At 69.2% G+C, this 47,200-nt stretch carries 49 protein-coding genes (1 of these 49 running past the window's edge); 28 read left to right on the top strand and 21 right to left on the bottom strand.

What is annotated here, in order from left to right:
- Both ABE957_RS15210 and ABE957_RS18190 read right to left on the bottom strand, forming a co-directional pair.
- Positions 1–254: helix-turn-helix domain-containing protein (locus tag ABE957_RS15210; protein WP_349759513.1), on the bottom strand; the 254-nt coding region annotated here is incomplete at its 3' end.
- Between the two features lie 97 nt (positions 255–351).
- Positions 352–669 (bottom strand): hypothetical protein, encoded by a 318-nt coding sequence (locus tag ABE957_RS18190; RefSeq protein WP_490424191.1) that lies wholly within the window; start codon positions 667–669, stop codon positions 352–354.
- Positions 670–708: 39 nt separating this feature from the next.
- Between ABE957_RS18190 and ABE957_RS18185 the strand changes: the two genes are divergently transcribed.
- The gene (locus tag ABE957_RS18185) at positions 709–948 is read left to right on the top strand and encodes a hypothetical protein (RefSeq protein WP_490424190.1); all 240 of its coding nucleotides are present in this window, start codon (positions 709–711) and stop codon (positions 946–948) included.
- Between the two features lie 3 nt (positions 949–951).
- On the top strand, positions 952–1,296 hold the full coding sequence (locus tag ABE957_RS18180) for a DUF2798 domain-containing protein (protein WP_490424189.1): 345 nt from the start codon (positions 952–954) through the stop codon (positions 1,294–1,296).
- A 62-nt stretch (positions 1,297–1,358) separates the two neighbouring features.
- Here ABE957_RS18180 and ABE957_RS15200 read toward each other — a convergent pair whose 3' ends face one another.
- The 4 genes from ABE957_RS15200 to ABE957_RS15185 all read right to left on the bottom strand — a co-directional run bounded on the left by ABE957_RS15200 (position 1,359) and on the right by ABE957_RS15185 (position 5,345).
- Positions 1,359–2,069 carry a response regulator gene (locus ABE957_RS15200; RefSeq protein ID WP_349759511.1) on the bottom strand — a complete coding sequence of 237 codons (711 nt, stop codon included), beginning with the start codon at positions 2,067–2,069 and terminating at the stop codon, positions 1,359–1,361.
- Positions 2,066–3,505 (bottom strand): ATP-binding protein, encoded by a 1,440-nt coding sequence (locus tag ABE957_RS15195; protein WP_349759510.1) that lies wholly within the window; start codon positions 3,503–3,505, stop codon positions 2,066–2,068. Before ABE957_RS15195 ends, ABE957_RS15200 begins: the two co-directional genes overlap by 4 nt.
- A gap of 158 nt (positions 3,506–3,663) precedes the next feature.
- Positions 3,664–4,590, bottom strand: a complete 927-nt coding sequence (locus ABE957_RS15190) for a LysO family transporter (protein WP_349759509.1) — start codon at positions 4,588–4,590, stop codon at positions 3,664–3,666.
- Between the two features lie 83 nt (positions 4,591–4,673).
- Complete coding sequence (locus tag ABE957_RS15185) at positions 4,674–5,345, bottom strand: hypothetical protein (protein WP_349759508.1); 672 nt, start codon at positions 5,343–5,345, stop codon at positions 4,674–4,676.
- 199 nt (positions 5,346–5,544) lie between these two features.
- On the opposite strand from ABE957_RS15185, the gene ABE957_RS15180 reads away from it, so the two are divergent.
- From ABE957_RS15180 to ABE957_RS15170, 3 genes are all read left to right on the top strand, one after another.
- A complete protein-coding gene (locus ABE957_RS15180; RefSeq protein WP_349759507.1) occupies positions 5,545–6,105 on the top strand; it encodes a DJ-1/PfpI family protein in 561 nt (186 codons plus the stop codon).
- A gap of 52 nt (positions 6,106–6,157) precedes the next feature.
- Positions 6,158–6,781, top strand: a complete 624-nt coding sequence (locus ABE957_RS15175) for a TetR/AcrR family transcriptional regulator (protein ID WP_349759506.1) — start codon at positions 6,158–6,160, stop codon at positions 6,779–6,781.
- 113 nt (positions 6,782–6,894) lie between these two features.
- Complete coding sequence (locus ABE957_RS15170; protein ID WP_349759505.1) at positions 6,895–7,632, top strand: SDR family oxidoreductase; 738 nt, start codon at positions 6,895–6,897, stop codon at positions 7,630–7,632.
- 180 nt (positions 7,633–7,812) lie between these two features.
- Here ABE957_RS15170 and ABE957_RS15165 read toward each other — a convergent pair whose 3' ends face one another.
- The 3 genes from ABE957_RS15165 to ABE957_RS15155 form a co-directional block, all read right to left on the bottom strand.
- Positions 7,813–9,159, bottom strand: a complete 1,347-nt coding sequence (locus tag ABE957_RS15165; protein ID WP_349759504.1) for a nicotinate phosphoribosyltransferase — start codon at positions 9,157–9,159, stop codon at positions 7,813–7,815.
- Complete coding sequence (locus tag ABE957_RS15160) at positions 9,156–9,722, bottom strand: nicotinamidase (protein ID WP_349759503.1); 567 nt, start codon at positions 9,720–9,722, stop codon at positions 9,156–9,158. Before ABE957_RS15160 ends, ABE957_RS15165 begins: the two co-directional genes overlap by 4 nt.
- A gap of 110 nt (positions 9,723–9,832) precedes the next feature.
- Entirely contained in the window at positions 9,833–10,798 is a 966-nt protein-coding gene (locus ABE957_RS15155; protein WP_349759502.1) for a 2-hydroxyacid dehydrogenase, read from the bottom strand.
- A gap of 353 nt (positions 10,799–11,151) precedes the next feature.
- Here ABE957_RS15155 and doeA point away from each other — a divergent pair, with 353 nt between their 5' ends.
- The 12 genes from doeA (at position 11,152) to ABE957_RS15095 (ending at position 26,841) form a co-directional block, all read left to right on the top strand.
- Positions 11,152–12,351 (top strand): ectoine hydrolase DoeA, encoded by a 1,200-nt coding sequence (gene doeA, locus ABE957_RS15150; protein ID WP_349759501.1) that lies wholly within the window; start codon positions 11,152–11,154, stop codon positions 12,349–12,351.
- A 190-nt stretch (positions 12,352–12,541) separates the two neighbouring features.
- Positions 12,542–13,555, top strand: a complete 1,014-nt coding sequence (gene doeB / locus ABE957_RS15145; RefSeq protein ID WP_349759500.1) for a N(2)-acetyl-L-2,4-diaminobutanoate deacetylase DoeB — start codon at positions 12,542–12,544, stop codon at positions 13,553–13,555.
- Complete coding sequence (locus tag ABE957_RS15140; RefSeq protein WP_349759499.1) at positions 13,552–14,025, top strand: Lrp/AsnC family transcriptional regulator; 474 nt, start codon at positions 13,552–13,554, stop codon at positions 14,023–14,025. Before doeB ends, ABE957_RS15140 begins: the two co-directional genes overlap by 4 nt.
- Before the next feature lie 204 nt (positions 14,026–14,229).
- On the top strand, positions 14,230–15,099 hold the full coding sequence (locus ABE957_RS15135; protein ID WP_349759498.1) for a carbon-nitrogen hydrolase family protein: 870 nt from the start codon (positions 14,230–14,232) through the stop codon (positions 15,097–15,099).
- Positions 15,100–15,252: 153 nt separating this feature from the next.
- Positions 15,253–16,725, top strand: coding sequence for a biotin carboxylase (locus ABE957_RS15130; RefSeq protein WP_349759497.1), 1,473 nt, complete (start codon positions 15,253–15,255; stop codon positions 16,723–16,725).
- 47 nt (positions 16,726–16,772) lie between these two features.
- Positions 16,773–17,771, top strand: coding sequence for a C45 family autoproteolytic acyltransferase/hydrolase (locus ABE957_RS15125; RefSeq protein WP_349759496.1), 999 nt, complete (start codon positions 16,773–16,775; stop codon positions 17,769–17,771).
- Positions 17,772–17,823: 52 nt separating this feature from the next.
- Positions 17,824–20,607 carry an aminotransferase class I/II-fold pyridoxal phosphate-dependent enzyme gene (locus ABE957_RS15120; RefSeq protein WP_349759495.1) on the top strand — a complete coding sequence of 928 codons (2,784 nt, stop codon included), beginning with the start codon at positions 17,824–17,826 and terminating at the stop codon, positions 20,605–20,607.
- A gap of 273 nt (positions 20,608–20,880) precedes the next feature.
- Positions 20,881–22,362 (top strand): NAD-dependent succinate-semialdehyde dehydrogenase, encoded by a 1,482-nt coding sequence (locus tag ABE957_RS15115; protein ID WP_349759494.1) that lies wholly within the window; start codon positions 20,881–20,883, stop codon positions 22,360–22,362.
- A 103-nt stretch (positions 22,363–22,465) separates the two neighbouring features.
- Positions 22,466–23,893, top strand: a complete 1,428-nt coding sequence (locus tag ABE957_RS15110) for an aspartate aminotransferase family protein (RefSeq protein ID WP_349759493.1) — start codon at positions 22,466–22,468, stop codon at positions 23,891–23,893.
- A 92-nt stretch (positions 23,894–23,985) separates the two neighbouring features.
- The gene (eutB, locus tag ABE957_RS15105) at positions 23,986–24,990 is read left to right on the top strand and encodes a hydroxyectoine utilization dehydratase EutB (RefSeq protein ID WP_349759492.1); all 1,005 of its coding nucleotides are present in this window, start codon (positions 23,986–23,988) and stop codon (positions 24,988–24,990) included.
- A gap of 143 nt (positions 24,991–25,133) precedes the next feature.
- Positions 25,134–26,081, top strand: a complete 948-nt coding sequence (locus ABE957_RS15100; protein WP_349759491.1) for a cyclodeaminase — start codon at positions 25,134–25,136, stop codon at positions 26,079–26,081.
- A gap of 76 nt (positions 26,082–26,157) precedes the next feature.
- Complete coding sequence (locus ABE957_RS15095) at positions 26,158–26,841, top strand: haloacid dehalogenase type II (RefSeq protein ID WP_349759489.1); 684 nt, start codon at positions 26,158–26,160, stop codon at positions 26,839–26,841.
- Positions 26,842–26,959: 118 nt separating this feature from the next.
- Here ABE957_RS15095 and ABE957_RS15090 read toward each other — a convergent pair whose 3' ends face one another.
- On the bottom strand, positions 26,960–27,529 hold the full coding sequence (locus ABE957_RS15090; RefSeq protein WP_349759488.1) for a carboxymuconolactone decarboxylase family protein: 570 nt from the start codon (positions 27,527–27,529) through the stop codon (positions 26,960–26,962).
- 87 nt (positions 27,530–27,616) lie between these two features.
- On the bottom strand, positions 27,617–28,207 hold the full coding sequence (locus ABE957_RS15085) for a TetR/AcrR family transcriptional regulator (RefSeq protein WP_349759487.1): 591 nt from the start codon (positions 28,205–28,207) through the stop codon (positions 27,617–27,619).
- 142 nt (positions 28,208–28,349) lie between these two features.
- Here ABE957_RS15085 and ABE957_RS15080 point away from each other — a divergent pair, with 142 nt between their 5' ends.
- The 3 genes from ABE957_RS15080 (at position 28,350) to ABE957_RS15070 (ending at position 32,051) form a co-directional block, all read left to right on the top strand.
- The gene (locus tag ABE957_RS15080) at positions 28,350–30,839 is read left to right on the top strand and encodes a hypothetical protein (protein WP_349759486.1); all 2,490 of its coding nucleotides are present in this window, start codon (positions 28,350–28,352) and stop codon (positions 30,837–30,839) included.
- A 212-nt stretch (positions 30,840–31,051) separates the two neighbouring features.
- Positions 31,052–31,315 (top strand): hypothetical protein, encoded by a 264-nt coding sequence (locus tag ABE957_RS15075; RefSeq protein ID WP_349759485.1) that lies wholly within the window; start codon positions 31,052–31,054, stop codon positions 31,313–31,315.
- A 109-nt stretch (positions 31,316–31,424) separates the two neighbouring features.
- On the top strand, positions 31,425–32,051 hold the full coding sequence (locus tag ABE957_RS15070; RefSeq protein ID WP_349759484.1) for a DinB family protein: 627 nt from the start codon (positions 31,425–31,427) through the stop codon (positions 32,049–32,051).
- A 25-nt stretch (positions 32,052–32,076) separates the two neighbouring features.
- Here the strand turns inward: ABE957_RS15070 and ABE957_RS15065 are convergent, their stop codons facing one another.
- Positions 32,077–32,784 (bottom strand): DUF3047 domain-containing protein, encoded by a 708-nt coding sequence (locus ABE957_RS15065; RefSeq protein ID WP_349759483.1) that lies wholly within the window; start codon positions 32,782–32,784, stop codon positions 32,077–32,079.
- 266 nt (positions 32,785–33,050) lie between these two features.
- Between ABE957_RS15065 and ABE957_RS15060 the strand changes: the two genes are divergently transcribed.
- Positions 33,051–33,509: a DUF302 domain-containing protein gene (locus tag ABE957_RS15060; protein WP_349759482.1), complete on the top strand. Its 459-nt coding sequence runs from the start codon at positions 33,051–33,053 to the stop codon at positions 33,507–33,509.
- 1 nt (position 33,510) lies between these two features.
- Here ABE957_RS15060 and ABE957_RS15055 read toward each other — a convergent pair whose 3' ends face one another.
- The 4 genes from ABE957_RS15055 to ABE957_RS15040 all read right to left on the bottom strand — a co-directional run bounded on the left by ABE957_RS15055 (position 33,511) and on the right by ABE957_RS15040 (position 35,803).
- Complete coding sequence (locus ABE957_RS15055; RefSeq protein WP_349759481.1) at positions 33,511–33,705, bottom strand: zf-HC2 domain-containing protein; 195 nt, start codon at positions 33,703–33,705, stop codon at positions 33,511–33,513.
- Positions 33,702–34,280: a sigma-70 family RNA polymerase sigma factor gene (locus ABE957_RS15050; protein ID WP_349759480.1), complete on the bottom strand. Its 579-nt coding sequence runs from the start codon at positions 34,278–34,280 to the stop codon at positions 33,702–33,704. The genes ABE957_RS15055 and ABE957_RS15050 overlap by 4 nt, the downstream gene beginning before the upstream one ends.
- 142 nt (positions 34,281–34,422) lie before the next feature.
- A complete protein-coding gene (locus ABE957_RS15045; RefSeq protein ID WP_349759479.1) occupies positions 34,423–35,121 on the bottom strand; it encodes a TIGR04282 family arsenosugar biosynthesis glycosyltransferase in 699 nt (232 codons plus the stop codon).
- Positions 35,111–35,803: a TIGR04283 family arsenosugar biosynthesis glycosyltransferase gene (locus tag ABE957_RS15040; RefSeq protein WP_349759478.1), complete on the bottom strand. Its 693-nt coding sequence runs from the start codon at positions 35,801–35,803 to the stop codon at positions 35,111–35,113. The genes ABE957_RS15045 and ABE957_RS15040 overlap by 11 nt, the downstream gene beginning before the upstream one ends.
- Before the next feature lie 186 nt (positions 35,804–35,989).
- On the opposite strand from ABE957_RS15040, the gene ABE957_RS15035 reads away from it, so the two are divergent.
- From ABE957_RS15035 to ABE957_RS15025, 3 genes are read left to right on the top strand one after another with little or no spacing between them, the layout of a single operon-like run.
- Positions 35,990–37,063 carry a DUF3179 domain-containing protein gene (locus tag ABE957_RS15035; RefSeq protein ID WP_349759477.1) on the top strand — a complete coding sequence of 358 codons (1,074 nt, stop codon included), beginning with the start codon at positions 35,990–35,992 and terminating at the stop codon, positions 37,061–37,063.
- Positions 37,060–37,611, top strand: a complete 552-nt coding sequence (locus tag ABE957_RS15030; protein WP_349759476.1) for a hypothetical protein — start codon at positions 37,060–37,062, stop codon at positions 37,609–37,611. The genes ABE957_RS15035 and ABE957_RS15030 overlap by 4 nt, the downstream gene beginning before the upstream one ends.
- Positions 37,612–37,640: 29 nt before the next feature.
- The gene (locus ABE957_RS15025; protein ID WP_349759475.1) at positions 37,641–38,495 is read left to right on the top strand and encodes a C40 family peptidase; all 855 of its coding nucleotides are present in this window, start codon (positions 37,641–37,643) and stop codon (positions 38,493–38,495) included.
- On the opposite strand, the gene ABE957_RS15020 is transcribed toward ABE957_RS15025, so the two are convergent.
- The 4 genes from ABE957_RS15020 to ABE957_RS15005 all read right to left on the bottom strand — a co-directional run bounded on the left by ABE957_RS15020 (position 38,438) and on the right by ABE957_RS15005 (position 43,195).
- Positions 38,438–39,073, bottom strand: coding sequence for an ATP-binding cassette domain-containing protein (locus ABE957_RS15020; RefSeq protein ID WP_349759474.1), 636 nt, complete (start codon positions 39,071–39,073; stop codon positions 38,438–38,440). The genes ABE957_RS15025 and ABE957_RS15020 overlap by 58 nt on opposite strands.
- Positions 39,070–40,749: an ABC transporter permease gene (locus tag ABE957_RS15015; RefSeq protein WP_349759516.1), complete on the bottom strand. Its 1,680-nt coding sequence runs from the start codon at positions 40,747–40,749 to the stop codon at positions 39,070–39,072. Before ABE957_RS15015 ends, ABE957_RS15020 begins: the two co-directional genes overlap by 4 nt.
- 49 nt (positions 40,750–40,798) lie before the next feature.
- Positions 40,799–42,028, bottom strand: a complete 1,230-nt coding sequence (locus tag ABE957_RS15010) for an ABC transporter substrate-binding protein (protein ID WP_349759473.1) — start codon at positions 42,026–42,028, stop codon at positions 40,799–40,801.
- Positions 42,029–42,106: 78 nt separating this feature from the next.
- The gene (locus tag ABE957_RS15005) at positions 42,107–43,195 is read right to left on the bottom strand and encodes an aminoglycoside phosphotransferase family protein (RefSeq protein ID WP_349759472.1); all 1,089 of its coding nucleotides are present in this window, start codon (positions 43,193–43,195) and stop codon (positions 42,107–42,109) included.
- Positions 43,196–43,406: 211 nt separating this feature from the next.
- Between ABE957_RS15005 and ABE957_RS15000 the strand changes: the two genes are divergently transcribed.
- Positions 43,407–44,135: a hypothetical protein gene (locus ABE957_RS15000; protein ID WP_349759471.1), complete on the top strand. Its 729-nt coding sequence runs from the start codon at positions 43,407–43,409 to the stop codon at positions 44,133–44,135.
- 197 nt (positions 44,136–44,332) lie between these two features.
- Here ABE957_RS15000 and ABE957_RS14995 read toward each other — a convergent pair whose 3' ends face one another.
- The gene (locus tag ABE957_RS14995) at positions 44,333–44,737 is read right to left on the bottom strand and encodes a VOC family protein (protein ID WP_349759470.1); all 405 of its coding nucleotides are present in this window, start codon (positions 44,735–44,737) and stop codon (positions 44,333–44,335) included.
- A gap of 101 nt (positions 44,738–44,838) precedes the next feature.
- On the opposite strand from ABE957_RS14995, the gene ABE957_RS14990 reads away from it, so the two are divergent.
- The 3 genes in view from ABE957_RS14990 to ABE957_RS14980 are tightly spaced (at most 58 nt apart) and all read left to right on the top strand, a layout consistent with a single transcriptional unit that may run on beyond the window.
- Entirely contained in the window at positions 44,839–45,153 is a 315-nt protein-coding gene (locus ABE957_RS14990) for a putative quinol monooxygenase (protein WP_349759469.1), read from the top strand.
- A gap of 56 nt (positions 45,154–45,209) precedes the next feature.
- Positions 45,210–46,745: an NfeD family protein gene (locus ABE957_RS14985; RefSeq protein WP_349759468.1), complete on the top strand. Its 1,536-nt coding sequence runs from the start codon at positions 45,210–45,212 to the stop codon at positions 46,743–46,745.
- Positions 46,746–46,803: 58 nt separating this feature from the next.
- Positions 46,804–47,200, top strand: the 5' end (the start) of a protein-coding gene (locus ABE957_RS14980; RefSeq protein ID WP_349759467.1) for a slipin family protein. 401 nt of this gene lie beyond the right edge of the window; only the first 397 of its 798 coding nucleotides appear in the window; the start codon lies at positions 46,804–46,806; its stop codon lies off the right edge, out of view.

The raw sequence follows: 47,200 nt of genomic DNA, 5'->3' as shown, positions 1-47,200 counted from the left end.
AGGGCCTCGGCCTGACGGATTGACAAGCCGTCGCGCCACATCCTTTCCAGCACCTCGCGCTTGAACGCTGGGCTGTAGTGACGGCGTGTCTGGCGCAATCCTGCAGGACCATGCTGCCGGTACTGCTCCACCCATCGCCTAACCATGGAATAGTCCAGGCCAAAGTGGTGGGCGACCACTTCTAGGCCGGCATCCCCATCCAGGTATTGCTGCACCACTTGCAACTTAAACTGGTCGCTGTACTGGTTCCTCATAGAAACACCCCGAAGGTTAGATTGGGTGTCCAACTTTCGGGGTGCAGTTCAACGTGGCCGGGCGCAGTGTCGGGTTGAGGCGGCAGATGTGCAGGGCTCAGTCGTCGAGAGACGCCTTCTTATCATCATCCTGGCCGCCGTGGTGGCCGTGCCTGTCCATGCCGTGGCGAGGGCGCGGTTCGATCGCCTCGCGCATCTCGTCGAGCTGCTCGTCGCTGAGGATCCGGCTGAGCGCTTCCTGATGCCCCTCGCGCAGCTCGCGCATCGCCTCGCGACGTTCCTGCGGCGAATCGAACTGGCGGGCGCGCAGCGCCTGCATGTCGGTATAGATCGCCTCGCGGGCCTCGCGAAGCGCCTCGCGCTCGGCGTCCGAGAGCTGCCAGGTATCGACCAGCGCGGTCAGGCGCTGCTGCATGGCCTCGCGGTACGCCTTGCGCTGCTCGTCACGCCACTCTTGACGAAGTTCCTGGCGCGCCGTGGCCAGCGCCTCGCGCTGCTCGTCGTCGAGGATCTCGTCCAGGCGCTGGCGGTGCGTCTCGCGCAGTTCGCGAACCGCCTCGCGGTGCTCGGTGCGGGCCGCCTCGAGCGCCTCTTGTGTTGCCTCGTCGATGCCGGCGCGCTCGAAGAGTTCCTGGCGATGGTCGTCGGCGCGTCCGTCAGGATGACCGCCGTGGTGTCGGCTGTGATCGCCTGAGTGATGACCTTCGTGATGACCTTCGTGATGACCTTCGTGATGACCTTCGTGATGACCTTCGTGATGACCTTCGTGATAGGCGGCGTGAGGTGGCTCATGGTGCCCGCCCTGCTCGTCGGGCGAGGCGAAAGCCGAGAGCGAGACGGAGGACGCCAGTGCCGTGGTCAGCAGGGACAGGGTCAGCAGCGAGGGGGCCAGCAGGGGCCGGGTGAGCGAGCGTTTCATCATGGCAGGACTCCTTGGAGACCCGGACGGGTCGGGATGACGGTGCCAGTCTCGTCGCTCGGGATGCAGCCGGTGTGCAGCGACGGTGCAAGAGTCGTAAATCCGCCGGCCTCTCCATTCTAGCGTTCCTCCGGCGCGCGCTCCTCCAGCACTCCTCCGGCGCTCCTCCACTGCGCCTCCGGCGCTTACTCCTCGGGCTGATACTTGTAGCCCACGCCGTAGACCGAGCGGATCACCTCGCGTTCCGGCCAGGTCTCGGCGATCTTGCGGCGCAGCTTCTTGATGTGGCTGTCCACGGTGCGTTCGGAGACGATGCGGTGATCGCGGTACATGTGATCCATCAGCTGCTCGCGGGCGAAGATGCGCCCCGGCGACTGCATCATCACCTTGAGCAGTTGGAACTCCACCGCGGTCAGCCCCAGGTCCCGGCCGTCGGCCAGCGCCCGCCAGCCCTCCTCGTCGAGGACCAGGTCGCTGCCGGTGCCGTGAGCGGGATCCTGGGCCGCCCGGCTGCGGCGCAGCACGGCCTTGATCCGCGCCACCACCTCGCGGGGACTGAAGGGCTTGCAGATGTAGTCGTCGGCGCCGAGCTCCAGGCCGAGCAGGCGGTCGACCTCCTCGACCCGCGCGGTGAGCATGACGATGGCGATGTCGGGCCAGCGCTGGCGCACCTCCCGACACAGCGTCAGGCCGTCGGTGCCCGGCAGCATCAGGTCGAGCAGGATCAGCTCGGGGCGCGTCGCGCGGCCGTCGAGCCAGGGCAGCACGGCATCGCCGTGGGCCAGGTGGTGGCTGGTGAAGCCGCTGCCCTGCAGGTAGTCGGCGACCAGGCGAGCGATCTTGGGTTCGTCCTCGACGATCAGGATCTGGGCCGGATCGGCGTCGTGGGTACTCATGCGGCGTCCTCCCTGGACGAATGGTCCTGGATGGCGGTGAAGGTCAGGGTCCAGCATAGCCCGCCGAGCGCGGAGGGCGAGGCCACCATGTGGGCGCCGTGGGCGCGGGCCAGGGCGATGGCGATCGAGAGCCCCAGGCCGCTGCCGCCGCTGGCGCGGTTGCGCGATCCCTCGACCCGGTAGAGTCGCTCGGTGAGCCGCGGCAGGTCGGCCTCGGGCACCCCGGGGGCGCTGTCCTCCCAGGTCACCCGCACCTCGCCGTCGCGGCAGGCCAGGCGCACGCGCAGTCGGCCCGGCGCGCGGGTATAGGCGCAGGTGTTGTCGATCAGGTTGTTCCACAGCTGGCGCAGGCGCTGGACGTCGCCGCGGATCCAGGCCGATCCGCCGACCTCGCGCTCCAGGCGGATGCCGCTGTCGTCAAGCCAGCCGGCGGCCTCGTCGAGGCGTGAGGCGAGGCTTTCGGCGAGATCCAGCGGCGCCAGCTGAACCTCCAGGGCGCCGGCATCGCTCTGCGAGAGCAGGCGCAGGTCGGCGACCAGGCGCTCGAGCTGGCCGACCTCCTGGGCCAGCGAGTGCAGGTTGTCGGCGTCCAGCGCCCGAATGCCGTCCTGCATCGCCTCGATCTCGCCGCGCAGCACGGCGAGCGGCGTGCGCAGCTCGTGGGCGATGTCCGAGACCCAGCGGTTGCGCGCCTCGCGGCTGGCCTCCAGGGTCGCGGCCAGCACATTGAAGTCGTGGGCGAGGCTCGCGAGCTCGTCGCGGCCGTGTTCGGCCAGGCGGGCGCTGTAGTCGCCCTCGGTGAGGCGCCGGGTGGCCCGGGCCATGCCGCGGGTGCGCCTCCCCAGCCACCAGGAGAGACCGCCGGCCAGCAGCAGCGAGGCCAGCCCCAGGGCGGCGACGATGATCCCGAGGTTGCGCTGCTGGCGGGAGAGGAAGATGCGATCCATGCGCGCCATCAGCTGCTGGGGCGGCCGGTAGCCGAGCATGCCGACCTCCTCGCCGTCGCTCTCGATGGGCAGCCAGCGCAGCTCCGCCGCCTCCTGGTCGCCGTCCGGGGGCAGGCCGATCACCGGCAGGCCGCCGGCATCGTGGAGCACGAAGTCCTTGGGATCACCCAGGCGCCGCTCGATGCCCTCCGGTGGCGGCGTGTCACCGGGCCACAGCTGACGGCGCACCAGCAGATGCCAGGCGCGCGGCGACTGGCGCAGCCACTGCCAGTCGCCGCGGCGCGCCCACTCCTCGGCGAGCCCCTCGGCCAGGGTCTCGGCGCGGCGGGTCTGGGTCTTGTCGAGGTAGTCGATGAAGCCCTGGTCGAGGCTGCGTGAGACGGCCAGGAACACCAGCCCCGAGATGGCCACGTTGACCACCAGGATGATCGCGAACAGCTTGATGCCGAGCCGTGAGACGGCCGGGCGGGGGAGGCGAGGCGCGCGCATGGGCAGGCTCCGGAGGCGAGGGGCGGCGAGAAGGGCGGCGAGAGGCGCGATCATTATCGCCGCCGGACGTGCAGCCTTCGTTCAGGCTCTGTGCAGGCATTGTGCAGGTTGTCGAGAGCCTCGCGCACGCGGCTTGGGTCGGCAAGGCCGTTCGCGACTCACAGGGTGAGCAAGAACAGGATCAGCGGCGGCGAGAGCAGCGAGAGGATGAAGCCCGAGACCACGGCCACCGGCACGCAGGCGACGCCGCCGTGCTGCTGGATCACCGGCAAGGTGAAGTCCATGGAGGTGGCGCCGCCGTAGCCGATGGCCAGCGCCGCGTGGCGGCGGATCACCAGCGGGATCAGCACGAAGGCAAGCAGCTCCCGGGCCAGGTCGTTGAAGAAGGCCACGCCGCCCAGCAGCGGGCCGAGCTGGTCGCCGATCAGGATGCCGGAGAGCGAGTACCAGCCGAAGCCGGCCGCCATGGCCAGGCCCTCGTTCCAGGCGAGATCCAGCAGCGGTGCGGCGAGCAGGCCGCCGATCAGCGAGCTGGCGCCCAGGGTCAGGGCGATGGCCAGCCCGAAGCGGTTGAGCACGATCTGGCGCAGCGGCATGCCGGAGTTGCGCAGCTGACAGCCGATCAGCGCCAGCAGCGCGTAGAGCACCCACTCCGCCAGGCGCTCGGCGAGCGCGAACAGGCCGCTGCCGGTCAGCCACTCCAGCAGCAGGCCGATCACCACGCCGGCCACCACCACCGCGACCAGAGCCAGCGAGCCGAGCATGGCGGCGAGCTTGCTGGTGGGTGCCCCCTCCACCACCGCCGAGGTGCCGGCGGTGAGGCCCAGCCGGCGTGACAGCCACCACAGGGCCGTCAGGTTGCAGGTCGAGATCACCGCGAACAGCACCAGCGCCTGGCTGCCCAGGCGCGAGAGCTGGCCGCCGAGGTCGTCCAGGCCGGCGAGGCTCACGCCCATCAGCAGCAGGATCACGTAGATCGAGGCGTTGACGCCGTGGTTGATCGGGGCCATCCACCGCGGATCGCGGACCCGGACCAGGTAGCCCAGCACCAGGGGCAACAGCACGATCAGCAGACCGCTCAGCATCGAGGTTCCCTTCCCGTCGGGGCCGCCGGCGGCGACCGAAAGCCGCCCACTCTAGTCAATTTACCTTCGGGGAGGAAGCGCGCTCAGCGCGGGGGCAGGTCGAGCGCGGTCAGCGACAGGCGGCTGCGCCGCTCGCCATCGCGGTGATACTCCATGGCGAGCAGCAGGCCGGGCACGCCGGGGTGGAAGCTGAAGCGCAGCCGGCGATCCGGCTCATCGGGCTCGATGACCTCCACCCGCACCGCCTCGAAGTCGCCGGCCGGCAGCGAGAGCTCGATGGGCGGCAGCAGCCGGTACTCGACCAGCGTCTCGCGACCGCGATGGTCGAGGTAGCGCAGCCGGCAGGGGGCGGCGCACTCTGCGGCCGTGGCGCGTCGTGACAGCTCGAACAGTGCGGCCTGGCGGTCGGGCAGCCGGGCCAGGGCCTGGTGGTCGAGGGCGTAGCGCTTGCCGACCCCCAGCAGGGAGTAGCCGCTGGCGTAGTGCAGCGAGCGTACGGCCTCGCCGGCGAGAAAGCGGCTGCGTTCCCGGCCTTGGGCCAGAGTGATGTCGGTGCGCATGTCGCTCAGCCACTGGGTCCCGTCGCGGGAGAGGCGATGCTCGATGGTGGCGTTTGGCCAGCCGTCGACCTCCAGGTGGTAGCGGGCATCGAAGGGGCGTGGCTCGGCGGCGATCACGGCGCCGCTGGCCAGCAGCAGCCAGGGAAGGAGCAGCAGAGGCAGCAGGGCGCGGCGGTGGCGAAGTGGTAGGGGCATATCGAGGCTCCAGGGCCTGCGGTGGGCAGGGATGAGAGTCCCCGCGGGCTGATGGGTTCCCGTCGCGCCCGAGTGAGCCTCGGCGAGGCCTGGCGGGGCTGCTAGGCTTGCCGTGAAGGGCGGCGCTTGCCGCGTGCCTGTCCACAAGACCGCGTCCACAAGCCCGCCTCCACGAGCTCACGCTAACGAGGAGATTCCCATGGCCAGACTCTTGCTGATCGCCGGCGACTACGTCGAGGACTACGAGATCATGGTGCCCTTCCAGGCCCTGCAGGCCATGGGGCACACGGTCGATGCCGTCTGTCCCGACAAGCGCGAGGGCGACAAGATACGCACCGCCATCCACGACTTCGAGGGCGATCAGACCTACTCGGAGAAGCCCGGGCACGACTTCGTCCTCAACGCCACCTTCTCCGAGGTGAGTGCCGACGACTACGACGGCCTGGTCGTGCCCGGCGGACGCGCCCCGGAGTACCTGCGTCTCGATGAGCGTGTGCTGGAACTGGTTCGCCACTTCTTCGAGCACGACAAGCCGACGGCGGCCATCTGCCACGGCGCCCAGCTGCTGGCGGCGGCGGTGCCCCTGGAGGGCTTTCGCGTCTCGGCCTATCCCGCCTGTGCGCCGGAGGTGCGCCTGGCCGGCGGCGACTTCGCCGAGATCGCGGTCGATCAGGCCGTCACCAGTGGTATGCTGGTCTCCGCACCGGCCTGGCCGGCCCACCCGGCCTGGCTGAAGCAGTTCGCCGCCCTGCTGGACTGATCGAGTCCGGCGGGGTTTGACGCCACTAGACGACTGGTCTATTCTCTACCGCATGAAGACGCAAGCCACCCGTGACAAGCTGATCCAGATCGGCGCCGAGCTGATCGCCGAGCAGGGCTTCAACGCCACCGGCATCAACGCGGTGTTGAGCCGGGCCGGGGTTCCCAAGGGTTCCTTCTACCACTACTTCTCGAGCAAGGAAGATTTCGGCCTGGCCGTGATCGACGCCTTCGCCGAGCAGTACGACGCCCGCCTGGTGGCGATCCTCCAGGCCCCGGATCAGCCGCCGCTGTCCCGCCTGCGCCGTTACTTCGACGCCGGCCGGGCTGACATGCTCTCCTGCGATCACGCGCGGGGCTGTCTGATCGGCAACCTCGGTCAGGAGCTCTCCTCGCGCAGCGAGGCGTTCCGTGCGCGTCTCGATCAGGTGTTTCGCCAGTGGGAGCGTCGTCTGGTGGCCTGCCTCGAGGAGGCTCGGGCCGCCGGCGAGGTGTCTAAGGAACTCGATGCCGAGCGGCTCGCCGGCTTCATCCTGGCCGGCTGGCAGGGCGCCATGCTGCGCGCCAAGACCACCAAGTCCCTGGCGCCCATGGAGGCCTTCGAGCAGGTCCTGTTCCGCGAGGTGCTGGCTTGCGAAGAGCCATCCCGCGCGGTGGCTTCAGACGAGACGCACTAGCCTGCGAGGCCTGCCACCCCAGCGTGCTTCGGGGTGGCGACGTCTCGATCACATGAATTTTTTTCGTAAATAGTAGACTGGTCTATAGAGGCCTATTTTAAGGAGTCGCATCGATGTCCGAGATTCAAGGCAAGGTCGTGATCATTACCGGGGCCAGCAGCGGCCTCGGCGAAGCCACCGCGCATCGCCTGGCGAAGGCCGGCGCCAAGCTGGTGCTCGGCGCCCGCCGCGAGGAGCGTCTGCAGTCCCTGCGTGACGCCATCGTCGAGCAGGGTGGCGAGGCGATCTACCGGGTCACCGACGTGACCGACCGCGAGCAGGTCGAAGCCCTGGCCGAGGCCGCGAAGGAGGCCTACGGCCGCATCGACGTGCTGGTCAACAACGCCGGCCTGATGCCGCTGTCGCCGCTGGACCAGCTCAAGGTCGACGAGTGGGAGCAGATGGTCGACGTCAACATCAAGGGCGTGCTCTACGGCATCGCCGCGGTGCTGCCGACCATGCGCGAGCAGCACGCCGGCCACATCATCAACCTCTCCTCGGTGGCCGGCCACGTGGTCTTCCCCTCCGCGGCCGTCTACTGCGCCACCAAGTACGCGGTCAAGGCTCTCTCCGAGGGCATCCGCCAGGAGGGCGGCGAGGAGATCCGCTCCACCAACATCTCGCCGGGGGCGGTGGCCACCGAGCTCACCTCCACCATCAGCGATGAGGAGACCGCCAAGGGCGTGAACGAGCTCTACGAGATGGCCATCGACGCCGATGCCATCGCCCGGGCGATCGTCTACGCCATCGAGCAGCCGGCCGATGTCGACGTCAACGAGCTGATCATCCGGCCGACCAAGCAGCCGCTCTAAGCGTCTCGCCCGGCGGGCGGTGAGCCTGCCGGGCGATCGGCTTTCAAGGGCGATGCTAATGAGCCAGGGCACGGTGCGAGGCGCCGTGTCCTGGTTTTTTGTGTGAGTGCTTTGTGTGGGTTCTTTGGATAGGGCTTTGCGGGGACGCGTCGGATGGGCAGCGCGCGGTATGCCGGCTGTTCAGGCGCGCGACTGCAGGCGCTCGAGGCCGGGGCTCAGCGTGACCGGATAGTCGCTCGCGCCCGCCTCGAGGCGCCGGACATCCGCGGGGAAGCGCGGCAGGGCATCGGCGACCCGTTCCGGGGCGTCATCGGCGCGGGCCATCTCGGCCTCGACCAGCCGGCCGGCCTTCACCAGCGGGCGCAGCAGCGGCTCGCCGGCCGCGACCCGCTCGTCGCGCAGGGCGATGACATCGCCGAGGTAGCGGCCCTGGTCGTCCCGGCGGCGATAGACCTGCTTGGGGCAGGGCAGGTTGATCTTGCCCGGTGAGTGCTTGACCCGCGGCTCGCCGGCGTAGGCGACCAGCTTGTAGGAGAGGTCGATCACCGGGGCGTCCGCGGAGACCCCCATCTGGGTGCCCACGCCGAAGGCGTCGATGGGCGCGCCCTCCTCGAGCAGTACCGCGATCTGGGCCTCGTCGAGGCCGCTGCTGGCGACGATCTGCACCTCGTCATGGCCGGCATCGTCGAGCAGCCGTCGCGCGCCCCGGGCCAGCTCCCCCAGGTCGCCGGAGTCGAGCCGGATGGCCTTCACCGTGAGTTCCGGTTCCTCCTGCATCAGCTCGATCACCTGGCGCACCCCCTCCAGGGTGTCGTGGGTATCGACCAGCAGGGTGGTGTGGGGGTAGTGGCGGGCGAAGGCGCGAAAGGCCTCCCGCTCGCTGTCGTGGGCCAGCACGTAGCTGTGGGCCATGGTGCCGTTGAGGGCCAGGTTATGGCGCAGGCCGCCGAGCACGTTGCTGGTGCCGGCCAGCCCCGCGGTGCGGTAGGCACGGACCCCGCGCACCGCGGCATCGATGCCGTGCATGCGGCGCATGCCGAAATCCACCACCGGGCGGCCCCGCGCCGCCATCACGATGCGTACCGCCTTCGACGCCAGCACCGTCTCCAGCTGCACGAGGTTCATCGCCAGGCTCTCGAGGAGCTGGGCCTGGGCGATGGGCGCCTCCACCTCCATCAGCGGCTCGTTGGCGAACACCGGCGTGCCCTCGGGCAGGGTCCAGATGTCCCCCTCGAAGCGCCAATTGGCCAGCCAGTCGAGAAAGCCGGCCTCGAAGAGCCCGGTGCCGGCCAGACGCGAAAGGGCGCTGTCGCCGAAGCGCAGCCGGCTGAGTCGCGCGGCGGCGTGCTGCTGACCACAGGCGAGCATGAAGCGACGCTCGGGCGGTAGCCGGCGGAAGAACAGGCTGAAGGTGGCGACCCCGTCCATGGCTTCCTTCCAGTAGGCCTGGGTCATGGTCAGCTGGTAGAGGTCGGTGAGCAGGGCCAGCTCGTCTTCCTCCACCGACAGCGGCGTCGGCGCGCTCATGGGCGCACCTCGACGTCGGCATCGATCAGCGCGTTGCGGACGTTGTCCACGGCGTCGGGGTCCACGGGGGCGCTGAGGGCCTCGAGCAGGCATACGTCGAAGTCCTCGCGGCGGGCGTCCAGCGCCGTGGCCCTGACGCAGACATCCAGCGCCAGGCCGCACACGATCACCCGCTCGATGCCCTTCTCGCGGAGATAGCCGGCCAGGCCCGTGCCGTCGAAGGCGGAGTAGGCGTCGGCATCGAAGGCCGTGGCCTTGCTGACGCGCACCGTGTCGGCGGGCAGGGCGAGGTCGGGATGGAAGGCCGCCCCCGCGGTGTCCTGCACGCAGTGCACCGGCCAGGGGCCGCCGCGGTGGGCGAAGCTCGCATGATCGACGGGGTGCCAGTCCCGCGAGACGACGACCAGGGCGCCCGCCGCCCGGGCCGCCTCGATCTCGGCGTTGATGGCGGGAACCAGCGCCGTGGCGCCGCTCACGGCCAGGGCGCCGCCCTCGCAGAAGTCGTTCTGGATGTCCACGACGAGCAGTGCGTCGCGGGGATCATAGTGCTCGTTAACGCTCATCACGCACCTCCCGGGAGGTCGTTGGGTGTCCCTCCACAGGGTAGGGGCTGTGACGGCGTTGTTGTAGGGGCCGGCCGGTCACCGCCCCGCTCAGCCGTCCGGTCAGCCGGTCAATAGCCGGCCTGGGGGTCGACGGTGTCGACCGGCGCCCCGGCCTCGAAGGCGCGCAGCGCCTCGGCCACCTGGTCGAGGGCCTCCTCGAGCGGCGTGGGGCCGGCCATGTGCGGCGTGACCCAGACGCGCGGGTGCGACCAGAGCCGGCTCGCCTCGGGCAGCGGCTCCTCGGGGAAGGCGTCGAGCAGCGCGCCGCGCAGCCGGCCCTTCGCCTCGCCCTCGCCAGCGCCCCCACTCTCGTCCTCATTTTCCCCCAGGGCATCGAGCAGCGCCGCCTCGTCGATCAGGGTGCCGCGGCCGGGGTTGATCAGGCTTGCCCCCTCGGGAAGCCGCGCCAGGGCGTCGGCATCGATGATGTGGTGGGTGGAGGGGGTATCGGGCAGCAGCAGCACCAGGCTTTTCACCCGCTCGAGCAGCGCCTCGAGGCCCGCGACACCGTGGTGGCAGTGGATGCCGGGCAGCGACTTGGGCGAGCGGCTCCAGCCATGCACCGGGAAGCCGTCGGCGGCCACCATGGCCGCCACCTTGGCGCCGATGGCACCCAGCCCCAGCACGCCCACCGGCCAGTCGGCCTTGTCGACCACCGCGTGTTCTCGCCACTGGTGGCGCGCCTGCTGACGGCGATAGCGGTCGAAGTCGCGCTGGAAGTGCAGCAGGCCGTAGCGCACGTAGTCGCCGATCAGCTCGGCCATGCCGGCATCGCGCAGCTTGACGATGGGCACGTCCCGGGGCAGGGCGGGATTGTTCAGCAGGGCATCGACCCCGGCGCCGAGGTTGACGATGCCCTTGAGCGCCACCGGCTCGCCGAGCAGCTCGGCGGAGGGCTTCCATACGGCGAGATAGTCCGCGCGACGACGCTGCTCAAGCGGGGCCGCGCTGGTGATGACCTCGGCCTCGGGCAGCCGCTTGGCCAGGGCCTCTCGCCACTGTTCGGCGTCATCGATATGGACCAGCACTCGCATGGGAACCTCCGGAAGAAGATGGGCGTTGGCCTTCATCTTCGCGATTTCGCCGGCGTGGGAAAAGCCCCGCTCAGGTCGGGATGCTCCGGGAGCGCCGCGTCGCGCTCGGCCGCTGGCTTGCCTTCGATGATCGCGGCCTCGGGCGTTGCCTACCGGGGGCTTTCGCCGCCTCCGAAGAAATGCTTGACCGCCTACCATGGGTTGGCAGTAACCTGCTCTTAGATAAGCGATCGACTGCGTGACGCAACCCCGGCCCGTGACCGGGATGGCCCTCGGCAGTGACGCGGCACCCGGCCCGGCCTTCTCGACGCAGAGAGGGCCGATTTGTTGATGATGCGATGGCGAGTGGCTTCATGATTCAGGTTTCCCTGCCCTTCACTCGTGAAGAATATGCGACCCGCCTGTGGAAGGTGCGCGCCGAGATGGCCAGCCGCGGTATCGACGTGCTGATCGTCAGCGATCCCTCCAACATGGCCTGGTTGACTGGCTATGACGGCTGGTCTTTCTATGTGCATCAGTGCGTGCTGGTCGGCCTGGAAGGGGAGCCGGTGTGGTATGGCCGGCGGATGGATGCCAACGGGGCCCTGCGTACCTGCTGGATCGACCCGGACAACATCACCTACTACCCCGACTACTATGTCCAGAATCCGGACATGCACCCCATGGACTATCTCGCCCAGACCATCCTGCCCGATCGTGGCTGGCATGAGGGCGTGGTGGGCATGGAGATGGACAACTACTACTTCTCGGCCAAGGCCTACCTTTGCCTGCAGCGTGAGCTGCCCCATGCGCGCTTCATGGATGCCAATTCGCTGGTCAACTGGTGCCGGGCGATCAAGTCGCCGCAGGAGATCGAGTACATGCGCGTGGCGGCCAAGATCGTCGAGGGCATGCACACGCGGATCCTCGAGGTGATCGAGCCGGGCCTGCCCAAGAGTCAGCTGGTCTCGGAGATCTACCGGGTGGCCATCGAGGGCTGGCGCGACGACCAGGGCAAGATCTACGGTGGCGACTACCCCGCCATCGTGCCCATGCTGCCCACCGGTTCGGATGCCGCCGCCCCGCACCTGACCTGGGACGACACCCCGTTCCGCAAGGGCGAGGGCACCTTCTTCGAGATCGCTGGCGTCTTCAAGCGCTATCACGCCCCGATGTCGCGGACCGTCTTTTTGGGCAAGCCGCCCCAGGAGTTCGTGCGCGCCGAGTCGGCGCTGCTCGAGGGCATCGAGAACGGCCTGGCGGTGGCCAAGCCCGGCAATCGCACCGCGGACATCGCCATGGCGCTGGGCTCGGCCATGGACAAGTACGGCTTCGACCGCGGCGGCGCCCGCTGCGGCTACCCCATCGGCATCAGCTACCCGCCGGACTGGGGCGAGCGCACCATGAGCCTGCGCCCCTCGGACGAGACCATCCTGCAGCCGGGCATGACCTTTCATTTCATGCCGGGCCTCTGGGAAGACGACTGGGGCCTGGAGATCACCGAGAGCATCCTGATCACCGAGACCGGCTGCGAGACCCTGGCCGACTTTCCTCGTCAATTGTTTGTACGCTGAGTACCAGCGAGCATCATCATAGCGAGGGGCGCCGGGGATAGGCCGGAAGGGAGGTCCGAGGATCAGGGACGGCCGAGGTAGCGCCCAGGGAGGGGGTAACAGCGCCGCCCTGATGGTCCGACACTTCGGGGCCTGTCGCCGGATCAGCCGCGAGCGTCTGCTCGCTACTGCCTAACAAGGAGTTTCCAACATGACCAAGCGGCCCAGCCCGATTTCCGCCACCGTCGACTTCGACGCCGACGGCGTGCAGCACGGCTTCCTGAAGCTGCCGATCTCCAACGACGAGTCGGCCTGGGGGGCGGTGATGATCCCGATCACCGTGGTCAAGAACGGCGACGGCCCCACGGCGCTGCTGACCGGCGGCAACCATGGCGACGAGTACGAAGGCATCACCGCGCTGATGAAGCTGACCAGCTCCCTCGAGGCGAAAGACGTGCAGGGCCGGGTGATCATCGTGCCGATGATGAACGTGCCGGCGGCGATGGCCGGCCGGCGCACCTCGCCGATGGACGGCGGCAACCTCAACCGCAGCTTTCCCGGCGACCCGGACGGCAGCGTGACCGAGAAGATCGCCGACTACTTCACCCGGGTGATGGTGCCGATGTGCGACGTGGTGCTCGACCTGCACTCCGGCGGCCGCACCCTGGACATCATCCCGTTCGGCGCCTCCCACGTGCTCGAGAACGCCGACCAGCAGCGTCAGGCGCTGGAGGGGGCCAAGGCCTTCGGAGCGCCCTATGCCATGATGATGTTCGAGCTCGATGCGGCGGCGCTGTTCGACACCGCGGTGGAGAGCCAGGGCAAGATTTTCGTGGCCACCGAGCTTGGCGGCGGCGGCACTTCCACGCCGGAGAGCCTGGCGATCACCGAGCGCGGCGTGAGCAACTTCCTGATCCAGTACGGGCTGATCGAAGGCCAGGTGGAGATGCCCGCCGAGCCCCAGGTCTATCTCGATATGCCCGATGCCAGCTGCTACGTGCAGAGCGAGCATTCCGGCCTGCTGGAGCTGACCCTGGCGCTGGGTGAGACGGTGGAGCAGGGCCAGGTGATCGCCCGGGTCTACGACATGACCCGCAGCGGCACGCCGCCGGTGGAGTATCGCGCCGAGCGCAGCGGTATCCTCGCCGCGCGGCGCTTCCCGGCACAGGTCAACATGGGCGATACCATTGCGGTGATCGCCGAGGTGGTCGAGTCGCTGGCATGAAGCTCGATCGCTACGATCTGAAGATCCTCGAGATCCTCTCCCGCGATGGACGCATCACCAAGTCGAAGCTGGCCGAGGCGATCAACCTCTCGGTCAGTCCCTGCTGGGAGCGGGTGCGGCGGCTCGAGAAGGCCGGCATCATCGAGGGGTATGCGGCGCGCATCAATCCCGATGCGCTCGTCAAGCGCACCCCAGTGTGGGTGCAGATCGAGCTCAAGGCGCACAACGCCGAGAGCTTCGCCCGTTTCGAGGCCCTGGTCCACGCCACCCCCGAGGTCACCGAGTGCGTCGCCGTGGGCGGAGGCGTCGACTACCTGATCAAGTTCGAGACCGATTCCATCGATGCCTACCAGCGCCTGATGGATGCCTGGCTGACCGGTGAGGCCGGCATCGAACGCTACTTCACCTACATCGTCACCAAGGCGGTGAAGCGTCCCACCCCGGGGTTCTGCCTCGAGGATCTCGGCTGAGCGCTGCGTCGGCCGAGCCCTTTTTTCGGCCGAGCGCGATGTTAGCGTTGATGTCACCTCGCTGCATGTGTCATAAGCTGGTACGAGGAGGGTGAGCGCGAGCTCACCCGGCCGGGCGATCCTGCCGGCATGCTACCGACGGTGCCGGTTCGTGTTCGAAAGTGCCCCGGAAGTGTTCAAGATCGCCTGACGCAGAGAGATCCTATGTCCTATTTCACGATTGCCGGGGTGCAGATGCACGCCCTGCACCACGGTGACAACACCGAGGCCATGCGCCATCGGATCGACGCGCTGATGGGCCGCTTCCCCCAGGTACAGATGGTCCTGTTCAGCGAGCTGATGCCCCTGGGGGCCTCGCCCCACCATGCGCAACCCATGCCCAGCAGCGCCGAGGCGCTGTTCTGCCAGATCGCCGAGCAGCATCGCATCTGGCTGATTCCCGGCTCGATGTTCGAGCGGACCGAAGACGGCATCTTCAATACCCTCTCGGTGATCAACCCCCACGGTCAGGTGGTGTCTCGCTTCCGCAAGATGTTCCCCTTCCGCCCCTATGAGGCGGGCGTGGAGAGCGGCACCGAGTTCGTGACCTTCGACGTGCCCAACGTGGCGCGCTTCGGGGTCTCGATCTGCTACGACATGTGGTTCCCCGAGACCACCCGCACCCTGGCCGCCATGGGCGCCGAGGTGATCCTGCACCCGACCATGACCGACACCATCGATCGCGACATCGAGCTGTCCATTGCCCGCACCAATGCGGCGGTCAACCAGTGCTACTTCTTCGACATCAATGGCGCCGGCGCCCTCGGCAACGGACGCTCCATCGTGGTGGGCCCCTCCGGCGACGTGATCCACCAGGCGGGCACCGGCGAGGAGGTCATGCCCATCGAGGTCGACATCAGCCGGGTGCGCCGTGAGCGTGAGACCGGCCTGCGCGGCCTGGGCCAGCCGTTGAAGAGCTTCCGCGACCGCGCGGTAGACTTCTCGCTGTATCGCAGCGAGACCGGCTCGAGCCCGTTCCTCGATACCCTGGGCCCGCTGGCCAAGCCGGTCCGAGCCAACGTCGAGGAGTACTGACCCTCGCCTGCGGGCGGTGCCTCGAAGACGACTGGAGATCTCATGCTGGAGTACCTGTCTCGACTGCTGCGCCGCCTGTTCGGCCATTCCCCCGCGGACACTTCCCCGTCACTGGCGCCCGGCGCCTCTTCCGTACCCGATGGAGCGACCACGATGAGCAAAATAACAACCATTGCCGATGTACGCCGCCACTTCCTCAACAACAAGGAGCCGATCTACTTCATCTCGGCCACCAACTTCAACCTGCTGGGTATCGGCGACTGGGTGGGCAACTTCCGCCACATCAACTACATCGATTGCTTCGAGGGTCAGCAGCGCAACGTCTTCGTGCCCAAGGAGAAGTTTCCCCGCGACTTCGAGAGCATCGAGGACATCAACAACTACCTCCTCGAGCACAAGGAGGTCATCGACTTCATCCAGTCGCGGGCCGACGGCGAGAATGGCGGCGTGGCCGCCTTCCTGATGTTCGACGAGCACACCGAGGAAGTCTGCCAGCAGCTCGGCCTCAAGGTGGCCTTCCCGCCGGCCAAGCTGCGCTCGCGCATGGACAACAAGATCGAGACCGTGCGCATCGGCAACAAGGCCGGCGTGCCCAGCGTGCCCAACGTGCTGGCCAAGGTGGGCAGCTACCAGGAGCTGTGCGAGGTTAGCAAGGAGCTCGGCGACGATCTGGTGGTGCAGACCGCCTTCGGCGACTCCGGCCACACCACCTTCTTCATTTCCAATGAAGACGACTACTACAAGCACGCCGAGGAGATCGAGGCCGAGTCCGAGGTCAAGATCATGAAGCGCATCAACTGCCGCGGCTCGGCCATCGAGGCCTGTGCCACCCGCTGCGGCACGGTGGTCGGTCCGCTGATGACCGAGCTGGTCGGCTTCAAGACGCTGACGCCCTACAAGGGCGGCTGGTGCGGCAACGAGATGTTCGCCGGCGCCTTCGACCAGTCGATCCGCGACAAGGCCCGGGAGTTCACCTTCCAGTTCGGCGAGGCGCTGCGCGAGGAAGGCTATCGCGGCTACTTCGAGCTCGACTTCCTGATCGACATGGACAACGGCGAGGTCTATCTCGGCGAGCTCAATCCGCGGGTCACCGGGGCCAGCTCGCTGACCAACGTGGCGGCCTTCGCCCACTCCGACATCCCGCTGTTCCTGTTCCACCTGCTGGAGTTCTCCGATGTCGACTTCGATCTCGACATCAACGAGATCAACGAGCGCTGGGCGCATCCGGAGAGCGTCGACAGCTGGAGCCAGCTGGTGATCAAGCACACCGACGAGAGCGTCGACCTGTTGACCCAGGCGCCGAGCACCGGGGTCTGGAAGATGGCCGGCGACGGCAGCATCGGCTACCACCACTACAACTATCACCCCCATGCCGCCGAGGATGAGAGCGAAGGCTTCTTCCTGCGCATCAGCGGGGCCGGCGACTTCCGCTACGAGGGCGCCGACCTCGGTATCCTGATCACCCGCGGACGCTTGATGGACGACGACTTCCAGCTCAACGAACGCGCCAAGGCGTGGATCGACGGCATTCGCGGCCAGTACGCGGGACAGTCGCTTCAGGACCCGGTGGTGGAGGAGGTGGCCGTCAGCCATGCGGTCGGCGGCGGCAACTTCAAGATCCTGTGAACACCGGGATCGGTTCCCCTTCGTCGCGGGAGGTACCGACGGGCGACATGGACAAGATGCTCGATTTCCGCACCGTGCGCGAGGAGACGGCAGGTCCCCGTTGGCAGGCGCTGTTCGAGTACCACTGGCCGGCCTACGAGCAGTGGTACCTGAGCGAGGGGGAGCGTGAGCGGCCGGGGTATCTCACCTGCTACAACGCGCTGCGAAAGCACATGCCGGAGCTGCTCGATACCTATCGGGCGCTCTGCGCGCTGGCTGGCGGCAGCGATCTCGCCGCGCGCTTCCTGAGCCTCTACCAGCCGCCGCCCTACATCACCGGCTGTTCCCAGGCGGTGCTGGCGAGCCCCGCCTCGACGGTGCTGGCGCGCAACTACGACTATCCGCCGGAGCTCTGCGAGGGGACCATCCTCTACACCCACTGGAACGAGCGGCGAGTGATCGCCATGACCGACTGCCTGTGGGGCGTGCTCGACGGCATGAACGATCGGGGGCTCGCCGTGTCGCTGGCCTTCGGTGGGCGCAAGACGGTGGGGCAGGGCTTCGGCGCGCCGATCATCCTGCGCTACCTGCTGGAGTTCTGCGACAGCGTGCCCGAGGCGGCCGAGGTGCTGGCCCGGATACCCACTCACATGGCCTACAACATCACCGTGGCCGACGCCGCCGGGCGTTACGTGACGGCGATGATCGGCCCGGATCGTCGTGCCAGCATCCGGCGGGTGCCGGTGGCGACCAACCACCAGAAGAAGATCGAGTGGTACGCCCATGCGCTGGCCTCGGAGACGCTGATCCGCGAGCGTCAGCTGTCGATCCTGGTCGAGGACGAGGCCACCACCGAGGAGCGGCTGATCGCCGCCTTCTCGTCACCGCCGCTGTTCCGCCACGACTATCGCCGGGGCCTGGGCACGGTCTATACCGCGGTCTATCGTCCCGTCACGGGGCGCGCGCAGTTTCACTGGCCGGGCCTGACCCTGGACCTGACTTTCGATGACTTCCCCGAGGAGCGAGTCACCGTGCGCTACGGGGCACGAGGACTGCATATCGGCTGAACCGGGGGGCATCGCTGCATTTCAACAACAACGAACCTGGATGGGTGTTGCCATGCAAGAGTTGACGCAAACCGAGACGCCCTACACGGCCCTGGGCTTCTACCACAAGATCTCCCAGCTGCGTGCCGACACCTGGAATGCGCTGAAGCGCGACCTCGGGCAGCTGGTGCGCCTGGAGGACGAGGGCCGAGCCAAGAACCTGATCAAGGCAGTCGACGTCAAGCTGACGCGGCTCGAGATCATCGAGGACTACCACGCCTTCCCCTCCAAGGAGGATTTTCGCCACCTCTGGGCGCTCTTCGACCGCGCGGAGTATGGGCTCCTGGAGAAGGTGGTCAAGCGCCTGGTGCGGGCGCTGATCAGCGAGTCCTACCGGCGTCGCCAGGTCGATCTCTCCGAGACCGATGCCGACGCCGAGGATCTGGAGACCCTCGATGCCCTGACGCAGCTGCGCCGCGGCCACCCGGCCTCCAGCAGCTCGGCCCAGCCCTACTTCGAGCTGCTGATCGTCGACAACCTCTCGGCCCCGGAGGAGGAGGTGGTCCGCGAGGCCTTCCACAGCATGCGCCGCCCGGAGGACCGCTTCGTCTACGACGTGGTCACGGTGCGCAGCTTCGAGGACGCGCTGATCGCGGTGCTGGTCAACCCCAACATCCAGGCCTGCCTGATCCGCTACGAGTTCCCCTACAAGTCGAAGTACAACCTCAGCGCCCTGCGCAGCTACCTCGAGGGGATCTCCGAGCAGTCCCTGGAGCAGAAGTCGGAGGCCGAGCGCAGCATCCTGCTCAGCTCGATGATCCACGAGCTGCGCCCCGAGATCGACCAGTTCCTGGTCACCAGCGGTGACGTGGAGGCCACGGCCAGCCGCGACATCCGTCACTTCAACCGCATCTTCTACCGCGAGACGGACTACATCGAGCAGCACCACACCATCCTGCGGGCCATCGACAATCGCTACCGCACGCCCTTCTTCGACGCCCTGCGCGAGTACAGCAAGAAGCCGACCGGGGTCTTCCACGCCATGCCCATCTCCCGGGGCAAGTCGATCACCCGCTCGCACTGGGCGGGGCAGATGATCGACTTCTACGGCATCAACATCTTCCTCGCCGAGACCTCGGCCACCTCCGGCGGGCTCGACTCCCTGCTGCAGCCCTACGGGCCGATCAAGAAGGCCCAGGAGTACGCCGCCCGCGCCTTCGGCGCGCGCCAGACCTTCTTCGTCACCAACGGCACCTCCACGGCCAACAAGATCGTGGTGCAGGCGCTGGTCAAGCCCCGCGACATCGTGCTGATCGACCGCGACTGCCACAAGTCGCACCACTACGGCATGGTGCTGGCCGGCGCCCACGTCAGCTACCTGGACTCCTATCCCCTCGACGACTACTCCATGTACGGCGCCGTGCCGCTGCACGAGATCAAGAAGACGCTGCTCGGCTACAAGCGCTCGGGCCAGCTTCACAAGGTCAAGATGCTGCTGCTCACCAACTGCACCTTCGACGGCGTGGTCTACAACGTGCGCCGGGTGATGGAGGAGTGCCTGGCGATCAAGCCCGACCTGGTCTTCCTGTGGGACGAGGCCTGGTTCGCCTTCGCCGGCTTCAACCCGACCTATCGGCCGCGCACTGCCATGCACGCCGCCCGCACCCTGCGTGATCGCTACCGCAGCGAGTCCTACCGCGAGGAGTACGAGGCCTGGAAGGCCGAGTTCGACGCCCTCGACCCCGACGACGATGCCACCTGGCTCGAGCGGCGCCTGATGCCCGACCCCGACACGGTGCGCATTCGTTCCTATGCCACCCACTCCACCCACAAGACCCTGACTTCGCTGCGCCAGGGCTCGATGATCCACATCTGGGATCAGGACTATCGCCAGAAGGTCGAGGCGCCGTTCCACGAGGCCTACATGACCCATACCTCGACCTCGCCGAACTACCAGATCATCGCCTCGCTGGACGTGGGTCGCATGCAGGCCGAGATGGAGGGCTTCGAGCTGGTGCATGCTCAGGTCGAGGCCGCGCTGTCGCTGCGTGAGCAGCTCTACACCCACCCGCTGCTGCAGAAGTATTTCCGGGTGCTGATCAACAAGGACATGGTGCCGCTGGAGTACCGCGAATCGGGAGTCGAGACCTTCTACGACCCGGTCACCGGCTGGAACAAGATGGAGGAGGCCTGGGCCAACGACGAGTTCGTCGTCGACCCCAGCCGCATCACCATCGCCATCGGCGCCACGGGCATCGACGGCGATACCTTCAAGAACGAATATCTGATGAACAAGTACGGCATCCAGATCAACAAGACCTCGCGCAATACCGTGCTGTTCATGACCAACATCGGCACCTCGCGGGGCGCCATCGCCTACCTGCTCGACGTGCTGATCAAGCTGGCCAAGGAGTTCGAGTACCGCTGGGAGGAGAGCAGCCGCCCCGAGCGCAAGATCATCGAGAACCGCGTCCACTCATTGACCTGTGAGCTGCCGCCGCTGCCGGACTTCAGCCGCTTCCACGATGCCTTCCGCCCGGTGGCCGACAGCCAGACCCCGGAGGGGGACATCCGCCGCGCCTACTTCCTGAGCTACGACGAGGAGAACACCGAGTACCTGCGCTTCGACAATGGCGAGCTGCAGGCCCAGATGCGCGACGGCCGCGACGTGGTCTCGGCGAGCTTCGTGATTCCCTATCCGCCGGGCTTCCCGGTGCTGGTGCCCGGGCAGGTGGTCAGCGAGGAGATCCTCTACTTCCTGCAGGCCCTGGACGTCACCGAGATCCACGGCTACCGGCCCGAGCTCGGCCTGCTGGTGTTCACCGAGGAGGCCCTCGCCGACCCGCCGCTGGGCTGAGTCATGGGTCTGAGTCACGGGGCTTAGCCCCGGGGCTGAGTAACGGCCCAACAGAAAAAACCGCACGTTCCCGGCGCAGGACAAAAAATCCTGCGTCTCTCGTCCGGCCCAACGAAAAATCCCGTCCCGCCATATCCCTTACCCTGTACCCATCGAGCCGCCCTGGAGCTTCACGACCAGGCGGCTCGTCCGTTTCTTCGTTTTCTCGGCGCCCAGAGCCGCGCCGGAACATCGCCGGCGCTGACACACGCCGGCGCGTCAGGGGAGGTACGCATGACTCTGTCCAACAAGCTCAGCGATCCGCGTCTGTTCCGTCAGTACGCCTACGTGGACGGCAAGTGGACCCACGGCGACGGCAACCGCGAGGAGGCCGTGTTCGACCCGGCCACCGGCGAGACGCTGGGCCACATCCCCTGGCTGGAGCCCCACCAGATCACCGCCAGCGTGGATGCCGCCGAGGCCGCCTTCGTGCATTGGCGCGCCCTGCGCGCCGACGAGCGCTGCGAGCGCCTGCTCGCCTGGTACGACCTGCTGCAGGCCAACCGCGAGGACCTCGCGCTGCTGATGACCCTCGAGCAGGGCAAGCCGCTGCCCGACGCTCGCGGCGAGGTGGAATACGGGGCCAGCTTCGTGCGCTGGTTCGCCGAGGAGGGCAAGCGCACCTTCGGCGAAACGATCCCCAGCCACATTCCCAATGCGGCGCTCGGCACACTCAAGGAGCCGGTGGGCATCGCCGCGTTGATCACGCCCTGGAACTTCCCGTTGGCGATGATCACCCGCAAGGCTGCCGCCGCCATGGCCGCCGGCTGCACGGTGATCGTCAAGCCCGCCGGCGAGACTCCGTTCTCGGCGCTGGCGCTGGCCGAACTGGCCGAGCGGGCCGGCATCCCGGCCGGGGTGTTCAACGTGGTGCTGGGCGACCCGCCCGAGGTGTCGCGGACCCTGTGCTTTGATGATCGCGTCAAGGCGCTCTCCTTCACCGGGTCCACCCGGGTCGGCCGGCTGCTGCTGGAGCAGAGCGCCAACACCGTGAAGCGCGTCTCGCTGGAGCTGGGCGGCAACGCGCCCTTCATCGTCGGGCCGGACATGGACCCCAGGGAGGCGGCCTTCGCCGCGGTGGCGGCCAAGTTCCAGACCGCCGGGCAGGACTGCCTGGCCGCGGACCGCATCCTGGTCCACGAGTCGATCCATGACGAGTTCGTCGAGCACTTCGCCGAGCGCATGGCGGCGCTGACCGTGGGTAACGGCCTGGAGAGCGAGATCGACCTGGGCCCGCTGATCCACCGCCAGGCGGTGGAGAAGGCCGCGGCCATCGTCGACGACGCCATCTCCAAGGGCGCGACCCTGGTGGCCGGCGACCAGAGTCAGGCGCCGGGGGAGAACTTCTTCATGCCGGTGCTGCTCACGGGCGTGACCCACGACATGAAGATCTGGCATGAGGAGAGCTTTGCGCCGGTGGCCGGGATCACCGCCTACGCGGACGACGACCAGGTCATCGAGATGGCCAACGACACCGAGTACGGGCTGGCGGCTTACCTCTACACCCACGACATTCGCCGCATCTGGAAGATCCTGAGGGCCCTGGAGTTCGGCATGGTGTCGGTGAACTCGGTGAAGATGACCGGCCCCCCGGTGCCCTTCGGCGGCGTCAAGCACTCCGGCCTCGGCCGCGAGGGCGGCGTCACGGGCATCGACGAATACCTGGAAACCAAGTATTACTGCCTCGGCGCGCTGGGCTCCGTGTCGGGGAGCTAGCGGCGCAGAGAGCGACGCCAGGGAACCTGGCATCGCCCGTACCGAATCGACGAACCTCCTCCCCGCCGCGGCGGGGAGCCTTGATGAGCAAAGAGAGAACGAGATGAGCCAGCAGCACCAGGACCTGATCGAGCGCGATCGCAAGGTGACCTTCCACGCCTCCACCCACCTGCGCGACTTCGCCCATGGCGATGCGCCGGGCCGGGTGATCACCGGCGGCCAGGGCATCCACATCGTCGACAAGGATGGCCGCGAGTTCATCGACGGCTTCGCCGGCCTGTACTGCGTCAACATCGGCTACGGCCGCACCGAGGTGGCCGAGGCCATCTATCGCCAGGCCCTCGAGCTCTCCTACTATCACACCTACGTGGGGCACTCCAACGAGCCGCAGATCGCGCTCTCCGAGAAGATTCTCGAGCTCGCCGGCCCCGGCATGTCCAAGGTCTACTACGGCATGTCGGGCTCCGATGCCAACGAGACTCAGCTGAAGATCGTGCGCTACTACAACAACGTGCGTGGCCTGCCGCAGAAGAAGAAGGTGATCTCGCGGATGCGCGGCTACCACGGTTCCGGCATCGCCTCGGGCTCGCTGACCGGTCTCAAGGCGTTCCACGATCACTTCGACCTGCCCATCGACACCATCCGCCACACCGAGGCGCCGTTCTACTATCAGCGGGCCGCGGAGCTCGAGGGCATGACCGAGCGCGAGTTCTCGAAGCACTGCGCGACCAGGCTCGAGGAGATGATCCTCGCCGAGGGCCCGGACACCGTGGCCGCCTTCATCGGCGAGCCGGTGCTCGGCACCGGCGGCATCGTGCCGCCGCCGGAAGGCTACTGGAGCGAGATCCAGGCGGTGCTTTCCAAGTACGACGTGCTGCTGATCGCCGACGAGGTGGTCTGCGGCTTCGGGCGCATCGGCACCGACTTCGGCAGCCACCACTACGGCATCAAGCCCGATCTCATTACCATCGCCAAGGGCCTGACCAGCGCCTACCAGCCGCTCTCCGGGGTGATCGTCGGCGATCGCGTGTGGAAGGTGCTGGAAGCCGGCACCGGCGAGTACGGCCCGATCGGTCACGGCTGGACCTACTCGGGCCACGCCCTGGGCTGCGCCGCGGGCCTGGCCAACCTCGAGATCATCGAGCGCGAGGGGCTGACCCGCAACGCCGCCGAGACCGGCGCCTACCTCCAGCAGCGGATGCAGGCCGCCTTCGGCGACCATCCCATTGTCGGCAACGTGCGCGGCGTGGGCATGCTGGCGGCGCTGGAGTTCTCCGCCAACCCCGAGCAGCGCGAGCACTTCGACCCGGCGCTCAAGGTCGGTCCGCGCATCGCCGCCGCGGCGCTCGAGGAGAACCTGATCGCCCGCGCCATGCCCCAGGGCGACATCCTGGGCTTCGCGCCGCCGCTGACCACCACCCGCGAGGAGGTCGACGAGATCGTCGCCCGGGCCCGTCGTGCCGTGGATGCGGTGCTCGACGAGCTGGTCCGCGAGGGCGCCGTCAGGGGCGTGGCCGACACGGTCGCCTGACGGCTCATCCGCCGCCGGCCCCGTCAGGGGCCGGCACCCCTTACCATCGCCGCGGGTTCGCCCGCGGCGATGTCGTTGTCATGGAGGAGAGGATGGCGCATCACGGTGTCACCCTGGAGGGACTCTATCAGGCGCGTCGGCGCATCGCCGGCGAGGTCGTGCGTACGCCGCTGGTGCGTTCGGCGGCGCTCTCGGCGCGCTTCGACGCCGAGATCCTGCTCAAGCTCGAGACCCGCCAGCCCACGGGGGCCTTCAAGCTGCGCGGCGCCACCAACATGATCGCCGCGCTGATCGAGCGCCACGGCCGCGAGGCCCTGGCGGCCGGCGTGGTGACCGCCTCGACCGGCAACCACGGCCGGGCGGTGGCCTACGCCGCCGCGCGCCAGGGCGTGCCGGCGGTGATCTGCCTGTCGTGCCTGGTGCCGCCCAACAAGGTCGCCGCCATCGAGGCGCTGGGGGCCGAGGTCAGGCGCATAGGGGCCAGCCAGGACGAGGCTTTCGAGGAGGTCGAGCGGCTGGTGCACGAGCGGGGCATGACCCTGATCCCGCCCTTCGACGATCCCCTGGTCGCGGCGGGGCAGGGCACCATCGGCCTGGAGCTGATGGAGGATGCACCGGATCTCGATCACGTCATCGTCGGGCTCTCCGGCGGTGGCCTGCTGGGCGGCATCGGCGCCGCGGTGAAGGCGATCCGGCCCGAATGCCAAATGACCGGGGTGAGCCTGTCGCGGGGCGCGGCCATGTGGGCAAGCCTGAAGGCCGGCCACCCCGTGGCCGTCGAGGAGGTCGAGAGCCTGGGCGATTCGCTGGGCGGCGGCATCGGGGCGAATCGCTGCACCCTGGCGCTGGTGCGCGAGGTGATGGACCACCATGTCCAGGTCTCGGAGCGCGCCATCGCCCGGGCCATGGTGGCGCTCCTCGAGCACGAGAAGGTGCTGGTGGAGGGTGCCGCCGCGGTGGGGCTCGCGGCCCTCGAGGAGCACGCCCTCGAGCACCCGGCCCTCGACGTGCGGGGCCAGCGCGTGGCGCTGATCCTCTCCGGCAACGCGGTGTCGCTCGAGACCCTTGACCGGGCACGGGCCCTGGCGGGACGCTGAGCCCTCAGCTTTTCTTGGAGTGAGCCCTCAGCTTTTCTTGGAGTGAGCCCACAGCTTTTCTTGGAGTGAGCCCTCAGCTTTTCCTGGAGTGAGCCCTCAGCTTTTCCTGGAGTGAGTCGTCAGTTTTTTTCATGGAGATTGCCATGCAGCTCTATCAGCGCGAGGCCATCGAAGCCGCTGTCGGCATCGAACAGGCGGCGCTTGGTGCCGTGGAGGCGGGATTCGCGGCGCTGGGTCGCGGCGAGGTGGTGCAGCCGCCGATCCTCTCCATGGCCATCGAGGAGGCCAACGGCGAGGTCGACGTCAAGACCGCCCATATCCGCGGCGCCGAACGCTTCGCCATCAAGGTCAGCCCCGGCTTCTTCGACAACCCGCGGCTGGGACTGCCGAGCCTCAACGGCCTGATGATGGTGTTCTCCGCCCGCACCGGGCAGGTGGAGGCGGTGCTCTTCGACGAGGGCTACCTCACCCGGGTGCGCACGGCGCTGGCCGGCGCCATCGCGGCGAAGCACCTGTCGCGGCCGGACAGCCGCCGGGTCGCGGTGCTCGGCGCCGGCGAGCAGGCCGAGCAGCAGGTCCAGGCGCTGCGCCTGGTACGCGACATCGACACCCTCGACGTCTGGGCGCGTCGCCGCGAGGGGGCCGAGGCCTACGCCGAGCGCATGCGGGGCAGGGGGCTTTCGGTCAACGTGCATGACGCGGTGGCGGGGGCCTGCGCCGCGGCGGATATCATCGTCACTGCCACGCCCTCGCGCACGCCGCTGCTCCACGCCCGGGACCTGCCCGACGGGGTGCACGTGACCGCCATGGGGTCGGACAGCCCGGAGAAGCGCGAGCTTGATGCCTCGGTGCTGACCCGCGCCGACGCCTTCGTCTGCGACACCCGCGCCCAGAGCGAGGGCAATGGCGAGCTCAAGGCCTTCGCGGGCGGCGAGGTGCCCTTCAAGGTCCATGAGCTGGGTCGGGTCATCGCCGAGGGGCAGCGCCTGCGCCTGTCGGAGGCGACCCTCACGGTGTGCGATCTTACCGGCACCGGCGTGCAGGATACCGCCATCGCGGGCTTCGCCCTGTCGCGGCTCACGGCCGGCTGAGCCCGCCCGCGCCGACTTGTCGCGGCGGGTCTCCTGGCGCACGCTGGGAGCGTTCACCGATGGAAGGAGCAAGGAGATGGCAACGATACTGGCCTTCGACGTCTACGGGACCCTGATCGACACCCACGGCGTGGTCGCCGAGCTCGAGCAGCGTCTCGCCGGGCAGGACCGCTCGGAGCTGGCGCCCGAGTTCTCGCGCCGCTGGCGCGACAAGCAGCTGGAGTACAGCTTCCGCCGCGGCCTGATGGGGGCCTACGTCGACTTCGCCCGCTGCACCCGTGAGGCGCTGGAGTTCACCGACCGCGCCCTGCAGACGCGTTTCTCGGAGACCGACAAGGAGCACCTGATGGGCGTCTACGCGCGGCTGCCGGCCTTCCCGGAAGCCTCGGCGGCGCTGGATCGCCTCGTCGCGGCGGGGATGAGCTGCGTGGCCTTCTCCAACGGCAGCCGCGAGGCGGTCGAGGGGCTGCTGGAGCAGGCCGGGATCCGTGACCGCTTCGATGACGTGGTCAGCGTCGACGAGGTCAAGCGCTTCAAGCCCGACCCGGCGGTCTACGCCCACCTGCGCTATCGGCTGGAGAGCGAGCCCGGCGATACCTGGCTGATCTCCAGCAACGCCTTCGACGTGATCGGTGCGCGCCACGCCGGCCTGCATGCCGCCTGGGTGCGGCGCAGCCCGGATGCGCCCTTCGATCCCTGGGGGATCGATCCGGACCTCACGGTGGCCGACCTCGACGCCCTGGCCGAGCGGCTGGGCTGAGCGGCTGGGCTGAGCGGCAAGACTCGCGCCGGCAAGCCCTGAGCAGGTACGCCCGACACGACGACGCCCTGGCCGGTCGATCCGGCCAGGGCGTCGTCGTGTCGGGCAGCAGCCGGTTTCAGCCTTTCCAGGCGTACCCGGCGAAGGCCTCGTCGATCTCCGGATGGTTGACGTGGTTGGCGTAGTTGGAGAGCGTCTTGACGGCCAGCGCCAGGACGATCTGCAGCACATGCTGCTCCTCGAAGCCCGCCGCCAGGAAGGCCTCGACGTCCGCCTCGCCGGGCATGCCCCGCGTCTCGAACATCACCTTGGTGAAAGTGCTCAGTGCCGCGAGGCGCTGGTCGGGGATCGGCCGGTCGTTGCGGATCGCGTCCACCACGTCCGCCGGCACCTGGGACATCTTCTCGGCCAGCATGCTGTGGGCGGACATGCAGTAGCCGCAGCCGTTGAGCCGGCTGATGGTCAGGAAGACCACCTCCTGCTCGGGCGGCGCGAAACCGGAGTCCTCACGGAACAGCGCATAGCCGTGCAGGTAGGTGTCCAGCACGCCGGGCGCCTTGGCCATGCCTGCGTACATGTTGGGCACGAAGCCCAGCGTCTCCTTGGCCTGCTCGAGCAGCGGCTTCGCCTTGGCGTCGGCGGTCTCGAGGGTCTGGGGAGGGAGCTGCATCTGATAGCTGGCTGACATGGGTTATGCCTCCTGTCGTCATGAGTGTTGCGTGTCGCGCCATTTTTGTATCGGTCGTTCCATAAATGACAAATTATTAGGGGGATATCAGCGTCTCAGGCCGTCGAGCAGCAGCTCCACCGCCTGGCGGGTCTGCTCGCCGTCCGCCCCGCTCTTCAGCAGGGTCCTGAGTCCGGCCATGCCCATCGTCAGGTAGCCGGCCAGGGCGCCGGGATCTCGCTCCGGGGCGATGTCGCCCTCGGCCTGGGCGCGCACCACGGCGCGGTGAAATAGCGCCGTGATGGCGGCCATGCTGCGATGGGCATGCTGTGACGGCGCATCGCCGCGCTGGCCGAGCTCGCTGGCCGAGTTGAAGATCAGGCAGCCCATGGCGGCGCGTTCGCTGCCGGCCTCGCCGGCCGTCTCGCGAAACAGGCCCTCCAGGAAGGTCATGGCCGAGGGCGCCGCCGCGAGCCGACGTTCGAGCCGGCCGATCAGCGATTCGCGATAGCGCCGCAGGGCCTCGAGGAACAGCTGTTCCTTGTTGCCGAAGGCCTGATAGAGGCTGCTGCGCGAGAGGCGCATGGCCTCCAGCAGGTCGCGGGTCGAGGCGCTGTCGTAGCCTCGTGCCCAGAAGACCTGCATGGCGGCGCTCGCGGCCTCGTCGGGGCTGAAGGCGATGGGGCGTCCTCGTGTCATGCCGAGCACTTTAGGATCGTTCGTTCCATAAATCAAGGTGCGCCGGATTGCCTGGCGATGGCTATCACTGTAAGGACCGCGTGGCAGCGACGACAGAGTGCCCATATCCACCCACGCGATGGCCGCACAGGAGAATCCGAGCATGATGGAGCAGCATTCGCCGAGACGTTTCTGGCTGGGCGGCCAGCGGGCCGCGGAACAGGACCGCTTTTTCCGCGAGGCCCTGGAGCCCCTGGGGTGGCAGGTCGGGGACGAGCACGACTGGGACGCCGGCTGGATCACCGGCATGCCGGAGGCCGGGCAGTTTCGGCGTGTCTCGCCGACGCGCACCCTGAATCACTTCCCGGGCAATGCGGCGCTCACCGTCAAGAGTCGCCTGCACGAGAGCCTCTCCGCCCTGCGTGAGCGCATGCATGAGAGCCATGGGCCCGAGCATGAACTCGCCCGGCGGCTGGCGTTCTTTCCCCGCGCCTATGTGATGCCCGACGACTACCACGCGCTGCAGCAGGCCGCCCGGGATCGTCCCGAGCAGCGCTGGATCCTCAAGCCCACCAACGCCTCCAAGGGCAAGGGCATCCGGCTGCTTAAGGATGTTGCCGAGGCGCCCCTCGCCCGGGACTGGCTGGTGCAGGAGTACCTGGCCAACCCCCACACCATCCGCGGTCACAAGTACGTGCTGCGCCTCTATGTGCTGATCAGCTCGCTGGCGCCGCTGCGTGTCTATCTCTACCGCCAGGGCTTCGCCAAGCTGGCCTCGGAGCCCTGGGATCCCGACGATGCCGACAACCCCTTCAGCCAGCTGACCAATCCGGACATCAACGCCCTGAACGACCGCGCCGAGGTGCCGGTGGAGTTCATCGACCTCGATCGCTACCGCCGGTGGCTCAAGGATCAGGGGCACGACGACGATGCCCTCTTCGCTCGCATCAAGGACCTGGTTGCGCTGACCGTGATCTCCGCCGTGGACGCCATGCGCGCTCGCACGGCCGAGGCCGGCGCCGACCCGCGCGGCTGCTACGAGCTGCTGGGGCTCGACTGCCTGGTGGATGACACCCTCACGCCGTGGATCCTCGAGTGCAACTTGAGCCCCTCGCTCGGCATCTGCGCCGCCCCGGAGTCGGGCGGGCGCGTCGAGGAGGCCGTCAAGGGCGGGCTGGTCCGCGACCTGGTGACGCTCATCGATATTCCCGGACAGGCCTCGACCGAGACGGCGAGCGAGGAGGCGGACCAGGCGCCGGGGTCGGCCGCGGCGCTGCTCGCCGAGGCAGAGGCGGAGCGGGCGCGCGCCGGCGACTTCGCGGCGCTGCTGCCGGCCGCCGAGCCGGAGCGCTACCTGCCATATTTCACGCTGCCGAGCCTGGCCGACCGGCGGCTGGCCGAGGGGCTCGCCGGGCGGCCGCTGCCGGCCCCGCGTCTTGCGCGCCGCCACGTCTCGGAGATCCTCGACGAGGAGCGCCTCGCCCTCTACGACAGGCGTCGCGGCGATCTCTACCGGCCCAACGACACGGCGGCGCTGATCTGGCTGCTGGCGACCGAGGGGCTCGATCTCGATGCCATCGTCGAGGCGCTGGCCCTCGCCACGGACGGGGGGGAAGAAGGGAGACCGGACGCGTGCGGTACCGATCACGAGAGTCTGCGCCGGGAGGTCTGGCTCACCCTGCACGACTGGTGCCGTGCCGGCCTGCTCTGCCAGCGGGGTGAGCGAGTCGCCACGGGCGCGATCGAGCCGGGTGCCGGGCCGGCTCCCGAGGCCACTTCTGCGGCGTGCGAGGCGCCTGCCGCCCGGCGCCTCTTCGCGCTGCGTCTGGCGGGGCAGGAGTGGGCGCTGTCGGTGGCAAGTGCTCCGGCCATCGCGAGGCTCGCGAGCGGGTTCGGGGAGCGGCTGACACCGCTCGCCGACGAGGCGGTGAGTCGACTCCCGCGGCTTCGGGTGCTGCGCGAGGCGGCGGGCTACGCCCTGGCCGACGCCGATCGGCTGCTGGCCTCGCGGCTGACGCTGGCGCAGCTGGCTCCCGCGCTGACCGCCCACCTGCTGCGCCGGGTCGCGAGTCCCGACCGCCCTGTGATCGACGCGCCCCTGCTGATTCTGCCCGACGGCGCCGGGGTGCTCTGCCTGCTCCCCGAGGGCGAGCCACGCCGCCGCCTGCTCGCGCGACTGCGCGAGGCCGGCGGCGGCCGGTTGACCCGCGGCGTGCGCCTGGATCTCGCGGACCCGACGCGGGCCGAACGGTTGGATCTCCCCCTGGCGGACGCCGCCGACGAGCCGGCGAGCGCGCCGCCCGCCTCGAGGATCCCGGACGGCGTGACCCTGCGCGGCGTGCTGCTGCCGGGCGGCGAGCACGTCCAGGAGTCCCTGGCCCCGGTCGCCATGCTGGAGGCCCTGGGCGCCCTGCTGCCGCACTGCCTGGCCGGGGAAGGGCGGGTGTTGGAGGGTCACGGCGTGACGGCCCTCGGCGACTGGCTCTCCACCCTGGCCCTGAGCGCCATTCCGTCAGACAGCGAGAGCGAGACAGAAGAGACGGAGACAGAAACAGGGAGCGAGGCGCCGTCGTCCGGGTCGCTGGCCGCCTGGCTGGCCACCCACATCGCCCCCGAGGCCCAGGTCGCGCGCCCCGCGGCGGCGGGCCAGTAGCGGGGCACGAGCATACGGCGCTGCCGCGGCAGCGCCGGTGACGCGGTCGGCCCGCCGGGCCGGCTCACGGCATGATCACACGCAGGGCGTGTCGAGCATGCCATTCGAGAGCGTACGTCGAGCGCCTGTATCGAAGGCTCGTTGTGAGAGCCGGTAGTAAGAGCTCGCGCCGACGGGACGTGTCGAGAATGCCAATCGAGGAGGTCATGAACATGACACTGCACGACGAGAAACGTCGCAACCTGCTGGGCCGGCTCGGCCGCCAGCTCGGCTACACGGCACCGGCACTGCTGCTGGTGGCGAGCGGAGCGGCCTTCCAGGCCGTGGCCAGCGAACCGTCCGAGGAGCTGGGTTATTCCAGCGGCCAGGAGGCGCCCCTGATGCTGGCCGAGGCGCATGCCGAGGCCGAAGGAGAGGCCAAGGGTGAAGCCGAAGGCGAAGCAGAAGCTGAAGCCGAGGCCGAGGCCGAGGGGTGATCTCGCCATCGCCCCTTCCCTGAGAGGCCGGGCCGTCGCCCCGGGTGATGGCCCCGGCTGCCTCCCCGCTTTCGGGCGGGCCCGACACGGACCCGACAGGACAGCCACCATGTCAACTCCCGCAACCTTGCCATCGCGAACCGCCTCGGGCCTCATCGAGGAGAACCGGCTGGCGCTTGCCCAGCTGAATAGCCTGGTCGACGACCTGGCCCCCGAGGCCTATCGCCGGGTCTTCGGCGTCCATGGACGTCACACCCTCGGCAAGCACGTTCGCCATATCATCGACCACTACGAGGCGCTGATCGACGGACTCGAGGCGGGCGCAGAGACCCTCGACTACGAGCCGCGTCGTCGCGACCCGGCCCTCGAAACCTGGCCCGACGAGGCCGCCCGGCGCCTGGCCGCCCTCGAGGCGTGGCTCTCGTCGCTGACGGGCCAGTCGTCGCCCGAGCGCCTGACCCTGCGCCATGGCCAGGACGCCGGCGCGCCGGACCCTGATCGCGTCGCGGACGACGAGGCGCGCCTCGCCCTGCCATCCAGCCTGGCCCGCGAACTGGCTTTCCTGGCCAGCCACACCGTTCATCACATGGCGATCATCGGCCTGTTGGCCGAGCAGATCGGCATCGCCCTGCCGGCATCGTTCGGGGTGCATCCCTCCACCCTGCGCCACTGGCAGCGGGAAGCGGCGTCCGAACGCGGCGCACCACTTCCTTCGTCTGCTGCCGCCTCGTTCTGACCGGGCGCGACGGCGACCGGGCGCCTCAGGGGCAGGCGGGCGGCGTGGGCGAGGCGGAGAAGGCCAGGTGGGTGAACCAGGCCGTGGCATCGACGCCGGCGTTGTCGCCGTCGCTCATCAGGGCCAGGCCATCGATGCGGGTCGCGCGCTCGCCGAAGAGGCGCCGGTAGTCCGCGCCGACGTCGCGCACCTCCGCCACCCATTCGCCGACCCGGGCGTCGCCGCTCTGCAGCGCCAGCAGCCGGGCGCGGGAGGTGAAGGCGTTGGGCCAGGCGCTGCCCGCCGGCTGGCTCGAGGCCCAGACGTAGTTCACCGACTCCACCTGCCAGGGCAACAGCCCCGTCTTGCGGGCCACGTAGACCCTGGCCGGGTAGTCGTCCCCCGACTTCTTCGTCTCGTCGAGCCCCTCGTGCACCCCCGAGACCCGCCAGCACCACTGCAGGTAGGGCGTCTCGCCAAGGTCGATCTCGCGCTCCAGGTATTTCGCCGAGGCCCGCTGGCGGGCGCGGGCCTGGAGCGCCCGCGTGCCGTCCAGGTCGACGACCCGGTACTCGGTCTCGCCCGCGAAGACACGCGTCGACCAGCCCCGAATCTCGTTGGGCGAGAAGTGCAGATCATCGGCCGCAAAGGCCTGTCCGGCAGTGGGAAAGACCGGGCCGGCCCCGAGCAGGATCGGTCCGGCCGCGAGCGCGGCCAGCATCAGCCGACGGGCAGAAAGGGGGAATCGAGTCATCAGGCGGGTCACTCCAGGGATCGATGGGGCCGTGCTCGGTCGATGCTCCCGGGCCATCCTTACGCCGTCGGCGTCAGGCGGGCGGAGCGGGGGCATGTGGCCATGCTACTCGCTACCGGGCGCGGACCGAAGTCGGCCTCGAATGGCACTCACGAGAGGGTGCGCTAAGGGGGCGGCGGGCCGGCAGGATGCCTTGCCAGGGCCCCGGACGTTGGCCACGCTGAGCGGGCAAACACGGAACAAGCACACGGGAACAGGAGGTATCTATGAACAGAGCGGTGATCGGGGCGGCCCTGGGCCTGCTCCTCGCCACGGCGCCGGTCGCGCAGGCGGAGTCGCACGGCATCATGCATCTCGATTCGGGAGACGAGTTCGCGCGCGTCGATCAGCGGCTGCGCGAGGCGATCGAGGAGAAGGGGTTGACCCTGATGAGCGTCGTCGACCACGCGGCCAACGCCCGGCGGGTGGAGCGCTCGCTGCCGGCGACCCGGACCTTCATCTTCGGCAACCCGGCGGTGGGTACGCCGATGATGCAGTGCCAGGGCAGCGTGGCGCTGGACCTGCCGCAAAAGATGGTGGTGAGGGAGACCGATCAGGGCGTCCGGCTGGAGTGGAACTCCCCCCACTACCTGGCCGAGCGCCACGCCCTGGAGGGTTGCGACCTGCCCCTGGAGAAGATCGCCGGCGTGCTCGAGGGCCTGGCGGACGCCGCCGCGGGCCGCTGACTCATGCCGACGGTTCGTCGTCGTCCTCGGTGCCGAAGTGCCGGCCGACGCCGTGGAGCAGCGTGAACTGCCGGTCGCACTCCCGGCAGGCGCTGCACATGGCGAGGTGCAGCCGCAGCGAGAGCTTTTCCTGGAAGCTGAGGGGACGGTCCTGGCGCAGCGACATCAGGCGAGTCGCCTCCTTGCACATCATCATGAGGCGTCTCCCTCTAGCCAGCCCTGCTCGATGCAGGCGCGCAGCCTCAAGCGGGCGCGATGCAACATGACCCAGCAGTTGTTCTCCTTGATGCCGAGCTCCCGGCAGATCTCCTCGGTGGAGAGTCCCATCAGCTCGCGCAGGGAGAAGATCCGTGCGGCGCTGTCCGGCAGGGCGATCATGCAGGCGTCGAAGACCTGCCAGAAGCGTTCGTTCTCGAAGGCGGCCTCGGGCTCTCCCCAGCTCTGCGGACGGGCCTCCTGCTGCCAGCGGCCGTTCTGCTGGAACTGCCGGTCGATCGCCTCGTCGTCGTTCTCGTCCGCCAGCGGCTGCCAGCGGCCCTGGCGCTTCTGGGCGCGCATGGCATCCAGGATCTTGTACTTGAGGATGCCGAAGACCCAGGTCTCGTAGCCGGAGCGTCCGGCGAAGCTGTCGTTCTTCTCGATGGCAGACATCATGGCCTCCTGAACGGCATCCTCTGCCTGGCTTCGATCACGCAAGTGCATGAGGGCGAAGGAGACCAGGCGCGGCCTCACCGCCGTGAGCCGCTCCAGCCTGTGTGCTTTTTCGTCCATCGATGAGCCCCTGTTCCCTCGGTCGTTGTTGTCATCGCTGCGGGAAAAGTCTAGCAGCTTAGATTAGCTGGCGGGTATGGACTCCCCGCTGGGTCGCGGCCCGCCGGCGTTCCTTACAGGGCACGCGCCCGACGGCGAGGCCTCACTTTCTATCAACCAGACGCTCATCGAGACCGTCATCGGGACGATCATCGAGCCGACGGTCGAAAAAGCAGACGCCGAGCGAGTCGCCGAGGCGGGCGAGCCGTCCGAGGTCCTCCGGCCGGTCGACGTCCCAGAGGCGCGCCGGGCAGGCTAGTCGCCAGCCCATCTCCTCGGCGCGCTCGCGGGTCTGGGCCATGACGCGATCCGTGCCCCAGTCGATGGCGCTGAACAGGCGCTGGTCGGCACGCCTTGTGCCGACCAGCGCGTAGCCGCCATCCTCGACCGGCACGAAGACGCCGTCGGCATCGCTCAGCGCCGCCCGGCAGCGCTGCAGCAGCGCCGGGGTCAGCGCCGGACAGTCGCTGCCGATCAAAAGCCCCGGCGCGTCCATGGCCGCGAGGGCGTGGAACATGCGCGCGCCGAGATCGCCCTCGGGCTGGGCGCGCAGCGCGATGCCGTGGCGGTCGGCCAGCTCCCGGAACAGCGGGTGATCGTGCTGAAGTGCCGTCCACAGGGTGATGCGCTGCGGCGAGGTCGCCGCCAGGGCGGTGGCGAGGGCGTGTCGCAGCAGCCGCTCGTGAAGCCGGCAGGCGCCCCCGGCGCCGAGCGCCGGGATCAGCCGCGTCTTGGCGCGACCGGGAATCGGCGCCTTGGCCAGTATCGCCAGGGGGACGTCGTCGAGGGCGTCAGCGCACATGGCGATACGCCCGGGCCAGGTCGTCCGGGGAGGCGCCGCGCCAGTAGCGCCAGCGCAGCCGCCACATCAGCAGGATGGTGCGCCAGGCCCCACCTTGTTCCCAGCGCCGCCCCGAGGTCGTCACCCGCTCGCGCAGGCAGGCCGGCGTTGAGATCCGCTTGAGCCGTCGCGACATCTCGATGTCCTCCATCAGCGGCTGATCGGGAAAGCCGCCCGCGGCGGCGAAGGCCTCGCGCGTCATGAACAGGCCCTGGTCGCCGGTGGCGATGCCCGTCCAGCGCGAGCGTCGGTTCATGGCGAAGGCGATGACGGGCAGCAGCGGATGCCGCCCCGTCAGCCGCACGTCGAAGCGCCCCCAGACGCGCCCGTGCGCCAGCGCCGCGGCGATCGCGCGCTCGGCCCCCGGCGGCAGGCGGGTATCGGCATGCAGGAACAAGAGCTGCCGGCCGCGGGCCTCGCCGGCCCCGACATTCATCTGCCGGGCGCGGCCGGGCTCGCTGATCATCACCCGCGAGGCCAGCGGGCGAGCCCGGGCAAGCGTCGCGTCGCGGCTGCCGCCGTCGACGACCAGGATCTCCGCGCCGCCGGCGCGCAGGGGCGCGAGGCGGGTGAGCTGCGCCTCGATGATGGCCGCCTCATTGAGGGTCGGAACGATGATGCTGAGCCGCGGCCTCGCCGGCATGCCGTCTCTCCTGGTGGTCGCTATGGCGCTGTCGCCGCGCCTGAGTCGTCACGGCCGCCGCCAGATTACATCCTAGCGCGAGCGTAAGGTCGAAAGGCACCGCGCGACAGAAAGGGGAGGCCGCCCGCGTCCCGGCGGTGACGGCATTCACTGCGCGCCGGCATCCGCCGCGCAGGGAGGTGATCCATGTCCCGGTGGCGTCTTACCCTGATGATCCTGCTCGCCGCATGGCTGCTGCTGCCCTTGCCACAGCCCCTTCCACAGCCCCTGCCCGAGGCGTGGGCGGCGCTGCCCACCGTCGAGGCGCCCCGTGTGCCCCTGGCGTACTCCCTGCAGGCGTTCCGTCGGGCGGTGCGCTCCGGCGGCCCCGGCAAGGACGGCATCCCCTCCATCGATCGGCCCCGCTTTCACTCGGTGGCGGCGGCCGATGCGCTGCTCGCTGCGAACGACCGGATCATCGGCCTCTATCTGGATGGCGAGGCCCGCGCCTATCCGCAGGGCATCCTGGTGTGGCACGAGATCGTCAACGACACCCTGGACGGCCGGCCCGTGAGCATCACCTACTGCCCGCTGACCGGCAGCGCCCTGGGCTTTCATCGCGGCGACGCCGAGCTGGGCGTCTCCGGGCGGCTGGTGAACAGCAACCTGATCATGTACGACCGCCTCACCGGAAGCGAGGTGCCGCAGATGCTCGGCGTGGCCATCGACGGCCCGCTGGCGGGACAGGGGCTCGATGAGTTGAGGGTCATCTGGACCACCTGGGGCGCCTGGAAGGCGCGCCACCCGGACACCCGCGTGCTCAGCCGCGAGACCGGCCACGTGCGCAACTATCGACGCGACCCCTACGGCAGCTACGCCCCCCTGCGCGGCTATTACCGCCCGCAGAGCAGCAGGCTCTTCCCGGTCATGGCGGAGAGCCGACGGCTGCCACCCAAGGCCAGCGTGCTGGGGTTTCGCACTCGCCAGGGCGCGGCCGCCGTGACCCGCGAGGCGCTGCGCCGTGAGGCGGTGATCGAGCTTGCGGTCGGCGACAGCCACTACACGGTGATCCGCGATGCCGGTCTCTCGACCGGCTGGGTCTTTCACAATCCCCGGCGGGTCGCGATCCGCGTCGATGAGCTGACCTTCGGCCCGGCGGGAGTCAGCGGCGGCGGCACCGAGGCGCTCGAGCCGATCAATGCCTTCGAGGCCATGTGGTTCGCCTGGGCGGCCTTCTATCCCGAGACCCTGCTCTACGGGGCGCCGGAGGATGCACCATGACCGCGCTCGCCGCCCTGCGCGACGCGCTGGTCGGGCGCCCCTGGGACGCGGCGCTCGTCGGCGGTGTCGGGCTCGTCTATACCGGGCTCTACCTGTGGGTGATCGGCGATCTCGGCCCCGGCGGTGGCGGGGGGCTCGCCGCGAGCTTTCCCGCCTGGGAGCGGGTCTGGCAGACGCGCGGCCCCCTCTATTTCGAGCCGGTGGGGCTGATCGAGGCGGGCGCCTGGATCTGGACCTTCAGTCCGCTCAATACCCTGCTGGGCCTGGGGCTAGGGCTGCTGCTGGGCGCCAACCTGGTGCTGGGCTGGCGGGTGCGCCATGCCGCGAGCCACTGCGCCTGGCGCGCGCCCGGCGGCTCCCTGCTGGCCGCGCTGCCGGCCCTGCTGGCGGGCGGCGCCTGCTGCGCGCCGATGCTGCTGATCTGGCTCGGGCTGCCGCTGGCCGGTGCCCTGATCCCGGTGCTCCCCTGGCTGCTGCCGCTGGCGGCGCTGCTGCTGCTGGCGAGTCTCGGCATTCTGGCCAGGCGGCTGGCCGCCTCCACCTCATGAACGACGGGAGGACGACCGGGATGTCGACCATGCTCGATCGATGCGGCCACGGCCTCGGGGGCTGGCTCTCCTGCCCGAGGCCCTGGCATTGCCCCCAGCAGCCCGTCGAGGAGGACATCCAGGCGTGTCTCAAGCCCGGTGACGTGCTGCTGGTCGAGGGCTCCTCGCGGATCAGCACGGTGATCAAGTACCTGACACAGTCGACCTGGTCGCATGCCGCCCTCTACGTGGGCGAGAGCGGCTGTCCCGGCGCGGCGGCGCTCGGCGCGACGGCGTTCGGTGCCGCGGTGCCCATCCGGGGCGGCGGCTTCGTCGAGGCGGACCTGTCGGAGGGGGTGCGCGTGGTGGGTTTCGAGGAGTTCGACGGCTATGCGCTGCGCATCTGTCGCCCGGTGGGGCTGGGCCCGGCGGAGATCGACCGGCTGATCGCCTTCGTCTGCGCCCGCGTGGGGCACCGCTACGACATGCGCAACATCCTGGATCTGGCCCGCTATCTCCTGCCACTGCCGCCGGTGCCGACGCCCTGGCGGCGGCGCATGCTGGGGCTCGGCAGCGGTGATCCGACCCGCGCCATCTGCTCGACCCTGATCGCCGAGGCCTTCCAGTCGGTGCGCTACCCGATCCTGCCGATCCCGGTGGCGGGCCGTTCGCGGGTGTTTCGGCGTCGCCACCATAGCCTCTTCACCCCGCGGGACTTCGATCTCTCCCCCTGGTTCGAGGTCGTCAAGCCGCGGCTGGTCGGCGGCTTCGATCCCCACGCCCTGGCGTGGCAGGATCAATCGGAACGCGATACGGCCCAGCACGATACGCTCCAGGACGACGCGATTCAGGAGGAGAGCTCGATCACCCGCCCGCCGGCCGCCTCGGCGTCCTCGCGGTCGTGAGTCACCAGCAGGCTGGGCAGGCCGGCCTCGCGCAGGCGCTCGAACACCAGCCGGCGCATCTCCTGGCGCAGGTGGGTGTCGAGCTTGGAGAAGGGCTCGTCGAGCAGCACCGCGCAGGGTGCCGAGAGCAGCAGGCGCATCAGCGCGACGCGCGCCTTCTGTCCGCCGGAGAGCGTGGCCGGGTCGCGCTCGCCGAAGCCGGCAAGCCCGATGTGCGCGAGGGCCTGCTCGACCCGGGCGGCCTTGTCGGCGCCGGCCCTGGGCATGCCGAAGCGCAGGTTGCCGGCGACCGACAGGTGGGGAAAGAGCAGCGGGTCCTGGAACAGCAGGCCGATGCCGCGTCGCTCGGCGGGCAGGGCGGTGATATCGCGGTCGTCCAGCAGCACCCGGCCGCTGGCCTGGAACGCCGGGGCCAGGAAGCCGGCCGGGTAGGCGAGCAGGGTCGACTTGCCCGAGCCGGAGGGGCCCATCACGGTAAGCACCTCGCCCGGGGCGATCTCGGTGTCGAGCGCGACCAGCGTCTTGTCGCCCAGGCGGATCCGGACGTCGCGAAGTTCGAGTCGATGGGGCGTGGTCATGGGGCTCCCTGCATGCCGCGGCGGTTGGACCATAGCAACTTCGGCAGGCCGATGGCGATCACGAAGCCCACCAGGGGCAGGCAGGCCTGGACCAGCGCCCAGACCCCGATCACCCGGCGGTTGCCGCCGGCGGCCAGCGAGACCGCCTCGGTGGTGACGGTGGTCACCCGCCCCGCGCCCAGCAGCTGGGTGGGCAGGTACTGGCCGATGCTCACCGCCAGGCCCACCGCACAGGCGGTGAGCAGGGGAGCCAGCAGCATCGGCAGGCGGACCCGCCAGAAGACGGCGTTGCGCGAGGCGCCGAGCGTCAGGGCCAGCTGGGTCCAGCGCGGGTCGATCCGCCGATAAGCCTCCGAGAGCGAGAGGAAGACGTAGGGCAGCACGAACAGCAGGTGGCCGAAGATGATCAGGCCGTGGGTCGGCCGGGTACCGAGCTGCTCCATCACCACCACCAGGCCGAACAGGAAGGCGATCTGCGGCACGATCAGCGGCAGGTAGAGCAGCCACAGCGCCTTCGAGGCGGTGCGCCCGGTGCGCTGCTCGTTCTCCAGGGCCGCCAGTACCAGTACCGCGGCGAGCAGGGTCGAACAGAGTGCGATCAGCGCCGTCGAGGCGAGCGGCCCGCCGAGGGAGGGCAGCGCCTGAGCCCAGTGATCCAGCGTCACGCTCTGGGGCAGGGCATCGGGAAACCGCCAGAACCCCGCCACGGAGTAGATCGCCAGGCCGCCGATGCCGGTGAAGGCGATGCCCGTGGCGAGCAGGATCGGGAGCTTGCCGGCGAGGTGCAGACTCGTCTCGCCGCGGCGCCTCCCGCCGCGGGCGATCCAGCCGGCCATCAGCCGGGCCGCGAGCCGCTCCAGCCCCCACCAGGCCAGCAGCGCCGTAGCGGTGACGCCGAGCTGCAGGATCGCGCCGGCCGAAGCCAGGAAGCGCTGGTCGAGGTCGGGGTCGCTGAACCAGGTGAGGATCGAGACGGCGAGCGTCGGCGGCAGGGTGGGGCCCAGGATCATCGCCACGTCCACCACCGAGGAGGCATAGGCGATGACCGCGAACACCGGCAGGCGGATCAGCGGATAGAGGGCCGGCGCCACGACCTTGAGCCAGGCAATAGCGGGTCGATAGCCCAGCGAGCGCGCCATGGCCACCCGACGCTCGGCGTCGAGCTGGGGCAGCGCCGCCAGGCTCATCAGCAGCAGGAAGGGCACCTCCTTGATGACGAGCCCTGCTATCAGCGAGAGCCCCCAGGGATCCTGGACGATCAGCAGGTCCGGCGGGCGCTCCCAGCCGGTCAGCGCCGGCGACGTCAGCCGCGCGAGCAGCCCCGAGGGGGCGATCAGGAAGGCCAGCCCGAAGGCCGCGGCGGCGTGGGGAATGGAGAGCAGCGGTGAGACCAGCCGCCGGATCCAGCGATCCAGCCGGCTGCCCGTCGCCGCGGCCAGGTAGAGCAGCACCACCGCGAGCGAGATGGCGGTGGCGACCAGCCCGCTGGCCAGGCTGATGGCGACCGAGCGCCCGATGCCCGGCTGGGCGGCCAGCGCCCGCCAGGGGGCCAGCGAGAAGGCCTCGCCGCCGAGCGCCGGCAGGTAGCCGAAGGCCGGCAGCAGGGCCATGGCGAGGCCCGCCAGGATCGGCGCGACCAGCAGGGTGACGATCAGCACGGGGGCGAGGCGCAGCATCATCGGGCCGGCCCCGCCTCGCCCGTGCCCGGGGCGCTGGCGCTTGTCATCATTGGCCGATGTAGCGGGCCTGCCAGGCATCCTGCAGCGCCGTCATCCAGCTGGGGTGCGGTTCGGGCAGCGTCTGCTCGAGGGCGCCCGGTGGCAGCATCGCCGGATTCTGTTGGTCCAGGTCGAACAGCGCCCGGGTGTCGTCGTCGAGGCGGGCCACGTCGAGCACGGTGCGATCGCCCCAGACCTCGAGATCCTGCTTGGTCGCCTGGGCCTCGGGGGAGAGCAGGTAGTTGGCGATGACCATGGCGCCGGCCTGGTGGGGCGAGTTGTAGGGGATGGCGACGAAGTGCACGTTACCGAGGGTGCCGCTTGCCGGCACGTAGCTGCGGGTGCTTGGGGGCAGCTCGTAGTCGGCCACCGCGGCGGCCGGCTCCGAGGGCGTGAAGGTGAAGGCCAGCGACAGCGTGCCGTCGCCCATCAGGCTGCGCATCTCGGGCCCACTGGCGGGAAACTGGCGGCCGCTGCGCCACAGGTGGGGGTGCAGGGCATCCAGATACTCCCACAGCGGGGCGGTGACGGCCGCGAAGTCGCTCTCCTCGACCGGGGCGTAGAGCGCCTCGCCCTGGTCGGTCAACTCGATCAGCGCCTGCTTGAGGAAGGTGCTGCCGGTGAAGTCGGGAATCCGCGGGTAGGTGAAGCGCCCCGGGTTGGCGCGGGCCCAGGCCAGCAGCGCCTCGATGTCCTGGGGCGGCGTCTCAAGCGCGTCGCTATCGTAGTAAAAGGTGATCTGAGCACGACCCCAGGGCGACTCGTAGCCCTCGGTGGGCAGGGTGAAGTCGGTGACCACCTCGGGATTGTGCGCGGGGCGGGTCAGGGCGAAGTTCGGCAGCGCCTCGGCGAAGGGGCCGAACAGCAGGTCATTTTCCTTCATGGCGGCGAAGTTCTCGCCGTTGATCCAGATCAGGTCGACGTTGCCGGCTTCATCGTTGCCGGCCTGCTTCTCCGCCAGCACCCGGGAGACCGCCTCGGCGGTATCGCCGACCTTGACGTGCTCGAGGGTGATGCCGAAGCGCTCGTCGACGCGCCCGGCCACCCAGTCGAGGTAGTCGTTGGTGCGCTGCTCCCCGGCCCAGGCGTACCAGTAGACCGTCTGACCGCGGGCCTCCTCGAGCACGGCCTGCCAGTCGGCCGGGTCGGGAGTGGCCGCAAGGCCCGGCGTCGACAGCAGCAGGGCCGGCAGCAGGGCGGTGAGCCGGGGGGCGAACCGGGGAGAGAGTGCGCGCATCTTGGGATTCCTCTTGGGAGTGTGGACAGGGGCGTGATCAAGGGGCGTGATCGAGGGAGAGCCGGGCGTTGCGGCGCGTCAGGACGAGAGCAGGCGTTGCAGTTCGCGATGCTCCCGTCGCACATGCTCGATGGCGGCCACCGAGAGGTAGTGATCGACGCGCTCGCGCACGTGGGCGATCAGGGCGTCGTCGCTCAGCTCCTCGGACCAGTCCTCGCCGTGTCGCTGCGAATCCTGTTCGCGCCGGTGGCTGGCCCGCCACTTGGCGCACCAGGTCAGCGACCAGAGCCACATGGCGCGCCGACACGTCAGCAGGGTATCGACGTCTCCCGCGAGGCCCATGGCCTCGAGCCAGTGGCGATAGAAGGCGGCCACCTCGGCGGGGGTCAGCTCGGCGCGACTCGTCAGGTCCCAGGTGGTGGAGGTGTAGAGGCTGGCGTGGGCGAGATCGAATCCGACCAGGCCGTAGCGGCACTTCTCCAGGTCGACCAGCACCGCGCGGCCGGCCTCGGTGATCAGGAAGTTGCCGGGGTGAGCATCGAAGCTGATCAGCCGGGGCTCATCGCCGGGTCCCGGCGGCAAGTGCCGGGGCAGGGCGGCCAGCTCGGTCTCGATCAGGCGGTGAGCCTCGGTTGCCAGCTCGACCTGCTCGAGGAAGCGGGCCTGTTCGCCCACCTCCTCGCGCATCGCGGCCCAAGGATCGGCGGGGAAGAGCAGCGGCGCGCGCGCCTCGGCGTCCGGCACCGCCAGCCCGTGGATGCTGGCCAGCGCCTCGGCGATGCAGGGCAGATCCTGTGGCAGGCGCGCCGGGCGGCCGCGGATGGCGTCGACCAGCAGCCCGCCGCGGGGCAGCTCCGGGCCGGGCGGCAGCAGGCCGTGCAGCGCGGGAGCATGGCCGCCCTGGCTGGCGCGGGAGAAGCAGGCCGCCTGGTAAGCGAGGTTCGCCGCGGGGTCGAGTCGCATCTGGCTCTGCTTCGGCAGTCGCGCCACCCAGTCGTCCCGTTCCCGTTCGAGCCACAGGTGATGGTGGGCGAGGCCCGTGTCGGCCATCGGGTGCATGGCCGAGATGCCCGCGTCGAGGCCGGCGCTAGACAGGGCCGTGGCCAACGGACGGCAGAGGGCCGACGGGGCCCGTGGCGAGTCGGGGCGAGAGGCGGTGTCCGGCATGACGCTCCTTGATGGCGGGACGATGGGTCTTTGATGGTCGCACGGGGGCGAGCTTCCTTACATGGCCCCGGCGTGGGGCCCTCCGGCGCGATCGGGCCGCTCGGTGCCGCCGCGGCTGTAAGCCCGCGCCGCCTGCGGCGACACAACGGTAGCGCGGATGCACCGTCGGCGTCGCGCCGCGTCTCGAACACGCACAACGGAGGGTGAGATCATGTCACAGCACGACGAACAACGCCGCAGGCTACTGGGCCGCCTGAGTCGACAACTGGCCTACACGGCCCCGCTGCTGGCGCTGGTGGCGGGCGGCGCCGCGCTGCAGGCCGCGCCGGGCGGCGATCCGCCGGGCGACGCTCCGAGCGCGGCGGCCTTCTCGGCATCCGACGAGGCCCCCCTGCTGCTGGCCAGCTATCACACCGAGGGGCAGGCCGAGGCAGAAGCAGATGCCGAGGGTGAAGCCGAAGCCGAGGGTGAAGCTCAGGCAGAAGGTGAAGCCGAAGCCGAAGGTGAAGCAGAGGGCGAAGGTGAAGCAGAGGGCGAAGCCGAAGGAGGCAGCGCCGCCGCGGTGGCCAGGCCCGACGACTATGCGCCGGCCTACAACGAGAGCGGCGATAATCCCGAGGCGATGCTGGCCCGCGGCGAGGCGCTCTATTACGACACCTCCCTGAGCAGCAACGGCCTGGCCTGCGCGAGCTGTCACGGCAGCGATGGGCAGGACACCGGCTACCAGGCGACCTTCCAGCAGCCCTTCCCCCACCGGGTGGCGATGGCTGCCAATCAGTTCGGTATGTCGGAGGTCCACGCCGACGAGATGGTGCAGATCTGCATGGTCGCCCCGATGGCCGCCGAGCCGCTTGAGTGGGGCGGCGAGGCGCTGACCTCGCTGGCGGCCTACGTGGTGGAGGTGCAGAAGCGCGTGGCCGGCGAGCCCCACGACCTCTGAGTACATCTCTGAGCATCAGGACCCTCGCGCCCTGGGCTATCCTCCAGGCTACCGTCGCCGCGGATTCGCCGGTCCAGGGTCCCCGGGGCGGTGGCGACGAAAAAGGGCGCCACCGTCGCCGGTGGCGCCAAACGAGTCAGCATGAAGGACATGCTCGGGGAGTCGGCGGCTCGGCGCCGCCGCAAATCGCATTGGCCTCAGGCCAGGCGCTGGCCGGAGACGCTCGGGTGGTAGAGCGGCTGGACGCTGTTGCCGTCCGGGTCCTTGCAGTAGAGGCTGCGCCCGCCGTCGCCATGATCGTGGGCGCCCCTGGTCACCTCGACGCCCTGATCGCGCAGGAACGCCTCCCAGGCGTCCACGTCCTCCCGGGCGTCGACCACGAAACCGAAGTGATCGAGGCGCTGGGGATCGTCGCCGGTGGGCGCCTTGGCGCGGGAGAGCGAGACGTTGTCGTTGCCCAGCGTCAGGTAGACCAGGTTCTCGTGGGCCCGGCGCAGCACCGCCAGGCCCAGGATGTCCACGTAGAAGCGTTCACAGGCCTCGAGGTCCTGGACCTGCAGGGCGATGTGGCGCATGCCGTTGAACGGAGCGGGACGTTGCATGGGACCTCCTCGACGGGACGGGGCTTAATGAATATATTGGAAAATGTTTCCATAAATATGCTCATTCCACAACCCATGTCCACCACTCACGAGAGCCTGCCATGTACTGCATCATCGTCCAGACCCGCCTGAAGCCAGGCACCCGGGAGCGTTTCCTCGAGGCCATGCTGCCCAACGCCGAGGCCTCGGTGCGCGACGAGCCGGGTTGCCTGGTCTTCGACGTGATCGAGGATCGCGACACCCCGGACCTCATCCATCTCTACGAGATCTATGCCGACAAGCAGGCCTTGGCGGCCCACAAGGAGACCGCCCACTACGCGGCCAGTCGCGCGGTGGTCAACGAGCTGATCGCCGAGCAGTCGGTGATTCGTGCCGATGTCCTGGCGACGAACCCCGGGGCGCGCGGCGAGGCCTGAACGAATCCCGTCGCCCGGTATCACAGGAATAATCTGATATGCCACGGCGAGGGGTCATGATGCCTACCCGATCGGATGCCAAGCGTCGCGTCCTGCTCTGGTTGAGCCTGGTGTGCCTGGCGCTGGGCGCCCTGCTCGCCTGGCAGGCCCAGGCCCAGAAGGCCCAGCCGGAGGCGGGGCTTGCCATGGTGATGACCATCGACGATGCCATCGGGCCGGCCATCGGCGACTACTTCCAGCGCGGCCTGGAACTGGCCGAGGAGCGCGAGGCCGAGCTCGTGGTGGTGGCGATGGACACCCCCGGCGGGCTCGACGCCTCGATGCGCGGGATGATTCGCGCCATGCTCACCTCCAGCGTGCCGGTCGCCCTCTACGTCTCGCCGGCGGGGGCCCGGGCCGCCAGCGCCGGCACCTACCTGCTCTATGCCAGCCACGTGGCGGCCATGGCGCCGGCCACCCACCTCGGCTCGGCCACCCCCGTGCAGCTCGGCGGGGGCGGCGGGCTGCCGGGCCTGGGTGAGCCTGAACCTGAGACTGAACCTGAACCCGGGTCCGAGCCCGCGTCGGAATCGCAGGAGGGCGCGCAGGAAGCCGCCGACGGCGAGGCGATCCAGGGCGAGCCGGCGGAGGGCGAGTCGACGCAAGAGGAGGACGCCGCGCGTCAGGACGAGGCCGGCCAGGAGGCCCCGGCCAAGCGCCGTGGCGAGACGGCCATGGAGCGCAAGGTGCTGGAGGATGCCGTCGCCTATATCCGCTCGCTGGCCGAGCGTCACGGCCGCAACGCCGACTGGGCCGAGCAGGCGGTGCGCGAGGCGGTCAACCTCACCGCCCGAGAGGCCCTGGAGCAGAACGTCATCGAGGTGGTGGCCAGCGACCTGGACGACCTGCTCGCGCAGATCGACGGGCGCACCGTGGTGATGGACGACGGTGAGCGTACCTTGGCCACCGCCGATCTCGCCATAGAGCGCTTCGATCCCGACTGGCGCACCGAACTGCTGGCGGTGATCACCAATCCCAACGTCGCCTACTTCCTGATGATCATCGGCTTCTACGGGCTGATCTTCGAGCTGTCCAACCCGGGCGGCCTGGTGCCGGGCACCATCGGCATCATCTCACTGCTGCTGGCGCTGTTCGCCTTCCAGGTGCTGCCGGTCAACTACGCCGGACTGGCGCTGATCCTGGTGGGACTGGGGCTGATCGTGGGCGAGGCCTTGATGCCCAGTTTCGGCATACTCGGGATAGGCGGCATCGTCGCCTTCGTGATCGGATCGGTGATATTGATGGACGCGGACACCCTGAACATCTCGCTGCCGATGATCGGTGGCATCGCGCTGCTCGCGGCGGGCCTGATGCTGTGGGTCATGACCCGCTTCATCGGCCTGCGGCGTCGTACGCCGCGCACCGGCCAGGAGGAACTCGTCGGCAGCGAGGCGCTGGTCCTCGACGACTTCGCCGGCCAGGGCCATGTGCGCTTGATGGGCGAGCGCTGGAATGCCCGGAGCACCCAGCAGCTCGCCCGCGGGCAGTCGGTCCGCGTCACCGCGGTCGACGGCCTGACACTTGAGGTCGAACCGTTGGCCTCATCGTCCTGAGGCCCGCCCGGCACGGTCGATGAGACGCATCGGCCGGCCCAACCAAGGAGCCGACACCATGCTGCTTTCCTACCTCGTCCCGGTCGTCCTGCTGGTCCTGCTGCTGGCGGCCTCAATCCGCATCCTGCCCGAATACAAGCGCGGGGTGGTGTTCTTTCTCGGTCGCTTCCAGGCGGTGAAGGGGCCGGGCCTGCTGATCATCATCCCCGGCATTCAGAAGATGGAGGTGGTCGACCTGCGGGTGATCACCATGGACGTCCCGGAGCAGGACGTCATCTCTCAGGACAACGTCACCGTCAAGGTCAACGCGGTGCTCTACTTCCGGGTGGTGGACCCCGAGAAGGCGATCATCCAGGTGGAGAACTTCGTCAACGCCACCAGCCAGCTGGCCCAGACCACGCTTCGCTCGGTGCTCGGCAAGCACGACCTCGACGAGATGCTCTCCGAGCGGGACA

The sequence above is a fragment of the Halomonas pelophila genome, from assembly GCF_040196315.1.
GTDB lineage: Bacteria > Pseudomonadota > Gammaproteobacteria > Pseudomonadales > Halomonadaceae > Halomonas > Halomonas pelophila.
The sequence above is the reverse complement of the archived record's forward strand: the minus strand, read 5'-3'. Positions and strand labels throughout refer to the sequence as shown.

Coding starts and splice junctions, on each gene's coding strand:
- ABE957_RS15190 (WP_349759509.1), bottom strand. CDS start 4,590: ATGCTGAGCGGTCTGCTGATCGTGCTGTTGCCCCTGGTGCTGGGCTAC.
- ABE957_RS15095 (WP_349759489.1), top strand. CDS start 26,158: ATGGCAACGATACTGGCCTTCGACGTCTACGGGACCCTGATCGACACC.
- ABE957_RS15195 (WP_349759510.1), bottom strand. CDS start 3,505: ATGCGCGCGCCTCGCCTCCCCCGCCCGGCCGTCTCACGGCTCGGCATC.
- eutB (WP_349759492.1), top strand. CDS start 23,986: ATGGCGCATCACGGTGTCACCCTGGAGGGACTCTATCAGGCGCGTCGG.
- ABE957_RS15060 (WP_349759482.1), top strand. CDS start 33,051: ATGAACAGAGCGGTGATCGGGGCGGCCCTGGGCCTGCTCCTCGCCACG.
- ABE957_RS15175 (WP_349759506.1), top strand. CDS start 6,158: ATGAAGACGCAAGCCACCCGTGACAAGCTGATCCAGATCGGCGCCGAG.
- ABE957_RS15020 (WP_349759474.1), bottom strand. CDS start 39,073: ATGACCACGCCCCATCGACTCGAACTTCGCGACGTCCGGATCCGCCTG.
- ABE957_RS18180 (WP_490424189.1), top strand. CDS start 952: ATGACCTTCGTGATGACCTTCGTGATGACCTTCGTGATGACCTTCGTG.
- ABE957_RS15160 (WP_349759503.1), bottom strand. CDS start 9,722: ATGAGCGTTAACGAGCACTATGATCCCCGCGACGCACTGCTCGTCGTG.
- ABE957_RS15185 (WP_349759508.1), bottom strand. CDS start 5,345: ATGCCCCTACCACTTCGCCACCGCCGCGCCCTGCTGCCTCTGCTGCTC.
- ABE957_RS18190 (WP_490424191.1), bottom strand. CDS start 669: ATGCAGCAGCGCCTGACCGCGCTGGTCGATACCTGGCAGCTCTCGGAC.
- ABE957_RS15055 (WP_349759481.1), bottom strand. CDS start 33,705: ATGATGATGTGCAAGGAGGCGACTCGCCTGATGTCGCTGCGCCAGGAC.
- ABE957_RS15135 (WP_349759498.1), top strand. CDS start 14,230: ATGTCCTATTTCACGATTGCCGGGGTGCAGATGCACGCCCTGCACCAC.
- ABE957_RS15045 (WP_349759479.1), bottom strand. CDS start 35,121: ATGTGCGCTGACGCCCTCGACGACGTCCCCCTGGCGATACTGGCCAAG.
- ABE957_RS15200 (WP_349759511.1), bottom strand. CDS start 2,069: ATGAGTACCCACGACGCCGATCCGGCCCAGATCCTGATCGTCGAGGAC.
- ABE957_RS14985 (WP_349759468.1), top strand. CDS start 45,210: ATGATGCCTACCCGATCGGATGCCAAGCGTCGCGTCCTGCTCTGGTTG.
- ABE957_RS15080 (WP_349759486.1), top strand. CDS start 28,350: ATGATGGAGCAGCATTCGCCGAGACGTTTCTGGCTGGGCGGCCAGCGG.
- doeA (WP_349759501.1), top strand. CDS start 11,152: ATGATTCAGGTTTCCCTGCCCTTCACTCGTGAAGAATATGCGACCCGC.
- ABE957_RS15070 (WP_349759484.1), top strand. CDS start 31,425: ATGTCAACTCCCGCAACCTTGCCATCGCGAACCGCCTCGGGCCTCATC.
- ABE957_RS15005 (WP_349759472.1), bottom strand. CDS start 43,195: ATGCCGGACACCGCCTCTCGCCCCGACTCGCCACGGGCCCCGTCGGCC.
- ABE957_RS14995 (WP_349759470.1), bottom strand. CDS start 44,737: ATGCAACGTCCCGCTCCGTTCAACGGCATGCGCCACATCGCCCTGCAG.
- ABE957_RS15090 (WP_349759488.1), bottom strand. CDS start 27,529: ATGTCAGCCAGCTATCAGATGCAGCTCCCTCCCCAGACCCTCGAGACC.
- ABE957_RS15050 (WP_349759480.1), bottom strand. CDS start 34,280: ATGGACGAAAAAGCACACAGGCTGGAGCGGCTCACGGCGGTGAGGCCG.
- ABE957_RS15030 (WP_349759476.1), top strand. CDS start 37,060: ATGACCGCGCTCGCCGCCCTGCGCGACGCGCTGGTCGGGCGCCCCTGG.
- ABE957_RS15130 (WP_349759497.1), top strand. CDS start 15,253: ATGAGCAAAATAACAACCATTGCCGATGTACGCCGCCACTTCCTCAAC.
- ABE957_RS15120 (WP_349759495.1), top strand. CDS start 17,824: ATGCAAGAGTTGACGCAAACCGAGACGCCCTACACGGCCCTGGGCTTC.
- ABE957_RS15155 (WP_349759502.1), bottom strand. CDS start 10,798: ATGCGAGTGCTGGTCCATATCGATGACGCCGAACAGTGGCGAGAGGCC.
- ABE957_RS15110 (WP_349759493.1), top strand. CDS start 22,466: ATGAGCCAGCAGCACCAGGACCTGATCGAGCGCGATCGCAAGGTGACC.
- ABE957_RS15165 (WP_349759504.1), bottom strand. CDS start 9,159: ATGAGCGCGCCGACGCCGCTGTCGGTGGAGGAAGACGAGCTGGCCCTG.
- ABE957_RS15125 (WP_349759496.1), top strand. CDS start 16,773: ATGGACAAGATGCTCGATTTCCGCACCGTGCGCGAGGAGACGGCAGGT.
- ABE957_RS15115 (WP_349759494.1), top strand. CDS start 20,881: ATGACTCTGTCCAACAAGCTCAGCGATCCGCGTCTGTTCCGTCAGTAC.
- ABE957_RS15170 (WP_349759505.1), top strand. CDS start 6,895: ATGTCCGAGATTCAAGGCAAGGTCGTGATCATTACCGGGGCCAGCAGC.
- doeB (WP_349759500.1), top strand. CDS start 12,542: ATGACCAAGCGGCCCAGCCCGATTTCCGCCACCGTCGACTTCGACGCC.
- ABE957_RS15035 (WP_349759477.1), top strand. CDS start 35,990: ATGTCCCGGTGGCGTCTTACCCTGATGATCCTGCTCGCCGCATGGCTG.
- ABE957_RS15140 (WP_349759499.1), top strand. CDS start 13,552: ATGAAGCTCGATCGCTACGATCTGAAGATCCTCGAGATCCTCTCCCGC.
- ABE957_RS15085 (WP_349759487.1), bottom strand. CDS start 28,207: ATGACACGAGGACGCCCCATCGCCTTCAGCCCCGACGAGGCCGCGAGC.
- ABE957_RS15100 (WP_349759491.1), top strand. CDS start 25,134: ATGCAGCTCTATCAGCGCGAGGCCATCGAAGCCGCTGTCGGCATCGAA.
- ABE957_RS15065 (WP_349759483.1), bottom strand. CDS start 32,784: ATGACTCGATTCCCCCTTTCTGCCCGTCGGCTGATGCTGGCCGCGCTC.
- ABE957_RS15040 (WP_349759478.1), bottom strand. CDS start 35,803: ATGCCGGCGAGGCCGCGGCTCAGCATCATCGTTCCGACCCTCAATGAG.
- ABE957_RS15025 (WP_349759475.1), top strand. CDS start 37,641: ATGCTCGATCGATGCGGCCACGGCCTCGGGGGCTGGCTCTCCTGCCCG.
- ABE957_RS15010 (WP_349759473.1), bottom strand. CDS start 42,028: ATGCGCGCACTCTCTCCCCGGTTCGCCCCCCGGCTCACCGCCCTGCTG.
- ABE957_RS15075 (WP_349759485.1), top strand. CDS start 31,052: ATGACACTGCACGACGAGAAACGTCGCAACCTGCTGGGCCGGCTCGGC.
- ABE957_RS14990 (WP_349759469.1), top strand. CDS start 44,839: ATGTACTGCATCATCGTCCAGACCCGCCTGAAGCCAGGCACCCGGGAG.
- ABE957_RS15015 (WP_349759516.1), bottom strand. CDS start 40,749: ATGCTGCGCCTCGCCCCCGTGCTGATCGTCACCCTGCTGGTCGCGCCG.
- ABE957_RS15180 (WP_349759507.1), top strand. CDS start 5,545: ATGGCCAGACTCTTGCTGATCGCCGGCGACTACGTCGAGGACTACGAG.
- ABE957_RS15000 (WP_349759471.1), top strand. CDS start 43,407: ATGTCACAGCACGACGAACAACGCCGCAGGCTACTGGGCCGCCTGAGT.